The following is a 57,671-nucleotide window of genomic DNA, read 5'->3' on the forward strand; positions in this document are numbered from 1 at the left end:
ATTGCAGGATATTTTCTGCGGTATTACCAATGACGAACCCAGATATGCCGGTACGAGCAAGCGTGCCCATAACAAGCACATCAATTTCTAGCTCATCAACACAATCAGGAATCTGGTCATCCGGTTTGCCGTGAAGAAGGTGAAGCACCATTTCACCAGAAATACCAGACTCATCAATAAGGCTTTGCAACGCTTGCTTATGCTTCACTTTGGCGTGGGAAACTTCATTCTCCAGTTCTGTCTCATCGACTTGTATCCAAGCATTGTCGTCTAAATAGTTCTCCAAGTAGTATTCCCAGCAAGAAATAATATGAAGCCGACTGTCACACGTGTCAGCGATCGAACGGGACAGCGCTAATAATCGTATTGACATGGCGTGTTGCTCGTCACTCGTCCTCATTGGATCAATCGCCACAGCAATACGTCGTTTGTTTCTCGGCTTATTGATTGGTCGATGTAACCAAACCGCACACGGACATTTTCGCAGTAGCGTCATATCAAGTGCTTTAAAACCTTCTGACCCTTCATCAATAGGTTCAGCCTCTTTGATGATCAAATCATGCTCATGAGCAATGGCTTCTTGAATAATACAAACAGCGGGTTGCACGCTGCTTTTAACAGAAAGAGGAAACGGCACTTGCTCTTTAGAGGCACCATATTCGATGCGCAAGGCTTCTACCCTTGCCAGTAAAGAGTCATACAGAGACTGTTCATACCTTTGCTGATATTGAACCAAGTGGCTCGGAAAGTCAGGACAAGCAATAAGACCAGACACTTGAACGTGATCATTGGATGCGATTCTAATGGCTTGCCCTAGCGCGTCACTATGCCCAGGAAGTCCTTGGGTCGCAAAAAGAATGTTCTCAAACCTTTTCATATACGCCTCCTTGGTTGATTAAATCTTAACCAATGGGTGCTTTTTTTCTAGTTAACGATTGTAACGACGAGTAAATATAAACATCCATTCCATCGTTGAGCCTAGTACAGGCTTGTTTTCCATGTGTTACGTTTTTTAGAAGAAAGAACATACTTGGATGTCTTAACCAGAAAAGCGCGGCTCAATACCTTTATGAACACAATGATCACTATACAATCATTCCTATGCCAAGTAACATGTGTCGCAGTAACTCTTTCGGTAAATTTATTACGACCGCCGAATGCCTTCTTACGTTCGCTCTCTTTTTAGGAAAGAATGGTAAAGAGGCTTGGGGAAAGAAAATAAATTTATTAAAAACAATCAGATAGAAAATCAAGATGTTTCAAGATAACCCGCTATTAGCCCAACTTAAGCAGCAAATCCAAGAAAACCTTCCTAAAAAAGAAGGGTCAATCAAAGCAACAGATAAAGGCTTTGGTTTCCTTGAAGTGGACAGCAAAACCAGTTTCTTCATTCCACCTGCGTACATGAAAAAGTGCATTCATGGCGATAAAGTAGTCGCCATTATTCGTACAGAGAATGAACGTGAAGTTGCAGAGCCACAAGAGCTGCTAGAACAGTCACTTACTCGCTTTATTGGCCGTGTAAAAATGTTCAAAGGTAAGCTGAATGTTGTTCCTGACCACCCTCAACTGAAAAAGTTGTCGCTAAAAGCAAAACTAAAGAAAGGCCAAAAGCCAGATAACTTCAATGAAGGTGATTGGGTTGTCGGCCATCTTATTCGCCACCCTCTTAAAGGTGACAACTCTTTCTTCGTAGAAATCTCTGAAAAAATCACGGATGCTGACGATAAGATCGCACCATGGTGGGTAACCTTGGCACAAAACGATCTTCCAAACTCTGAGCCTGCTGGTATTGAGAACTGGGAGTTAAAAGACGACGCGGAATTAGACCGCGTTGATTTAACTCACGTTCCATTCGTAACTATCGATGGCGAGTCCACCAAAGATATGGACGATGCGCTGCATGCGAAGAAAACAGAATCTGGCGATTTTGAACTGACCATCGCGATTGCCGATCCTACCGCATACATTACGCCAGAAGATGAAATGGACAAAGTCGCTCGTGAGCGTGGCTACACGATCTACTTGCCAGGGCGCAACATCCCAATGCTGCCTCGTGATCTTGCTGATGACCTATGTTCTCTTATTGAAGGTGAAACTCGCCCTGCCCTTTGCTGTACCGTAAGCGTAAGTAAAGATGGTGTGATTGGTGATAACATCAACTTCTTTGCTGCGAACATTAAGTCTCACGCTCGTCTTGCTTATGACCACGTATCAGACTGGATCGAAAATGGCAGCTCTGATAAATGGCAGCCATCGGAAGATATCGCAACTATCGTACGTGACCTGTACGACTTCTCCGTTGCTCGTGCCGACTGGCGTGAAAAAAATGCGGTTGTATTCCCGGATCGTCCGGACTACCGTTTCGAACTGAGCGAAGACAATGACGTTATTGCCATTCATGCAGACATGCGTCGCAGTGCAAACCGTCTTGTAGAAGAGTCGATGATCACAGCGAATATCTGTGCTGGCCGCACGCTTCGCGATAAGTTTGAAACTGGCGTGTTCAACACTCACTCTGGTCTCAAAGCAGAGAAGATTGAAGAAGTTGTGCAATTAGTTGACCCAGAAGGTACACATGGCTTCACAGCGGACACTATCGCGACACTGGAAGGCTTTGCAGCATTACGTCGTTGGTTGTCTACTCAGGAAACTTCATACTTGGATAACCGCATCCGCAAGTTCCAGGCGTACAGTGAAGTCGGCAATCAGCCACTTCCTCACTACGCGATGGGCCTAGATATTTACGCGACTTGGACATCTCCAATTCGTAAATACGGCGATATGATCAACCACCGTATGCTAAAAGCGGTGATTCTTGACAAAGAACCTGTTCAAAAGCCTGATGATCAAGTCGGAGAAGAACTGGCATTACACCGTAAGCACCACAAAATTGCGGAGCGTAATGTGTCTGACTGGCTTTACGCTCGTACTCTTGCTGAGGAGCCAAGCAAAGAAACTCGCTACATCGGTGAAATTTTCGATATCAATCGTGCTGGTGCGCGTGTTCGCCTGCTTGAAAACGGCGCCGCAGCGTTTATTCCTGGCTCACTCATTGTTGACAATAAAGAACGCATTGAGTGCAACGGTGACAACGGTACTATCTCCATCGATAAAGAAGTGGTGTACAAGCTGGGCGATACGCTAGAAGTTGTCTTGGCAGATGTGAACCAGGAAAACCGCAGTTTAGTTGCTAAACCGACGCAAGTGTTCGCTGAACCGCCAAAAGCACAGACGGAACAAACGGTTGAATAACACTGAATAAACCGAAACGAAAAAGGCGCTATCAAAGCGCCTTTTTTAATGTTCAGCGGAAAAAATATTTAAAACACTACTCCCAGAAACACGCCTGAGGGTCGCTTTCTAGTTCACCCAGTAACACTTCAAGGGACTGGCTGTATGGCAGAGTTTCATAAGGTACCCATTTCAAGTCACCGGTTTGGTAACTCGGCACATAAAAACGCCAAAGTTGCGTTTGCACATCAAACAAAATCTTTGCTACTGGAGACGTATATTCACTGTGCTGTGAATCTAGCAGGAAATGTGCGCGATGAAGCTCCACACCATTTTCTACAGGTTCATACAAACACTTGCCCTGCTCTACGGGTAAATTCGCATTGCGGGCAGAACAGAGTGAATGAACTAACTTGTATAAACGGCTGGTTGCCATTTGAGACACTGACATGAAAGATCTCCTGATAGGTAGTTCTTAGTATACACCTTACCCCAACGAAAAGAGGCACTCTAGCCCTTTTGTTTCTTCACGCGCGAGTGAGTAACATCTGATGTTCGCAAAAATAAAGCGCATTGAAAAGAAGGCATTTCCCTACTTCTGGACCGGTAAATTCACAAAAGTGTAACCTCAACGAAATATCATGTGCGCTGCTTGATACCATTTTTTGGAGTTTAATATGTTACGTTTTACTGTGGCGACTCTGCTAGCCATGGCCATCGCTCTTCCTTCCGCTATGGCGAAAGAGGTGAATATCTCTGGCTCGACTTCCGTTGCTCGCGTTATGGATGTTCTTGCCGAGAAATATAATAAAACGCACCCTGATGACTACATCGCTGTCCAAGGCATTGGCTCGAGTGCGGGCATCACCATGGTGAACAAAGGTGTGGTTAAAATTGGGATGAGCTCCCGATACCTGACAGAAAGCGAAAAAGGAGAAGACCTAAACGTTATTCCAATCGCTTATGATGGTTTGGCAATCGTGGTAAACCGTGCAAACTCTATAGCAAACCTGTCTCAACAGCAGGTATTTGATATTTACAAAGGCAAAATTAAAAACTGGAAAGAAGTCGGTGGTGACGATCAACCAATCGCAGTTGTGACTCGTGAAGCATCTTCAGGCTCACGTTACAGTTTCGAAAGCCTAATGGGTCTTACCAAAATCGTAAACGACCGTTTAGTGTCTGATATCAGCCCTAATAATCTGGTAGTAAACAGCAACAGCATGGTGAAAACGATCGTAAACCATAACACGCGTGCAATTGGGTTTATTTCGGTAGGCTCGGTCGACCGCTCAGTGAAAGCCATCCAGTTTGAAGGTATTGAGCCAACCTCTGAAAACATCGCGAACCACAAATACACGTTGGCGCGACCTTTCTTAGTTCTATACAAAGTCGACGCACTGGACCAAGCCGGTAAAGACTTCGTGGCATTTTTGAAATCAGAAGAAGGCCAACAAGCCGTGGCTGAATACGGCTACACGCCTGTGAAAAAGTTTGATCAATAGATAATCAATAAATAAAAAGAGAGCATTAATATGCTCTCTTTTTTTTGTTCTTTCTGTTGTTTAGAAATGCAGTTGAATAACAGAAACGACAACCGCTCCCGGACGACGGATACCTTCAATTTCCACTTTGATTTCACGCTCAATCTCAAGGCCTTTCTTAATTGGCGTTACTTTGGTCAGTGTACTTACAGCACGAACGTTGTTGCCCGCTTTTACTGGATAAGGGAAACGAACCTGGTTCAGACCAAGATTGACAACTAACTTCGCCGTCGGGAACAATGGCTTGTCTGGATCAACCGAGTCTGTCAGCTTTGGTAGCAACGCCAAAGTCAGGAACCCATGGGCAATAGTCGTCTTAAACGGTGACTCTGCAGATGCACGCTCAGGATCAGTATGAATCCACTGCATATCTTCAGTGACTGCACCGAACTGATTAATGCGCTCTTGAGACACATGTACCCAATCACCAACGTGAATGACTTCACCGACTTTCTCACTGAGCTCTTGGTATAACTTTTGAGCTTCCGGTGCCATGACGATTGGTTCAGGTTGAGGCGCAACTTCTTCGTTAATCGCCGGCTGCTGGTGATCGCGCACTTTCGAGAATAAGAAACTGTGCTGGGCTCTATCCAAAAAGTCACTCCAATAATCGCGTAGCGTTGGAGACATCCAATTCATAAACTCGGATTGATGTGCAGAAATCGCATCAACTTTGTCTTTAAATAGATTTGTGACCTTCATAAACACCCTTAGAAATTTAAGCTCAACTGGCTATACCAGTTAATTTTGAATTAGTTCACAAACTGATGCAAACACTTTCGGGCGAACACATGTATACTCAAAGGTGATTATTTCTTTATTTTCATAAAGATAGCAATAAAACACCATTTTATTGAAAAGTAGTGAGATAAAGTAAAAACTCTATAAAATGCCCTATTTTAATAGATATTTCTTTATCAGGACCTATCACAGCATAGACCTATGATTACAAAACAACCAAACAGTTCTTTTTCGTTAGTTCAAGGCTTTACAAGCCTCAGCACTGTCACTATTATACGACCCACAACGGAGAGATGGCTGAGTGGTTGAAAGCACCGGTCTTGAAAACCGGCATACGTTAATAGCGTATCTAGGGTTCAAATCCCTATCTCTCCGCCACTATTCATAGAAAAAAGCCGCTGATTTATCAGCGGCTTTTTTCATTTCTGACCCACGTAGTTTTTCTTGCTCATGTCTTCCTACAGCAATGAAGTGAAGTAAGACAGAACCGATCTAGACGTATAACTCTCAATCTTTGCTCCCAGATTAGAAGAGGTATATTGAAACACCTCCACCGTTTGCTATGTATATTTTCCAAAAGCAGCTTCCTGCCTGTACTTTTAGCAACCATTCAAAATTTGACAATTAAATGAATACGTTAATACTGTTGATATCTGATTAACCAACGAAAGGATTTAATTGTGAAGGGAAAAATTAGTATTTTTTTGAGTAATAACCTAAGCGTTGTTGGATTTACATCTGGAGTTTTATTCTACCTGATGATCAGATAGGAGCGCGGAATGGGACACATCATAATTGGAGCAGTAATCTTCTCACTATATCTTATAGGGAACATGGTGGCTGGTTACTACTTAGGGAAGCGTAAGTTATCTCGTGCAAAGCTTGCAGCATTATTCTCATTGATCTTCGCATTTTTCCCTCCTGTTAACTTTGTCTTTTTTGCCGCACTAGTGTTTAAGAAAGATATCAATTTTGCCTTAACTAATAACGCTTAGGTTCGCTATTGGTATCAATCTAAATGAAAAAAAGACACAAACGAGTCAACTCAGATCTCGCTGACTCGAATTGGACTAGAAAATTTTATTACCTTAAAACTTCGGATTAATAACCTGCCACCAGAAGGACACTAAATCGCACATTATTCAGAGCCTTTATTTTTGGATTCCGTTTTTTCCATGGTTTCTAAAACTTGCGTGTTTTCATCCTCTACCCATTGCATAAATACTTGATATCCTGCTGCTAAAAATGCCGCACCAACGAACATACCCAGTATTCCGCCAGACATAACCCCGCCAACAGCACCGATGAGTATTATTGGCATTGGTACATCTAACCCTCTTCCAAGAATGATCGGTTTTAAGAAATTATCTATCAGGCTCGAAGCAATCAGTAATATCGTGAAAATAACATTGTGTGCCGTTCCACTATCCCCTGACCACAATACCGCAACAGCGACCAGAGCTATAACGGTCACAGGAAGCTGAACGATAGCAAGAATTAAAGCTATTAAGGTAAACAGAGCAGCCGCTGGAACACCTGCTAACGCAACAACAGCGCCAAATACCATCGCTGTTAAAAATGCAATGCCTATAATACCAATAGCGACCTGCCTGAGCGTTGCGGTTGTTAACTTATGAAGCTTGGGGCCTTTGACTGGATCAGTAAAACTAATGAAAATCTTACTTATTGATGCCGATGCGGGTTCAGCCCAAGCTAACATTATCCCAGCAATGATCACCGCACCTATCAATACAAATACGTTCTTAGCTGCCCCTGCAGCACTATCAAAGACCCAACCAAAGATGCTTTTTACTTGAGGCTGATGTTTCTCTACAAAGTCTGGGAGGTTGACTGCGGCTTCATCCCAGGCTTCATATACTTTTTCCCCGACCAAAGGCCACTCTTTCACGCTGTCAGTTGGCGTCGGCACAACTAGTGTGCCATTTCGATAAGAATCGACTGTCTCCAACGTTTTAGACGCAAATGAGTTACCAACCATAGCGGTCGGAGTTCCAAGGACTAGCACTCCAATTACAGCGACTAAAGTCGCCGCTCGACTGGACCTTAAGCCCAACTTATGCTCAATACCCAACTTAATCGGGTAAAGTGCAATCGCCAATACCAGAGCCCAAAGCAAAATAGGTAAAAATGGTAAAAACGCCCACCAGCAAACTATGACAATAAGCGTAATAGCTGAGAATCGTATCAATGAAGTACTGAATGCCTTCACTAGTACCTTTTCTAGGTTCTCATTTGAATTGTTCACATTGTAGCCCCTTATATTTAAAACTTTTATTCCAACCACTAATTAAACGGTTTGCGTTCTTACTGCCCCCGATAGCTCAGAAGAAGTCAGATAACCCAGAGCTGAGCGGGAGTGATTTTCTACGGCTCCGTTTTATAACCATTAAGCCCAATTCACAGTACAAGCGACAAACTCGCTTATGGTTAACATCAACCCGTTCTCGCCTCAGAAGGCGGTGGATATGACGAGAACCGACGTCGCTCCAATGCTGGCTCTTAATACGAGTCTGGAGCGTAATATCCTAGTGGTTAGCCTGACGTTGATATCTCATTGACGCTCGTTGCATCCGATATCCTGTATTTGCCGCCTAGCTCTCGGGAGGGAATCCCCGCTTGCGCTTCCTTTAAAATGGTAATAATTTTTTGTTCATTGAATTGCTTTTTCATGTTCATCATCTCCTTGGTTGGATGAACATTACTAAGTGTAGACTGGACTAGATTAAGGGGAGAAGGTGGGTTAACTTTTAGTTGTAGTAATTTATTTGAGTACATACTTATTTTTATAGTAAATAAGTCTGTATCAAAACCTAGTTAGATATTAATCGATTTGTTTGTCAAGCTCGTGCGAATTTCCGTCTTCGTCTAGTGTAAGCTTTCCATTTTTATCAACCAGTGAAAGTTTATTCTCCGTAACGAGGAATAGATACTCACCTATTTGAATAATATTACCTTGTTTATTCCAGTGAATTTCACCCTCTTCCATCGCTGTAGCGCTCATTTTATCAATGTAACTGCGAGACATTAAGTATTGGCCATCTTGCTTTGTTTCCAGAAATAAATTAGTAACAGCACAGTCATCACATGGAACGCTACCTTTATAGATGCCAGGCTTTGTTGCGTAATTCGATGGAACTAAATCAAGAAACTACGATCTGAGCGGCTACGCCCATCAATCGTCGTAGCCTCATGCCTAAACCTCGTTACAAAACAACTAACTGGAAGCAGTACAATAAATCCTTAATCAACCGTGGTTCTCTGACCTTTTGGATTGATGAGGAAGCGATAGCTGAGTGGAAGCAAAACAAACAAGGCAAGCGTGGTAGACCTCGCCGATTCAGCGACTTAGCCATTACTACCGCACTGATGGTGAAACGCGTTTTCTCTATGCCCTTGAGAGCGCTGCAAGGTTTTCTAGACTCCGTATTTAAGCTGGCTAACATCCCGCTTGTTTGCCCGCACTACACCTGTATAAGCCGCCGAGCTAAGGAAGTTGAAGTTTCATTTAAAACCAAAACCAGAGGAGCAATACAACATCTGGCCATTGATGCCACTGGCCTCAAGGTTTATGGCGAAGGTGAATGGAAGGTCAAGAAGCATGGAACTGATGGGAAGCGAAGAGTCTGGCGTAAGCTGCATATCGCGGTAGATACAAGCACCCACGAAATAGTCGCAGCAGAGCTGAGCTTATCTAACGTCACTGATGCCGAAGTGCTCCCCAACTTACTCAAGCAAACACGTCGTAAAATCATTGAGATATCAGGCGATGGCGCTTATGACACAAGGAATTGCCATGATGCCATACGGATCAAGCGAGCTGTTCCGCTCATCCCGCCAAGAGAAGGAGCAGCCTTCTGGGAACAAGGGCATCCTCGTAACTTAGCGGTAGGTTGCCAGAAGCTCTACGGCTCCAACAAGAAGTGGAAAAAGCGGTATGGCTATCATAAGCGCTCTCTGTCAGAGACCGCAATGTACCGAGTAAAACAGTTGCTAGGTGGGAAATTAAGTCTAAGAAATTACAACGCTCAGGTTGGCGAGACTTACGCCATGATCAAAGCACTGAACAAACTTACAGGGCTTGGTATGCCTGAAACTCAGTATATTGTATAAAAGTCGCTCAACTTTAGGAGGTTTGGTTTCTCGTCTGAATTACGCAACAAAGCCCAGCTAAGGATAAAACAGCTATTGAAATATGTTTTAACATTATTATTTCCTACAAATTAAAAGCAATATTTATATATAAACGAGATGATAATGAACACAGGCATTCACTAAATATATAAAACGACTGACGTAGATATATACACAAAGATAGCCAAATATTTTACTATTAAAGCAATCATTTTATCACCCTAAAGAAATACAACAAAACAACTTACGTGACTGGCTTAAAACGTACCAATTATATACTTACAAAACAGACAAGTACAAAAATAGCAGTTAGAAGAATATATATTCTCTCCTACTCACTAAACTCGCTAATAATTGTATGACTCAACGTGTTCATGTATCGCGTTCATTATTGACGCTTTAATTTCTTTTAGATATTTAGCGTGCGGGCACCACATTGACAGAGGCAGTTTCATGCCTTCCAGCATCAAGTCGAGAGTGACAGGTTCAATACCTTCAACTTTGAACTGCGGCTTTGTTAGAGCTTTAGGTAACCATGCCCATCCTAGCCCTTCCTTGACCATCTGTGTCACAACCGAGAGTTGATCCACTTGCTCATTATTAGCTGAAAATACGAATTTCTCTTTCAATCCCTCATCTACGAGAGACTTTAATATGAATTGACGCTCCGTAACCAACGCATCCACGACAGATGTTTTATTCATCTTTGCCAGTCTGCCACCCGTTTGTACATAAGGAACAAATTCAACATGACCTAAAAAGACCGCGTCCATACTGTGAATCGCACTGCTTTCGTGTACGTTAACCAGCCCAAAATGAATCGAGCCCTCTACAATGCCCTGCTTAATTTCCGAACGATCTCGCACCAGTAATTCCACGCTCATTGTCGGAAAATCTTGAGCCAGTTGTTTTCGGATCATGTATAAAGCTTCAGGAGGCATAAAACTAGAATAGGCGATAACAACACGCTCCAAACCACCGTATGACAAGCTTAACGCGATATTTTCAAATACTCGTGCCTGTTCAACCGTCTTCTTAGCATAATGATAAAGCAAATGACCATCTTCAGTAGGTTCAACCGAACGTCCAAGACGTTCAAACAGCGTTATGGCTAATTGATCTTCAAGGTTAGCGATAACTTGGCTCATTGTAGTGCGGTGTTTACCTAGTTTGACAGCTGCTTTGCTAAATGACAGCTCTTCGTACACAGTGACAAAGGCCAACAGTTGCTCATGGTTAAAAGTCATATCATTTCCCAGTCAGTGTCATACATACTAAAAGATAACACTAATTGACGTTACTTTTGCATTAATTTCAGGAGGATGCATTATTCCTTCTAAGGCACCGACTCCCTCTTCTCATTATTCGCTATAACACCGCTAGCTTTGTAATTTCTAAGTCGTAGGTTGGCTCAATAAACTCCCACTGTCCCGCTATAGTTTCCATCTCCAAGCTGCCAATTTCACCAGTTAATTCAAGAACACCGTAGATGGCGTTGTTGGTGTGACGAAATGCAGCGACTGGAGACATACGTTTGACAAGACAAGCAGCAAAAACTGCCGTGATTAGCTCCCCGATGCCCTTCATGTCACCTTCAAAGTCCATCATCGGTCTTTGACACAGATAAATGGCTTTTGGCGTCGCCAGCATCATGTTGATAACAGGATTACTCGAAAGCTGTAGATTTCTCACAAGGATGATCTTAGGGCCAATTGAGAGCGCCTTTTTACAGGCCTCAACAGCATCCTCGACACTGTGGATCGATACTTCAGTAAATTTCTCCAATGCAAATTGGTCCGGAACAAGTACATCTGCCATTGGCATCAGTTCACCCATCAATTTATCTTGAACAGACTTGTCGACCGTGCCACTCATTGCAGGATTGTTTAGGCCAGGATCGCAAACATAAAGTGCCTGTCGATTCTTATTCTTCACTCGAATAACCGCTTCAGAAATTGAATCGCAATCCACTGAGCGAGCTTGATGCCCCGATATCACTGCACTACATTCTGATAATTGCCCGATGCTGTCCAACCCATCAATCAATGCTCGAATATTATCGGTGGGTGAAGTACTACCCAAGTTCACTTGTCCACTGCGAGTATTGTCAGAATACTGAACAGTATGGATTGGCCACATATCTATACCCATTCGCTGAACAGGAAATACCGCAGAACTGTTGCCTGAATGCCCATACACAACATGAGCTTGAATGGAGATAATACCTTTCATAAATAAACCTGAATTATTAATTAATAGCCGCTACCAGATTAATTCTTACAATTTCACATGCACTAAAACTGATTAATTAGCTTCGTATACTTGAACTTGCGAAGCGTTAATAACGTAACCCGCCTCAACCGGCTGATTGCCATCAATCAACTCAACTCAACTCAACTCAACTCAGTATTATAGAAAAGAGCTCCCTCGACCAATCGCTTATGTAGGACTCCATCCTACATAAGTCGATTCGGTACTCAAAAACTTTAACTCGTCGAATTTTATGTTAATTAGCTCGTTGCAATAGAAGTTAGTTAGTAGCACTCCCTCTCTCGCTCAAACTTACTCCTGATACCGACCCAATTATGAACGGCAACATCCATCACAGTGGATGAATACACGTCAATTAAGTTTCTCTGTTGGTTCTGGGTCTTTTGGGCTGTGATTTATTAGCCTCAATATCAACGCACCTATGAAAATAGCGATACTTATCGATACTAAACGCTTGAACCCTGAAGAAAGTGAATCCACGCCTTCATGATTAATAATTTGATAAGTGATAACCACAAAGTTGGTGAACAATAATTGATAAATCGTAGAATGACTTTGACGACGAATTGCGTAACAAGCTAATTGGATACCCAAAAACAACGTGAAGCCCAGCACAACCCAATAAGGTGCTCCAAAACCATATAACAGCATGATAGGTAAGGTAAATAAAATGCCTGCTGCTGTGGTTACTAACCTTTGAGCGCTAAAATCCCTTTGATGAAAGGACATGGGAAGTTTAATCATGCTGCTAACGGTAATCGCAATAAGCATTGTCTGAGAGCTTCCAATACCTATCAAAATCGCCAAAGCGATACTCATCGCAGTAGCCTTAAACATCGCAATCCCTAAATGCGCTTCACTCCCTTTAATGCCTTCATCGGGCAAGATATCTTCCTGCTCACCAGGAAATAAGAAGTGAGATAACCAGAAGACAACTATCGCGATCAAAAACGCTTTAAAGATAACTAACGGTACTCCGCTAATTGCAAAGTCCATCTGTTTACTTACTACCGTTGCAATAATCAAGACAATCAAAGTTAATGTTGAAATGATGTCTTGTGGATTCTTATGACTACGGTAGTAACTCCAACAAAATAAAGACCAGCAGAACAAAGCATAACCAGTTGGGGTATCGGACAAAATTCGCGCAAAGAAAACCACAACAAAGCTAACAAATAAAATAACAACAACAACCTGTAGAATCATTTTAATTGGTGGCTTTGCAGGTAACGTGGTCAACAGTATGACCACGAACATAGGGGCTAAAATAGGTAAAGGCTGACCAATGTACTTTAAATAGAAAAGTAGCAAAATTGGCGCAAATACTATTTTTATTACTGGGTTAACGCTGCTACGAAACATAAGTCCATACACTAACAATTCTCATCCATAGTCCCGCTAACCACTCCCCTAACGAACTTTGTTCGGTGTAAAACGCTACCGTTGCTTGAGAGCCATAACGAATGTTGGCGGCACACCCTTAAACACAATATTCACTGGGTATCGCTGAGCATTTAGAGAGGTCGTGTCAGCACGAATGAACCCAGTGTTTGCATCTATATTATTGCTGTCTCCTGTACCCCATCCAACGTTATACACTTCGCCCTCTAATACCCTGCCCGGCAGTGAATCCAATACAACTTTGACAGTTTGCCCAACTTTTATGTATTCCAAAGAGTTTTCGCGAACTAAAGCTGAAATCCAAATCTCTCTGGGATCAATAAACGTCAGCATCGGCGTGCCGACAGAAGCTGGCTGGCCTAGAGTAAGTTGAAGGTTGGTCACAATACCGTCAGAGGGTGCGACAACAGACGTTTTTTGTAGATTCAACTGTGCTTTTTCAAGCCTGGCCATTGCCGCCAATATTTGAGGGTTGTTGTTACCCTCGGGGCCAAGATTTTGTTTAGCCTGAACAAGAGACGCTTCAGCGGCTTCCAATGAAGCTTGCGCTCGTGATTTCGCTTCAATGGCGTTGTCTCGCTCGGACTTACTAAGAACGCCACGTGATGCCAATTCAGAAATACGTGCAGCTTGCTCTCTGGCATTATTTCTAGCCGCAAGCGCATCGACGACCTTCGCCTGTGCGACCTCGACGGCAGCAGTACTCGCCCCTATACTTTGCCCGGCGATCGCCAAATTAGCCTGAGCTTCACGCACTGCGAGTTCATAGTTTCTCGCGTCAATCTTAAATAGCACATCACCAGCTCGCACTACTTGATTGTTCTTAATATTAACGTCAACAATGTTTCCTGCTACTTCCGGAGCGATACGCACTAAATACGAATGTACTCTCGCAATGCTGGTAATTGGCGTAACTCGATCAGACCAAAGGCTATACAGCCAGATAAACAACACCAATGTAATAATGTATATGCTTAGTTTTCTTGACGATTTTTCTGTGTTTGACATTTTCTACTTCTTTTTATTTTGGTAGGTTCCGTAAACTGAAGAGTGGATCATAATAAGCGTTATACAAAGTCTTCAATTAACAAATACACTAGAGTTAAACAAGTTAACTAAGCTGTTTTTAATAAGATAGAACAATATACCACCGCGTTTTTTTCATACTCCCCCCTCGAAGATTTGACGCACTAAACCGAATTTGAAAACTCTATTTTGTCTTACCACCAACATTTCTAGTTTATCAGAAACTTAACCGTATTAGCTCGACATGCATTTATTAAACATCTATTTGGAATGAAATACTTAGAACTTAGTAGGCAGAATCCTCCAAAAGAGCTGACTGTGATAAATTCGAACGCTAAACCACCCTCTTACTGAATATAATTCGTCACTCGTGTAAGAAAGGTGAATGAAAATTCATTATTTTTCCTTTATATGCAGATCAAGTTGAGGGTAAGAGATTTCCACCTCATTCTCTTTGAATAACTGATTAATTTTCTTGTTAACCAGGTGAAGCGTTGGCAAGCGGTCATCAATTGAATTGATATAAAGTCTAAGCTCAAACTCCAAGCTGCTATCGCCGAACTTCAGAAAATAAACTTGTGGTGCGGGAACGCTCAACACAAGCGGAGTATCAGCCACGGCTCGATATAATAAGTCTTCAACAAGGTCTATATCTGAGCCATAGGCAACACCAACAGGGATCACGACCCTAGTAACAGAATCCGTTAAGGACCAGTTGATAAGCTTGTCTGTGATAAATACTTTGTTGGGGACGACAATCTCTTTATTGTCCCAATCAATAATGGTTGTTGAACGCGTTTGAATCTTGCTTACCGTTCCAGAGAGCTCGTTAATCGTCACTGTATCGCCAATCCTTATTGGCCTCTCAAACAGCAAAATCAAGCCAGAGATGAAATTGGCAAAAATTTCCTGTAATCCGAAACCCAACCCAACACCAATTGCCGCGATCAGCCATTGCAGGCGCTCCCACTCGACTCCGATTGTCGTAAAGGCAATAGTTATGCCGAGCATCAGGATCACATAGCGGAGTAATGTAGTGATCGTGTAGCCAGTTCCCGGTGCCAGACTCATCCTGCGTAAAACCAACAACTCTAAAAGACCCGGGATGTTACGGATACTCACAAAAGCTACAACTAAAGTCAGTAACGCATAGACTAAGGACTTCATTGTGATATCTATCGCTTCAGCATCGGCCCCCGAAGATTGAGTCACCTGCCATAAAACAACGTTGTCCATCCAGTTGGTTAACTCCAGCTGACTGGACCATACCGTCGAAAGAACAGTCACGAGCAAGACCAGACTCAGCCCTTTCAACAACGCCATTGACTGCTCGCTGATGGATGCCTTATCCAAACCCTGGTCTTCAGCATCAAAAGCCATGGCATCTTCAGGTAACCCCTCGCTTTCCCGGGCAATTTTTTCCTCTCGCTTGGCAAGAAAGCGCTGATAACTTAATTGTCGTTGCTCTAGAATCAACCAACGCTCACCCAGCTGATAAACCAATAATACCCCGGTTAACGCAAATATATTGAGCTGCTGAAGAACAAGTATCTTCCACGACCCAATATACAAACCCAGTATGGCCATAACAATAACCACAAAAAATGAACCAAGTATCGAATAATAAACAACAAAGAGCCCCATTCCAGATTGGAAAAAAGCAGGCAGGTGAGCATTAACATCGCCTAAATTTAACGCGCTCTTGTAAAGCACAAAAAGCAGAATGACCACCAGCAGATAGAGTATGCGTAGAATTTCGGCATCATTTTGTTGAGCGATCAAACGGAAAAAATGGAAGAAAACCAGAATGACTAGTAAGGGAAACATTATCACTCGTATTCGATGATGAATCGTATGGCACACCTCCGTTGACCACCGAAAATGCAACTCAAGCACCCCTTTCTTTCTGCTCAAGTGATAGAGAAAACCAACACTCCATAAGAGAATAAAGCTGGCAACCATGACCTCATCGAACAGAATTGACGGATGGCGTGCCCATATGAAATCTATAAACCACACACAGGTAAAGAAAAATATCGGTAGAATTGACGACGCAACAAATGTTATCAACAACACAATGATGCTGTTTGAAAAGCTGTCTTTTAACGGATTTCCAAATACCTTTTCTTGCCGCTGAGAAACAAGATCAAGTTTTAACCTCGACCACCAATTTAAAAACAGCAATAGCAATGAGAGTCCAACAAAATAGACTAATGAAAGACGCGCCTTAGACCAGTCGATACTCTGAACACTTGAACTGATCACTTCTCTTACGCCAAAAAGTTTCCGGCTATCGAGCTTAAAAACGTTTTCCCAAATCGGTGAGTTACTGTATGTCCAAACTTGGCGTTCTTTAAAGAAAGCTCTGGCGTCTTCGAGGACTAGAGAATAGTCACTAGACACTGCTATTAACGTGTCTATCGCCGTTGAAAGCGTTTTATATAATGCAATCAATTCCTGGAGCTTGTCCGACTCCAAAACCCGTTCCGCTTTGCTTATCTCATATAGTCGAATATTAACCTGTGCCCGATAATCCTGAAGACTTTCAAGGTCGACGTTTTGGGGCAACTCTTGCAGCATTTTCCTGGTGTAAGCTCCGAATTCCGTTGTTTTATTAAGCCAATCCAGATTACTTTTTATCACCTCCAACTCTTCTGTAAGCTCGGCGTACTCCAGACTTACTCTTTCCAAATCTGTCGACATTTTGGCGATTTCGAGCTTAACCTTATCAAGCTCGATTTCGAGCTTATGAGTATCGGTGAAGTTCTCTTGGTCATACTCGATTTCTCTCTCTATAAAGTTTTCCCTGTTGAAAACTTTAGAGTAGGCGGTTTGCTCCTCATAGGTAAGAACGTAGATGGAAATCGACATGACAACCATGATCGTAAATGCAACGACATACGAAAAAATTTCCTTTTTTCTAATCACAGCCACCCCTTACCAATACGGAGAATCAGGGAACACATTTGTCACAAATGATTATAGACTTACCACGGTTAACCCTGGCTAATCTCCGCTGACAAAACTTCGAGAATCTGCGTGAGCGCAACGCCCAAACCTCTCGCGTATGCTTCAGGCGTTCTCTCTGACAAATCCACTTGTCTCAAAATCTTTTTATCAAAGATGATCGTTGGTCGAACACTCGAACTGTCTACCAATATGAACTGAATTTCCATTACGGCTGTTGGTGTTTGGTCCTTTCTGAAATCACCGTACAATTGCGTCACGATGGTCTTTAAAACCAACGGAGTAGAAACCCCAGAACTGTATGGAACGGCATGTTCAACTAGACCAGAACGAGTAAGTGTGGTTGGTAAGTGACTTTCGATCAAAGTGCTCGGCTCGGATATATAGCGATTGTAATAATCCGTCTCGAAACTCACGTCTGATAACCTGAAAACCATCTGAGTATTATTAAAAGGGCTGTCTACGCGAACGCTATCAATGAGTAAAAACTCAAACTTTGGGGAAAAGGTTTTGTCAGACTCATCAAGCATGATGGTGTAGTGCTTTGGGCTTTCCAACGGCTCACTGATACTGCAACCGGCTAATGCAATAGAACACAAAATCAAAGGGAGTAATTTATTAATATTCATAACTGACCACACTTGTTTGATTATGTATGTTTAAATTATCAATCCAGCTTCAACTTCTCGGGCTCAGCACTAAATATGATGCTAGATGGCTGACTCTTCAAAGTCTCCGAAAAGTCCTTTAGATTTTCCACCGTGACCCTGAGGTCTTTTATTACATAATTAATATCTGACTGATTGTCGGCCATAATGACGTCTAGCCTGACAGCAGCTCGGTCTAAATCATTGATTAATTGATTCAGCTCTCCCCCATTATTGAGGGTCGTATTTAGCTTTTTACTGATCTGCGCAACGGATGAAATGATCGCTTTAATTTCAGCGTCCGAAACCACGCCATCAACACTTTTCACCATTTGGTTCGTGTTCTTCAATAGCTCTATCAACTGCACATTTAGACTTTCTACATCTATCTGCCCAATGCTGCCGTCGAGAGTCTCAATTAGCATATTGATATTGCTTACCAGTGTATTGATATCTGCCTCGTCCAAACGGTCAATGAGGTTCTGTATGCCAGAAACAATTTTACCTGTAGAGCTCTTTGTCGATGGTACATAGGGGTATTCTGGAGTCCAATCAAAGCTCAAGCCTTTCTCTGTTGATATAAAGTCAAACGATAGGAACTGTTGGCCAGTGATACCAGCTAACTGAGTTGTCGCTCTCAGCCCACGATCGATGGCCACTTGAACACTCATGTCCCACTCAGCAACTGTCTTTTTAGCGCCAGTAATTTCACTACGAACCACAACATATGACCTTCTGTTTTCTCTTGGTACATCCGATTCATAGATAGCATCGGAGAGTTCAATCGATACCACCTCGCCTGCCGTTATCCCTCTGAACCTCACGGGCGCGCCTACATCAAGTCCTGAAACTGACTCATCAAAGTAAGTCTCGACTATCATCTTGGGCTCAAATAAGCCCCTTCCTTCCAAAATGAACAGGACAACAAATAGCGAGATTAACGCCGAAACCACAAACAGCCCTAATTTATAACTGCCTTTTGAATCATCCATTACTTAGCTCACTCTCTTGTTTTAGTGCATCTGGCTGCCGATTGAAAAACTGGCGAACTCGCGTGTCATTGCTGTTATCTCGTAAATCTTTAGGGCTCCCCTCAGCGATAATGCTTCTCGATATAGGGTCGAGCATGATTGCCCTATCGGCGATAGAAAAAATACTTTGCAGCTCATGCGTCACGATGATGAATGTGTATCCCAAACTCTCTCTCAAATTTAAAATGGTTTGATCTAAGTTCGCCGCAGTGATTGGGTCTAAGCCTGCCGACGGTTCATCCAAAATCAAAATATTCGCCCCAATCGCCATGGCCCTGGCAATACCGGCTCGCTTGAGCATCCCTCCAGAGAGCTGACTTGGCATGAGTTCCGCTGAATGCCCCATCTCTAATAACTCTAATAATGTCCGCGCAATTTTATTTTTCTCTGGCAGACCGAGATCGGTAAATTCATCTAAAGGGAAACGCACATTTTCTAATATGTTTAATGACCCAAACAACGCGCCGCTCTGATACATAACACCAAGCTCGCGCTGAATGGATGACTTCTCCGACTGTCCCGCATGTACGATACTCTTGCCATTAATGGATATGTCGCCAGACATTGGCTCGTACAAACCAATAATGTGTTTCATGAGGCTGGATTTTCCGCAGCCCGAACCACCTAAGATAACGAGAACCTCACCACGCCTTACATTAAAGCTGGCGTCTTCTAGCAAGATTTTATCGCCGTACCCCATTTTTAAGCCAGTGACCACGACTGCATCATCTTTATCTGGATCATTGAATGCCGAATTCATTGGACACCCTCAGGTTAGTAATACGGTAAAGAAGCCATCAATCACGACTATCCATATGATGCTGCTCACCACTGCACTTGTTGCCGCCAAGCCGACCGAAGTCGAACCTTGGCCAGTGGCTAACCCCCGCTCACAACCGATGACTGCAATAATGAACCCAAAAGTGGTCGCCTTTACCAAGCCAAATATCAAGTCCCAAGCAGAAAGTGCATTTAAAAGTTGGTTGTAATATTGGACGAAACTTATATCGAACTTCAGTAAGACAAGGGCACCACCGAAAACACCGACAATGTCGGCAAGTATGGTCAATAGAGGGAGCACGATAACGGAGGCATAGATGCGAGGTATGACGAGAAACTCCACAGGACTTATCCCAAAGGTGCGCAGCGCGTTTATCTCTTCATTGACTTTCTGTGTCCCAATCTCCACGGCGAATGCCGCACCAGTACGACCTGCGAAAACGATCGCCGTCATCAATGGGCCTAACTCTCTGAACATGGATATCCCAATCCCATCCGCTACGAACAGAACAGCACCAAATTGTTGAGCAACTAAGCCGATTTCAAAGGCGATGATGACTCCCATTAGAAAGCCAATTAACAGAATGATAGGGACCGCATCCGCCCCTGCCCTTGTCGATATATTCGAAACGGTCGCCCAGTTGACGTTTTTCCTCCCACGGATTCCTATCTTAAAAACCAGTACGCACTCTTTGATAAACTTAACGACAGAACCGACATAAACGAGCATTTCCATCGTTGCTTGCCCGACACGCTCAAAAAAAACACTTTGTCTTCTAACGGTGGTAGGCGAACTCCTTGTGGGTACAGGAGGTACAAGCTCTGCCAAACTAGGTTTAAGGCCAATTATGGAAATTTCAGCGCCAGGAGCACGAAATCGGGTCTGTAAATCCGATAAGAATGCGACACCAGAGATGTCAATAAAGGTGAGATTGCTCGCGTCTACCACGATGGGAGAATTTGGGTGTGATTCGAGAAGCTTGTTCGCTTTATCCCAAAGCTCTCCAACAACAGCAGAAGTAATGCTATCAGCCAACTCAATTTCTAAATTGCTTTCATTCATAGACTTCCACTCACCAATAAACACACACCCACATTGCGAAAAATCACTCAATACAGAGTAAAAACTGCGGATACTTACCTCGATTAAGCTTAGCCAACGTTTCAAGGTTTCAGTTGTCGTGATGAGTCTAATTGATTAATTAATCATGTTAATTCCGGAGAATATGATCTTTGTCATGAGTTCACCTCGCCATTCAAAACGCACTAATGGCCAAAGAAATGCACCAAAAGTTCCTCTTCAACATCAAGGCATCGACCTCTGAATGAAAAACGAGTGATGGTTGCACGCCCCAAACATGATGGATGTCATCCTACATAAGCGATTATTTGAAGTAGATCACTTCCTTTATATTTGTCCCATCAAATAACTCTGAGGCACAACTCATGAACCCAATGCCGCATGAACTCGTGTGGGGCGAGATTTACTTCCCTCCATTGTTGCTGGTGATCGGATTGGCTTACGTTCTGACCACACTAGTTACATCCTTCGCTGTTCGTTTGGGCCTACACAAACATGTGGCGTTCCCAGCGATAGCGGAGCTGAGTCTAATTGTTATTTTCACTGGCGTTATCGGCCAATTTATTACGATATTCTGAGGTAAGTTCACCGTGATTAAACGTTATCTAATTAGTCTGTTATTGCTTTGTGGGGCAGGAGCTGTGGCCTATTCCTACTACGAAACATACGCGAATAATCCGTGGACAAGAGACGGTCAAGTCAGTGCTTATGTCATCTCGGTAACACCGCGCGTCACAGGACAGGTAACAAACGTATACGTAGCTGATAACTCAAAAGTAAAAAAAGGCGATTTGCTGTTTGAGATTGACCCAAGCATCTACCAAGCGACATACAACAAAGCGTTGGCAAGTAAGAAGCAAGCCTCTGCACTCCTGGCTAAAGCGAAAAATGAAGAACTACGCGCCATTAATCTCGCAAAGCGTAGTCCTGGTGCCGTACCGGCCTTAACGCTAAGCAATTTAGCAAACGCCGTCGAAACCTCAGCAGCGAACGTAGAACTGGCCAAAGCAACGATCGAGGAAGCACAACTTAACCTCGATTACACCAAAATTTACGCGCCAACTGACGGATTCATTACCAACTTAAATGTTCAGGCAGGTTCACAAGTGGTGGCCAACTCTCCAGTCGTTGCTCTTATTGATGAGAACAGCTTTTGGATTGAAGGCTACTTTAAAGAAACTGACTTAGCGGGTATTAATCCAGACGACCGAGCCTACGTGACGTTACTGATGCGCGATGATGTGCTGTTAGAAGGCAAGATTAAAAGTATTGGTTTCGGCATCGCTAAAAAAGATGGTACTACGGGCAACGATCTCCTGCCTAATGTAAACCCTAACTTTCAGTGGATACGCCTGGCTCAACGAATTCCGGTCAAGGTAACACTGGACGAGATCCCTGAGGGTCTACAGCTACGTGTCGGCATGACAGCATCCATCAAAATCATGAAACACTAATAGGTAAATACCATGCTCAATGCCTCTACCAAAGAAGCCATTAAAGTCGCGCTATCTATCGTGATTGCGCTCAGTCTTGCGCTATGGTTCCAGTGGGAAAAACCGTACTGGGCTGCAATTGCAGTTGTGGTTATGGCATTGAACGAGAGCTATGCCCATTCCATTCATAAAGGACACAACCGTGTGTGGGGAACGCTAGTCGGTATCGCTTATGCGCTGTTCTTAATTGGTACGTTTCCCCAGGATCCTTTCTTGTTCCTGAGTTTTCTAACCATGTTTCTTGGGTTATGTATTTTTATGTCAAGCGACGAGAAATATGGATACATATTTTCGATGGCTTTTACAGTATGCTCCATCGTCGCTTGCATGGGTCAATTTGATGATCAAACTATATTTCACTTCGCAATATTACGTCTTCAAGAAACGGTACTAGGTGTAATAACGTTTTCTGTTGTTTATAGAATTGTTTGGCCTATTAATACCGAACAAAATTTTATCCAGAAGTTTGAAAATAGCCGCACTCTGTTACTTGAAGCATTAAAAAATAAGCACGACTTTAACATTGAAGCGCTTGAAGCTAATGCGGGAAATATTAATAAGCTATATCAGCTACTAAACTTGCCGTTAAAGGACAGCTATCAACTAAGGCAGCACAGACGAGTTTGGCTTGATCGAGTCAATGAAATGACTCATATCCAAGAAAGACTGCTGAGTCGAGTGAATAACTCGAATGAAAACAGCGCTGAATGGAAAGTGTTGGCAGAAAAATTAGAAAACTTTTATGTAGATAAGCCTCAAACGTCTCTTATCGGCTATAGAAACAGCAATAAAACTGAAAGTGCCAAAATATCAATTCATCAGAAGAAACGGACACTTACCCAACATTTCAAAGACGATAGACGTAAAGTTTTTCATGGTGTGTCGATGTTCGTAACATCATTACTCGTTTGGATTTATCTCCCGGTACCTGGTGGTTCAATTTTCCCAATGATTGCAGCTGCTTTTTCTTGCATCTTGCCGACAATGCCGCCGAGTGTACTCAAAGATGCCTTCTTCGGCGTAATAGGTACTGGAACGGTAATTTTACTGGAGTATGTGTTTTTGATGCCCCTAATGACCGAACTATGGCAGTTAGCACTATTCTACTTCATTAACACAATAGTGATTTGGGAGGTTTTTTCAGCACCAAAAATGATGATTCATCGAATACTAGGAATCAATCTATTGGTCGTACTTACCTCTGGCGCTTTAAACCTGACTCCAACATATAAAATTGAAACGCCAATTCTTATGCTGACGAATATTTTAATTCTTCTTCTGATTGGGAAGTTATTTTCAGATCTATTTTGCAAACCTCAAAATTTAAAATAACAGACCATTAAACATAATAAATTTACTAATTTCCTCAAGGAAGAGGTATTTGACTAACTTGAGGAGATGCTATTGTGAAAATAAACTTCGTACTGGCTTTTTTGACAGTTCTATTTACCCCATTGGGCTTTGCTCAAGAATCATTTTTCCCTATTTGGGGTGATGAAGCTGAAAAGAGAGGCTATTCACTACCTAAGCCTTACGGCCTTTCTCTTTCCTATATGGATATGAGCAACCCTATTACAGTCAACAGCATTGATTTGACAGGACACCCTGTACTTGACGCGCTTGATATTGATGCCAACCACGCCGATTTTACGGGCTCAAATATTACTCTGAGGGGAGATGTCTGGATTTTTCCGTTTATGAATATCTACGGCATTATTGGTTATACCCAAGGTACCAGTACGGCAAAAATTAACTCACTCGGCTGTGATGCTTCCTCTGTGAACGGTATCGGAAACAAAGCTCTGTGCTCGTTGCTGGATGCTGCTGGCGACGAGTTACCGGACAATGCCGTATTTGAGCTGGATATGGACGGCGGAACCTATGGCGCAGGTACCACGTTGGCGGGAGGCATAGGAAATTGGTTTGCTTTACTCGATATGAACTACACCTACACCAGCATCGCCGCTATTGATGGCAATATTAAAACCTTCGTTGCCGCACCTCGTGTCGGGTATCGCTGGCAATATGATGGCGGACGCGAACTGCGTGTATTTGCTGGTGCCATGTATCAACATGTTCAACAAGAACTATCTGGTGATCTAAAGAGCTTAAATCTACCGCGAGAAATCCATGAACTCGTCGATCACTTGAGTCCAGATGCCGGCTTCAATGTCAGTCAAACTGCTGACGAGAACTGGAACGGTGTAGTTGGATTCCAATATGCCTTTAACAAAGACTGGGAGATCTTGATGGAAGCCGGATTTGGCGAACGTGAGACTCTGTTCTTTTCTCTAGGGCGTCGATTCTAGGTATTGAAAGTCATGAAAAAAACACTCCCTCTTGTTTGTCTGTTTATGTCTGGGGTACCCCTCGCCGAGCAGACAGAGCAAAAACCAGAACAGCTTGAACAGACCATGTATCAGCAATATCAAGCGTGGCTTGAGGATCTATTGTTGGAGCTGGGCGCAGATGGTCAGTTCGATCCTAAAAAAGGCGTCGACTGGAGTGTCATGCCCGGGCCCTTTTATACTCCGGAGAAAAAATTTGGTATTGGCGTGTCGGCAGTTGGTCTCTATAAGCCAGATATCAACGATATGGACTCACAGCCAAGCTCGATTACCATTAACGGTTTTGGGTCAATCAACGGCGCTTATGGGATATCGATCAATAATGCCAACTACCTAAAAAACGACCAATACCGTTTATTTGTTGACGCTGAATTAACGGATTCTCCCGATGTATTTCATGGCTTTGGGGTTGACGCAGGAATGCACAATGAACGGGTCGATTATAACCGACGCAGTTATTCCGCCTCCATCACTGGTATGACGCGTATATTACCTAACACCTACTTAGGCATGGGTCTCTCGTTTTCCCATAATGAAGCGTCCAACGCCAAACAAGAAAACACAAACACACCTTGGATTGGTGATGATTTTGCGGAACTTCCTGAAACGCAGCGTAACATTGGCGGCTTGCTCAGTGTGACTTATGACTCGCGGGATTTTGCCCTTAATGCATCAAAAGGAAGGCTGATTGAGCTTGAATATCAGAACTTCAGTACTGAATTAGGCTCAGACAATGATTTTGAACGTGTAAGGTTCAATTACAGTGACTACCACGCTCTATCGTTAATTCCTGGGGTTCTGGCCTGGCAGGTGCGTGCCGAATCTAATTTCGGTGACGTGAGCTGGGATCAAATGGCTATGCTCGGAGGCGCTGAGGCGCTGCGTGGCTACGAACAAGGTCAATATCGCGACAGAAACATGCTGATTTCCCAAGTGGAGTACCGGCAGCCACTATCTGGTCGCCATGGCATGGTGTACTGGTTAGGAGCCAGCACATTGGCTGAGGAATTTGATCAACTGGGTCAAGACAAGTGGCTTTACTCTGTCGGCGTTGGCTACCGATTTGAAATCAAGCAGCGAGTTAACCTGCGTTTAGATATGGGCTTTGGTAACGATCAAAGCGGTTTTTACTTTGCAATTAATGAAGCGTTTTAACTGAAATGAACCGTTTACTTTTTAAACCCTTTTGTACGATCGCCCTATGTACCCTCCTGGCTGGATGCTCATCGACTGATTGGGAAACCCATGCTGTGCCAACTTCGAATCAGGCTGCAGATATGCTAGCAGGCAATTTGACGACCAGTCAGAATTGGTATTTGGATGAGTCTCGCTTCCCTCAATTGACAGTACCGCAGAACGTTCGCCCGTGTTGTGCATTTGGGGATATGCAGAAAGTTAAATTCGGGCCAGTCCCAGTGCCTTTTTTCCGACTGAACAACATTGTCGAACTTGAGGAGATAGGTCCGCACAAGTTTGCCAGCGGGATATATCACTACACGCCTTCATCCTCATCGGCATTGGGCCATGGCGGCAGCGAAAATAACGGTATCTTATACACGCAGAAAGGCGGCTTTATCGACCTCGCCCATGTACGCGATACCGCCGATGACACCATGGGATTATTTTTTGAGATACTCGCCAACTTAGGCCAAGCCCATGGCATTGATTTACCAGCCGAATTAGGACCAAGATATATCGAGATGACCCCGTTCGACGCGTCTTTACTAACCGAGGAGCAAAGATGGTCTGTTGCTGCTCACCTTGCAGCGCGTTTAGCCTACTTCAAGGCTGAATCCCACGAGATTGCCCAGTGGCACGGCTACGCTAGTTTTTCTGGATGGCCAGAGACGATTTCAGCCTACTCGCTTGAAGATCTCTACTCCAATATGTTGGGCGCGAAAATCGTACTTAGCCTCATTCAACAGCATAAGGTGTTGACCGAAAGAGACTATAACCAAAACGTCAGCTTGCTTCTCAATGCAAGCCTGCGAGAACTTGGTATCGTCGATAAGTCGAAAGCAAAATTGGTCTTAGCCACCGTCGACGGAAAATGGTGGAACTCACAAGAGTCGATCCCAAACAAGTACATGGTTCTGCAGCGTCATTACGACCTTGGCGACCAACAAACGCCTCATCTGCTGACACCAGAGTTATTAGGCGAACAGAATCCAAGTTTGCTAGATCTTGCGCAATCTTCCGCCACAGTCCTGACCTTACCAGCATCTTCTGAGTCAATAGAGCTCGATAGCATTGCTAGGTTAGTGCTTGAGATAGCACCGAGCTACGCTGACACCTTTAACCATATCCCAAAGCATATCTGGTCAGAGCGTATTGATCATACTCAGTTTCCAGTTATTGCGCAGTATGCAGAACGACAGGATAGCCAGGATTTAAAACGATTAGGTATTGCTGATGAGTAGCGCCCATTCTTTCAAAAAATTGATTCGGTTATTAATCGTCCCTCGCCTGTTTACGGGTTTATACGGCTGCGCTAGCGGTAATCAGTATAAACTGCACTGGACCACTTTATCTCTTGTACACCGTTGCTTTCCTTCAAGTTGTATGTCGGATAGTTAGCAGTGACACCAAACTCAAATCAAAATTCATGTAATCTTTTTGGGGCGTTGGATAAACAAATTGATATTCTTGAGATAACCTCTGTGGACTGCCCCAGTATGTCAAATCACGGCTCGGTGCTACTGCGGATCAGTTAAGTGTAACATTGATAAGCAATGTGCATATTTAAACGGTTTGGGGCTCAAACGTGCTAACCACGGTCGTGCTAGCACGCCTATGGACAATTTCGAAATATAGACGCTATGGGAACGGCGAGGTTACTGGCCAACAATACAGTTACGACCTTGGTTTTTCGCCATATACAGAGCTGAATCAGCTCTGGTGAAAGCACTTTGTAATGTGTCTTGAGAAGTTAAGTTACAGTAACCAATGCTCACTGTAATGGGAATGCTCATAGCCGATAAACGGCTCTGTGATTCAACTGATGAATGGATTGTATGCAACGTCGCCAGAGCTTGTTTGGAATCATTATCCGCAATAAAAATCACAAACTCCTCGCCTCCGTAGCGGCTAACCAAATCGCCCTTTTTAAGACTACCAGACAGAATTTTAGAGACATAAACGAGCGCGTTATCACCAACGTCGTGACCAAAGCGATCATTTACTTTTTTGAAATGGTCAATGTCTAAAATTGCAAGCGTTCCCTGAATAGGCAAATCACCTTGAAACAAATGGGCAATACGCTCATTAATGTAACGGCGGTTGAACAATCCTGTCAGCTCATCCCGAATGGATCTTTCGTAGTGCCAGTCAATCTGATTAAAAAGAAATAACGACAATAATCCGCCTAACAAGAAGAAGCAAACTATGTTTTGAGTCACCACGACTGCAACACGGTAATACTCTACTTGACCTGTTACAGCCAATGCAAAAGTAGGAAAACCAGCAGCAACAAGGCAAACCAATGCAGCTAAAGCGAGCATACGCTCGCCCTTACCATTTGAAGTTCTATGTTTGTGACAAAGTAAAAAAGTGGAAGCATACACCAGAGCAAAATTGACGAACGCAATCTGAACACGCAATTCAAGTGTATTTGGTACGAAGTGATAAATAAGAGTTTGTATCGCTGTATATGAGCAGACATGAACAATTGCTAGCTTCCATAACCACGGCTTAATATCGCGTTGATACCAACTTATAGAGCCAAATAGCAACAAATACGCAACTGTCATATACATAAAATTGTTTAATAAAACAGAATAAATAAGCGGAAGCCAGGAGCGAATAGCCATTGCAGCAAATGCAAAACCAAACAGTAAGAAAAAGTAAAAGAAATAAAGTGCTGATCGTCGTTGATAGTGAGTCAAGCCAGAGCGAATCTGAGATAAAAATATGCAGCCAACAGCACTACAAACAATATTGTTTATTACGCTGGCAAAATCGATGAGGCTTGAGCTTGAATTAATCACTACTTTTTTGCTTAGGCTAAGTGGGTCAAATAAACCGCTGATAATGTAAAGGTGACACAAAACACTCAAACATGTTAACCAATCACTCGATAAGAATCCATTAAAGTTAGATGAGATAAATCGGGTCGAGATGAAAGAATGAGAATGCCTAGAGTATAACACCTAATCTAAGCTAGGAGATGTCGAATTTACCGATAGCACCATACTACACAGTAATTAGTCATTGGCTATGTTAGATATTGCGCATTGACTTTCCACTGGTGTCGATCTTTTACGACGCCCTATACTTTATTGGCTCAGTAAGATGAGTTCAGCTTTACCCCAACGACGTAGCAGAAGTCCCTATCAAATACCCACCAACCATCATTAATACTCCAAATACCAATTTCCTCAACTGGTCGTTAGACAATGGGGGCGGATATCGCCTGGCTACCAAAGTTACTAGTGCGACTAACGGAACTGCAATGACGGACAACCAAATAATACTTGCACCTAAACTACCATCAAAATACACATAAGCGGTGCGCGAAGCAGAAGTGCAGGCAAAGACCATCAATAGCGTGCTACGTACTAATTCAATGGAAAATGGCTGTCTGTAGAGATGATAAACAATGGGTGGTCCTGCCATGCCAAACAGCCCACCAGTGAGGCCGGAGCCGAATCCTGAAAATAAAAAGGACGTCGAAGCGGAGCGCATTACTAACGTCTTCGGTTTAAACATGAAATTGAGCCCTGCGGCTAAAATCATGATGCCTAGTAGACCACGTAATATATTGGTCGCTGAGTCACTGAGTTGATCGAGCAAAAATACCCCAGCAATCACGCCAGGTACTATACCCGCCACTAAAGCCAGCATGATTTTAAGTTCCCCAGACAAGGGCTTACCTACCAATGCCACTAAGCAATTAAACAAAGTGACGATACTCACCACTGCGGCGATAACGGGCAGTGCAACCAGATTAAGACTCACAGTTAAACCGATCACAATGATACCGAGACCAAATCCAGTCACGGTCTGAAAGTAAGTGCCAATCATGATGGCGGCAAGAATGGCGAGTAACGTCGGTAATTCCATTTCTTTCCCTAATTGGTTATGTCTTCTTTTATTGAGGCGGATGAAACTTGGTCTATTTTCTTATCTTGTTGAGCCTGAACCGCTGTAACCGCAATCACATTAAAAATGTCCTCAGCGCAGCATCCCCGAGATAGATCATTCGCTGGCTGGTTTAACCCTTGTAACAAAGGGCCTATTGCCACCGCACCGCCTAACCTTTCTGCCAGCTTGTAGCCTATATTTCCCGCTTCTAAATTAGGGAATACCAGAACGTTAGACTGGCCTTTCACTTGCGAATCCGGCAGTTTTTTAGCAGCAATCTCAGTTACGATAGCGGCATCCAACTGAACGTCTTGGTCCACGGCGATATCAGGACAACGCTGTTTCACTAGCTGAGCTGCGTTACGAACTTTGTCGACAGATTCATGCTTCGCGCTGCCATTGGTAGAGAAAGACAACATGGCCACTTTAGGTTCTTCCATTAATAGCGATTTAGCACTGGTTGATGCGGCAATAGCAATGGAAGCAAGCTGCGTTTCATTGGGATCAATCACCAGTCCGCAGTCACTGAAAATCAAACCACCCTTGAGGTTGTGAAAAGGTTCACACAACATCATCAAAAAGAAGCTCGACACCAACTCACAGCCAGGTGCAGGGCCGATAATTTGTAAAGCCGTACGAACCACATCGGAGGTAGTATAAACAGCACCGTTCACCGTTCCGTCAGCAAACCCTTCTTTCACCATTAAATTGGCAAATATGAGAGGATCTTGAACCTGTTCGAGGGCGTCGTTATAGGACATGCCTTTCGCATTACGCAAAAGGTATAGACGGTCAGCTAACGCTTCTTTAAGAGGCGAACCCTGAGGCGAAACAATTTGAATGCCCGCAAGACTCACACTATGCCGCTCCGCAGCCTCTGCAATCACTTGTTGATCTCCAACCAAAGTGATGTATGCCAATTGCTTATCCTCGGCCATCCGCGCTGCGGCAAGCACTCGAGGGTCTTCAGCTTCGCTCAACACCACTCGCTTACGATCTAACTGAGCTTTGTTGATAATCCTTTCCATCGCCTTCATACTATAAATTCCATTTAATGATACATTATGTTCCATATTTTAATTAAATGTTAATCGCACTAATAAAAAAGATCAAATTTTATTCAGAAAATGGATATATACTAAATTGAAATGTACAATCTTAGACTTCGACGTATCGCAAGGATAAATGACTCTATGCCTACAGAAACACCGCAAGTTCAAGGAGATACTCCTACGCTCAGACTTTTTGCACTATTAGAGGTGATAGCGCAAAAAGACGAGTTCATATCTCTACAAGGATTAGTAGAAGAAACCGGACTACCAAAACCAACCCTGCATCGTATGTTGCAGCAGTTAGAAGCCGCAGGCATCATTCAAAAAGACGGAGATGAAAAGCACTATAGCTCGGGTATTCGTTTGAGAAAGCTAGCCGAGAACTTGTTGCTTAATAGCACCATGCATAGCGCAAGACGCACAATTCTCGAGAACCTCAGAGAAGAGGTGGGTGAAAGTTGTAATTTAACAGCGCTGTCCAGCGGCGAGATCATCTACCTCGATCGTGCAGAAACAGAAGCCCCCCTTCGCTTCCATTTGCATCCAGGGTCACGAGTACCTGTTCACTGCTCTGCAACGGGCAAACTGTTTTTAGCGCATATGTCTAAGTCACAACGTAGGCGGCTTATTGAGAATGTTCCTCTCACTCAATATACCGTAAACACGATTACTGATTACTCCGAGTTGGAAAAAAACATCGAGGAAGCAAAAATCCAAGGTTTTGCCATTGATGATGAAGAGTTTCTGCCCGGTCTAGTCTGTATTGCCGTGCTTGTGCCTTCTCCGACAGGACAATCTAATCTTGGTTTAGCCATACAGGCCCCTGTTATTCGTGTTAAACCAGATGAAGCCATTAAGTTCTTGCCTACTCTGCAAAAAGCAGCAAAAGCACTAGCAAAAATAGAAGCCGATAACTGGGGCGAACATTAGTCCCCAAAATACTCAATGGATACGTTAGCCACTTAGCCTGGCAAAACAACCATCCCTGTGGCGCCAGTTGCTTGCCTTATTGCCAAACATAAATCCTAACCCCAGTGAGATCCAATCTACTGGGGTTTGTCTCTTTCGGTCGACATGACACAGATCGGCCACTTAAAAACGCAACCGAGAGCACGAATCGGCTGAGAACACACTTCGAGTGGCTATGGTTCTCCCATACTTGTTCCACTATTGTGTTTTATATGAATGTAAAAGAAGAAATGGAATAGAAGGGATCGCTACCAATCAAATTAAAGATTGATAGCGATAACGAATGGAAAGCTGAGCTAGGATAGGTTTGATTTAACGTAGTAGCCAACAGCGACAAGTTTATTATCGAGCACTCGGTAATAAGTGTGCTTGGTTTCCACTTTGTTCGATTGAGGGTTTAGCCACTGATAGGTGTACACGCCTCGACCGTTTTTCTTAGCTAACGTCAGTAATTCGGTAAGAATAGGCTTATTATCCGGGCTTAAAATCTCATCATGTGAGCGTCCCACCAACTCCGGAGATGCGCCATGAGCAAGAAACTTTCCCGAACTCATGTCCATCACAAACACGTATAAATCGCCCTCAACAAAGCTTCCTTCAGGGTCGTTAAACTCATCAATACTTTTCTGCTCAGATTCCACCATGGCTTTCATCGCTCTAGCGAGTAACCGCTTCGCCTCGGATGTACTAGCGCGCTCTGGGTAGTAGCCGACGGCCACAATCACTTCGCCAACACGCTCAAAGAATGTGGTTTTAGGCTCCCCCATACGGTCAGTGGGGTTGGTCCAATTGTATTTCACTTCCCCGTAACCTTGATGTAGCGCCTTGGTGATCATTTCCCGAAAAAACGGCTTGCCGTAAACGTCTTGCGTATCAAGCACACTATCGCCAACCAACACCATAGACGAGCCACCGCTCGCTAGGAATTCACCGTCAATACCTAAGGCAAAGACATACAGTTCCCCATCTATGTATTCAGGGTCACTCATGAAATCTTTTACGCTCTCCTCTCCTACTGTTTGAACATGTATAACTGCCTTGGCCAAGAGGGTTTTCGCACGCTTTTCCGCTTCACTTGCTACGTGAGGCTCCGTGATATCGAGTACATTCACGGCAGCGCTATCTTCCGCACGCAAAGCGACACTACCCAACACAATGGACAACGCACAACCTATAACAATCAGTTTCAATATGTTCATGGTTATCTCTCCTAATAGCCAACTAATGACGGTAGCCAAAGCGTGATTTGTGGGAAGAAGGCGATAACAAACACGCCCAGTACCGACGCAAGAACAAATGGGTGAATCTTAGCGGTAATCTGTTCAACTGTGGCTCCACCAATACCCGAGGCGACAAAGATATTTTCGCCAAGAGGCGGAGTTGCAAACCCTATCGATAACGTACAAACCACGACAATACCAACATGGGTTGGGTCAGCGCCTAACATGTACATGATGGGCAACAAGACTGGCACAATGATCATAATCGCCGCTAACGTTTCCATAAACATGCCGATAAACAACAGTAATATGATGGTTAGTGCCCATACGAGATACATATTGTCTGTAAAGCCAAGTAGTGACTCTGCTACTACTACTGGAATTTTCTGTTCAATCAGTAAGCGACCAAACACGGTTGCCGCAAATAAGATCAATAGAACTCGCCCAGTGATCCATGTCGTTGTCGACAACGATTTAAGAATGTTCTTAAACGAGAGTTCACGGTGTATAAACAAGCCAACAAACAGCGAGTAGAAAATAGCCACCACTGCCGATTCTGTTGGGGTAAACATACCGCTATATATGCCGCCAAGGATCAAGAACGGCGCCAAAACAGACCAAAGCCCGCGGCGTAAAGATTGCCTGATTTCTCCAAATGACCAGTTTTCTGTCAGACCTTGATAGCCTTGCTTTTTCGCAATCATATAGTTGGTAATTACCAAGGTTGATGCCATGATCAGCCCTGGAATCACGCCCGCAACAAACAGCTTTGGAATCGATAGTGATGCAAACTGACCATGTTGAGCAATGGCCTCTGGCGGTGCCATTAAGCCCATGGCAGAGATACCGAAGATAACCAGCGGAATCGACGGCGGGATAATAATCCCAAGTCCACCTGATGCAGCGGTTACTGCGGAAGCATAGCTTTTTTCGTAATCGCGCTTAACCATTGCGGGTACCATTAACATACCCACCGCCGCTGTGGTTGCTGGGCCAGAGCCAGAAATCGCTCCGAAGAACAGACACGCCATAACCGTTGCAGCCCCTAGGCCACCAGTCACTGGTCCTGCCAGGCTTTCAGCAATATCCACTAAACGTTTGGAAATGCCAGCGGCTTCCATCAATGCGCCAGCCAATACGAAGGATGGCAGAGCCATCAAAGGGAAGTTACCCACTGAAGTAAAAGCTATTTGCACTAGTGCAATGGGGTTTTTATCCAATATCAAGTAGGCAGCCATGGATGCGCCTGCGAGCGATACAGTAATTGGTGCGCCTAGAATTAACAGTGTTAAAAAACCACCAAATAGAATTAGAGTTAAATAGGATTCCATAATTACATCTCTCTGTTACGACTCTGGCAGTGACTTTTGAGCGGTCATTTTGCGAAGTTCTTTTACTTCTGGGTCTTCATTCTTGGCACCTTTACACAAGCGCTCATAGTTGTTCCAAATGATCCGAACCATCATCAGAGAAAATGCGATCGGTAAAATCATGTAGAAGTACTTCATCGGGATACCGGTCGTCTGCGATTTCCAGAAAAGATTCATTTTATTGAATACAAAGTCGTAGCAGAGGTACACAAAATAACCGTTAAACAGCAGCCATAGTAAATCCGCTATGGTTTCACTGATGGTCTGTACGATGGGAGGAAAGAACTTAAAGTGGAAACTTACTCGGTTGTGGGCTGACATTTTCGCGGCAACCACCGCACCTAAATAAGCAAACCAGACAAACATATAGGTGGCAACTTCATCACCCCAAGGAATGGAATAGTCAAACAGCTGACGAGATAAAATTTGCGTAAAAAGTAGTAAGACAAAGCTCGCTAGTAATAAACAACAGGTGTACTCCTCGATGTTGTTTAGGTGCTTTCTAATTATTTTAGCGACTGACATATAACCTCCAATGTTGATTTTTACATGACAACCAGTCGCTCAATGTGTTTGAGCAGATAAACGAGTAAAGCCATGCAAAAACCCTATCCAACGGGCTGCCGTCAGATAGGGTGTAACTAATCGTTATTGTCTACCCAGTAGCTCAAGAACGTTATCTAGCTTCTCTTTACCCCCAATGCTTGAGTAGAATTTTGGCCATACTGAAGTGGTAACTTTCTCTATCCACTCTTTTTCACCGTTCGCAGGGTCGGTGAATACCATGCCTTTACCTTCGAGATCTTTACGGATCTTGATTTCCGTTTCTTCTAAGTAAGCAAAGCTGTGATCTGTTGCCTCTTGACCGGCCTCAAGAATGGTCTTTTGCATCTCTGGAGATTGTTGCTGGAACACTGACTCACTGATGATGAGCGGCTCAAGCGAAAAGATGTAGCGGATGTTAGTAACGTATTTTTGTACCTCATTAAACTTCATCGCATACACTGTAATGTATGGGTTATCTTGACCGTCAACCACTCCTTGTTGCAGGCCCGTAAAGGTTTCAGACCAAGCCATTGGTGTTGGGTTTACGCCCCAAGCTTGGTAAGAAGCAATCATGATTTCGTTACGAGGAACACGAATCACCAGCCCTTTTAGATCTTCTGGCGAGGCAACTGGCTTCTTCGAGTTGGTCAATACTCGAAAACCTGAATACGCCCAACCTACGATTCGAACACCAGCATCACGAATGGTGTTTTCTACCAATTCCTGACCTACCTTTCCTTGTGTCAAAAGCACGGCTTCTTCAGGGCTTTGAATCACATAGGGCATCGTTAATAAGCCAACCGTTGGTGAAAATGGAGTCACGTTGTTAATTGCTAAAACGGAAAAATCTAACAGACCAATAGCCGCATCATTAACGGTGTCTTGTTCATTACCCAATTGTCCATTTGGGAATAGGTCAATTTTTACTTTGCCTTCTGTCTTTTTCTCCATCAACTCGGAAAAAGTCTTGGCTAATTCCCATTGCGTTCCACCAGCAGCATCGCCGATAGCCATTTTGAAGTTTGCTGCCGAAGCCGTGTACGAAAACACTGCTGTCGCTGCAATTGTCACTCCAGCAATGATTTTGTTTTTAATAAGTTTCATAGTCTTAACCTTTCATAACGTACAGACATCCACTCTGTACTTTGCTTACAAGGTGACCTGGTACAACTTTCCTGGTCGTCGTCATTTCCCTATTTTGGAGATAGGCTTTGAGTGTTACAGCACTTCATCCTTTAGTGAGTACCACTGGTAAAGGAATCGCTGTCCTACTCGTCGAAATGGTGCAAACATCTCCGATTCCACCACTTCCCTCACGTTTGGAAACGGAAGTTTTGATTCGAATATTGGTAAGTCGAGCTTGTGTCCCTCTCCTGCAATCCACTGAGCCAGACGTTTACCGGCTTGCGCTGAATACATCACACCATTACCGCCATAACCCAAGGCGTAGAAGATGGATTGCGATGGATTCGGTTGATAGATTCTTGGCATCATGTCGTGGCTTACGTCCACCCACCCCCACCATGAGTAATCAATTTGGATTTGGTCTAATGCTGGGAATTTTCGCGTAAGGTCTGAACGTAACATGTCCTCGTATTTCTTCTCTGGCGCATTCTTACCGGTAATCGCACTACGAGTTCCAATCTGAACTCGATTGTCTGGAAGTAAACGATAGTAATGACGAAGTACGCGAGTATCCGTAATCACCTGATTGGTTTTGAAGTTACACGCGGCAATTTCGTCTTGCGTTAAAGGACGCGTTACCATTGAGTTTGATAAGACTGGGAGCAAACGGTTTTTTAACTCCGAGTGCAAACCTTGACTGGTATAACCGCCAGTACAAACCCCCACCGAGCGAGCCTTTACCACACCACCAGGTGTTTTGAGGTAGTGTACGCCACCGCGAGTTTCCCACCCCATAACAGGGCTAGCTGGATGGACCTTAACGCCCAACGCGCGCGCTTTTCTCAAGTAGCCAAAAGCCAACTTACCTGCATGAATACCAATACCTTCTGGTTCGTGCATCGCACCTGCTGCTTCTTGGTCGCCGACATAGTCTCGTTTTACCGTGTCAGCATCTAAAATTTGCGCATCGTAGTTGAAGGTTTCGCGAAGCAATTTCGCTTCTTTCTCTAATCCCGGCATCATCTTTGGACGATGGGCCACATATAGGTGACCACCGGGTTGTGGGTCACAGTCGATATCCTTGATCAGTTCCTTGAATGTGTTCATGCCATCCACACACTCGCGGTGCATTTTCAAAGCCGTTTCAAGGCCCCAACGTTCAATCCACTGAGAACGCTTTAGTCGTCCTGAAGCACATTGAGCCTGACCGCCATTACGGGTGCTACACCCCCAACTCAAGCGATTCGCCTCGATAACTGTTGCTTTAATCCCATACATTTCCGCAAGGTGAATCGCAGTACTTAAGCCTGTAAACCCTGATCCAATAATCGCAACATCGACATCCATATCCGATGTGATTGGACCATCGTCTTCCGGTGGAGCACCCGCTGTATCTACCCAGTAAGTTGGGGCGTATTCTTTACCATGACCCGGCGTTTTATCCTTTAGCGGATCATATTTAGGATCGTATTTATCTTTCGCTTGGGTGCTTTTCGCATTAGTTTCTACAGCATCGACTGCTGGTTCTTCCATTACTAAACTCATAATTCGACTCTCCTAGTCATAACCCCTGAACGAATAGTGGTTGCCATGTTTACTTATTTGGAGTGATAACTGGTCGAGCTTTTCTAAAGGCATTCTTAACACTGATTTTTCCATCACGCAGAGTAAAAACATCCACCATACGAGCTTCGATCACCGTACCGTCAGGGTTGGTAGCAGAGAAGGTTGATTCCGTTACTGCACGATCGCCACAAACAAAGTGCACAGGGTCGCTCCAAGCCGCATCTGGGAAATTCTGCCAAACCAGTTCGAAGCTATTGCGAACGGCTTCGTACCCTTCAATGGTGTTTCCAAGCAAACCATCTCCTGCGACGGTCTGAAACACACAATCATCAGTCATATATGACATTAATGCGTCAATGTCGTGGTTATTCCAGGCATCGCTAAAGGACTGTAAAAATGTCGTGTCGACTTCGTTTTCCTGTAATAATGTTGCTGTGTTTGTTTGCATATTCATCTTCCAAAGTCCTTTTATTTTTTTCGTTATTGGGTTAATACAGAGCAGTTCTACACTGCCGTTTTATTAGAGCATTTAAACTATAATTACGGATAATTAACAAGTTTATAACACTCCTCCACTCTAACTTTCAGTTGTGGTATGTACAAACTCTAAGCTCACAGATTTAATTTTTTTATAATTTAATTTTTGACCTAGTAAGTTTTAAAATCGTTTTTCATCGACTGATTATTCAAACGCTTGTTTATTTTTTACGTTAATTTGTTGTTAGTCGAAGTCAAAGTCTTGATTATACTTACGCCCATATTGTTCTAGTTTCCTATCATGGAAATTGACTTCAAAGTCGTCTTTAATTTCTCCACTTTGACTATCTAGTTCATTTTCCGAACTAGATTCAAAATCTATACTCGTCATTTTTTCTTCAACATTCGATGTTGTCTTATTTAATTCACTCATAGATATCAGCTCCTTTAATAAGTTATTTTTCACTGAGGGTAAAACATTAATAGATATTAGATCTTTCACATACTCTTGCTCATCATGAAGAGAATGTATACAGCTATTTCTTTCGTTTATAAATGGATGAATTGAATACCATTTATCCTTTTGTTGCTCCTGAAAATCGCAGTCGGAAGCTTTAAATACCTTAGTACTTTCAATATGATGGGGCGAACTTATAAAACTAGCCTTATGACGCCCCCGAACCTTTATGATATTGATGCAATCCTTGGTCGAACTGTTACAGACAGACCATATTGCGTTAAAAAGACTCTCAGTCCACTCTAGTAGTCGTGTAGGAAACCCTTGTTGTTCGGACAAACACATTAATAGCCATTCATTAACAGCACGGGAACCCAGCATCGGTACTCCGTAAACTTTCATTGTGGAAAGAAGTTCTTGTTCTACCCTTCTAAGGTTATTGCTATTTACTTTGCCTAAACTTGGAATTAGTGCACCGACTTTATATTCTTCCGCTCGATATATTAATGTGTTATTGCTTTTGGGCTCAGAAAATACATTTACTATTTCATATAATGCTTCGAGCGTACTGATATAATATTTACCGTTCATAATGAATACTCTTACCATCGAAAAACAAAGTAATAATTAAACTATTCTCTGAATATAAATAACCGTCAACATATATACTGCGATAAACATTGCATTCAATAAAAGCAATATAATTGGTTTCCACCCTAGGGAGAAAAGCTTCTCAAATGATGTTTTTACGCCTAGAGCGGCAATAGAAATAACTAAACACCACTTAGATATCTCTGACATTCCTTCTGACACTGTAGGAGGTACTAGGTTAAAGCTATTGATTACAATCAGTGCAATAAACATCATCAGGAAGAACGGTATTATTGGGGCGTTAATATGCGATTCTTGACCATCATTCTTTCTCTGCGCACGAAATGACAATGCAATTAACAGTATCACTGGCATCAGCATCGCGACTCGAAACATTTTCGCTAATGTTGAAGCATCCCCGATCTCGGTAGACAACATAAAGCCCGCACCGACCACCTGAGCCACATCATGAATGGAGCCACCCAAAAACATACCCGCTTCACTCGGTGATAACTGTAGTGAAGTAACGACAAATGGATAAAGAACCATGGCTATCGTTGAAAATGCAGCAACACCAATCGCTGTCATTAATGTGTATTGCTCGTTCTCTTTGCTCTGTGGAATCGTAGATGAAATCGCCATCGCCGCGGAGATGCCGCAAATCCCTGTTGCGCCGCCTGCCAGTAACCCAAATGTACCAGACACCTTAAGTAGCTTTGCGAACAAAAGGCTGAACATAATCGTCAGCACTACAGCACCAGCTAGGATACCCACGCCATGAAGACCTATGGTACTGACATCACTAAAGGCAATGCGCACACCTAACAAGGCAACACCAATTCGAACCAACTTCTTAGCCGCAAACTCAATACCGGCACCACATTTTTCATGGTCAGAGAGAAAATGCAGAGAAATACCCAGTAATAGTGCATAAAGAAACTTAGGACCGCCGTAGTGATCAGAGACAAACGTTGCCGCTGCGGCTATTACAATACTGAGTAATAATCCCGGTGCGATGCCCGTCGCTTCTCCATATAGCGTTCTGGGCATTTTCATGGTTTTAGAAATCATCGCTTCCACCTTTCCGTGTATTCAAAATGCCCGGCCATATAATGGCCGGACATACTCCCCGAGACCTATACGTAGTCTTTGTATTTATCTAGGAAGCGAACAGGTTTCGACAGTGCGTCGCGACGGAACGGGTCGCCCAGTTCCTGTGTACACATGATTTCGATGACTGTTGTTTTGCCCTCGTTCATCTGCATGTCGATGGCTTTTTGAAGTGTTGGACCTACATCTTCCAGCTTATCAACCGTGATACCTTCAGCACCCATTGCTCTCGCGATTTCAGCGAAGCTTTGGTTGTCTAGCTCACCGGCCACGAAGCGACGGTTGTAGAAGTCCACTTGGTTTTTCTTCTCAGCGCCCCATTGACGGTTGTGGAATACCACCGCAGTCACAGGAATGTTGTGACGAACACATGTCATCGTTTCCATTAGACTCATGCCCCACGCACCGTCACCTGCATAAGAAATAGCAGGACGATGTGGCGCCGCAACTTTTGCACCAATGATGGTTGGGAAGGCATAACCACAGTTACCAAAACTCATCGCGGCAAAGAAGCTGCGTGGTTTTTCGAAACGTAGATAGCTATTAGCGACAGAGTTAATGTTGCCGATGTCAGTAGACACCATTACATCTTCCGGCATAGCTTTTTCGAGCTCACGAAGCACTTGGCGTGGGTGCAGATATTCACCACCAGAGAACGGCGTTTCTTGTGCGTTTTCTTCGATCATATCCAAACTGAATGGGTCACGTTCGTGTGTCCATTCATCCAACTCTTTTTCCCACAGTGCCTTTTCCGTTGCGACTGTGTCTTGGCGAGACGCTTTGTTTTCATCACAAAGTAGTTCACGACCTTCTAGTCGTTCTTTTAGTGCAACTGCAGCAGCCTTAGCATCACCACAAATGCCTACAGAAATTTTCTTAACCAGACCAAGCATCTTATTGTCGGCATCAATTTGGATGATTTTCGCGTTCTTTGGCCAGTAGTCCATACCGTGTTGAGGTAAAGTACCAAATGGACCAAGACGTGTACCCAATGCAATAACCACATCCGCTTGGGCAATCAACTTCATCGCTGCTTTAGAGCCCTGATAGCCAAGTGGACCACACCACAATGGGTGGCTTGCCGGGAATGAATCATTGTGCAGATAGCTATTCACTACTGGTGCACCCAGTCTTTCTGCTAATGCCGCACATTCTTCAACAGCATCGGCCATGACCACCCCACCACCAGAAATGATGACTGGGAATTTCGCTTCGGCAATCAGATCCGCAGCTTCATTGAGTGATTTTTCGCCACCTGGACCTCTGTCTAGTCGAGCTGGTTTTGGAATTTCCGTTTTGATTTCACCGTAGAAATAGTCACGTGGAATATTCAACTGAGTCGGTCCCATTTCACTCATAGCGCGGTCAAAACAGCGGCCGGTGTATTCCGCCATACGCTCTGGGTGTGTCACGTGACCTTGGTATTTAGTGAACTCTTGGAACATAGGAAGTTGGTTACATTCTTGGAAACCACCCAATCCCATTGTTTTTGTACCTGTTTCTGGCGTGACAATAACCACTGGGCTGTGTGCCCAATAAGCAGCTGCAATCGCAGTAACACAGTTACTGATACCAGGACCATTTTGACCGATAACCACACCGTGACGACCTGATACACGTGAGTATCCATCCGCCATGTGCGCAGCCCCCTGCTCGTGCACCACTGGAATTAATCGAATGCCAGCAGGAGCAAATATATCCATTGCATCCATAAATGCTGATCCCATGATGCCGAACATGTCTGTCACATCATTGGCGACCATAGTTTCAACAAACGCTTCTGATGGTGTCATCGTTGTATTGCCGGAAACAACCGTGCGTTTTTCTTGCTCGCTCATCCTTCCCTTCTCCTTGAGTTGAACTAAAATTTCATTTTTCGGAATGAATTGTCTCTTTTTTGCATTCACATTCACCTTAGTAGGAGAATTTTTGCGCGTCAACGATTTATCTTTAATTGGAATGATTTATTCCAATTAACAAAACTAGATCACATTGTTAACAATATTTTGTACAAATAGTGTCGTTAACTTAGATTTAGCTGTTCATAATCGACGAACATCACCAACAGTTGCAGGTAGTTCGCAAGATATATAGAGGGAATGAGCAATGAAAGAAACGGAATTGATACCGACGAGACAAGTAAGCGTCAGAGAATGTTTTGGTATAGACAGTGATTTAACAGTATCGGCATTTGAGCACGGTGGCGAGTATGTTCCGCAAATCGATCCAAATTACTGTTTTGACCCTGAAGTGACGCTAGCCATCCTAGCGGGCTTCTCATCAAATCGTCGCACTCTCATTCAAGGCACACACGGAACCGGTAAGTCTTCTCACATAGAACAAGTGGCAGCTCGACTGAACTGGCCCTGCCTGAGAATAAACCTTGATGGACATTTGAGCAGACTCGATTTCATCGGGAAAGACAGCATCGTTATAAAAGACGGCATGCAAATCACCGAGTTTAAAGAAGGCATCCTTCCACAAAGTATCCAACAACCTATCGCACTGGTATTGGATGAATACGATGCAGGGCGACCAGATGTGATGTTCGTTATTCAGCAATTGCTTGAGCAAGATGGTAAATACACCTCATTGGAGCAAAACCGCGTCATTACCCCGCACCCATATTTTCGATTGTTCGCCACATGTAACACGCTCGGTCTCGGCAATTTTTCTGGTCTGTATTCAGGTACACAAGTGCTCAATCACAGTCAGCTGGATAGATGGAATATCATCGCTACTCTGAACTACCTTGACCCTAAACACGAAGCCAATATCGTGTTATCCAAGAATCCGGAACTCAATAATGAACAAGGTTTGCAGCTAGTTGAGCAAATGATCGCAACAGCCGGAATGACTAGAAACGGTTTTATGGCGGGCGATTTATCTACAGTAATGTCTCCCAGAACGGTGCTGACATGGGCCGAGAACATTCGTATCTTTAACGACGTCGCAACCGCGTTCAGGCTGTCATTTCTAAATAGATGTGAAGAAGAAGAAAAACAGCTTGTTTGCGAATACTACTTCCGCTGCTTTGGTGAAACTTTGATTGCCAATCCATCAGTTAGCTCTGGTATGGAGCAACTTAGCCATGGCTAATGTATCGTCTCAACAGAAAAAGATCCTCGATCTTAGTGTCTCCGTTGCCAGAGCGATCAGTGGAAATCTCACACTTAATTATAGGGGTGAGCGTTTATATAGAGGCGATCAGCCTTACTACTTTCTCTCAGCCCACACCAATGACCTCACTTTTGTTTCTCGCCATGAGTTAACTAAGAGTAAAATGGCTATGCAAGGTAAGATCGATTCTTCAGCGTTGCGCCTTTTGGTGTCAGACGCAGAGCTTCATTACTCGCAACGCCCCAATGGCGAAGTTGAACGTCTATTGTTTGATTTTTGCGAGCAAGTCCGAATCGAGTCCCAAGTCCCGCATTACTTAGCAGGTATTCAAGTTAGCACTCGATTCAACTTTTGTTATTGGAGTGAACAGTATCATCAGAATGGCTTTACTGAGTCTCGTCTTGGTATGCTTCTTTTTACGCTTATGCAGATCATACATTCGCGTTTAACAGGGATACCTGTTTCGGAACCTATCGCCGAGGCTATCGAATCCACTCGAGCTGGAATCGTACCGATCATAGGCACTTGTCTGGTACAACTAAAAAGACATCGATTAGATCAGCGTTTGTTCGCCACTTATGCCAACCAACTTGCGACTCTCGTCAGTGAACTTATCGATCAAGAACAAGAAGAATCAAACAATCAAACCATTCCTGCCGTTGAAGAAGACATTAAAATCCTTGCCCAACTGGCGCTAATTGTAGACGGGGACATCGAAGACCAAGAATACGACGCGGATATCACTGGTAGCAGTAAAGCTTTCCAACTCGCTGGGTCTAAATATCAAGTTTTTAGTCGAGAGTTTGACCGAGAGGTGGGTGCTGAAACTGTGGTTAGACAAGCGTTACTGCTTGAGCTACGACAAAAGCTTACTGACGACATGATGGCAAGACAGGTTAACACTCGTCGATTAGCAGCAATACTGTCTAGTATTGTCCAAACCCCGCAGCGAAACAAACGCCAAGATCATCTGGAAGAAGGAGTCGTTAATGCGAACACCATAACCAAACTGGTTACTTCTCCGCTTGAACGCACCATATTCTCACAACCAGAACTCGGTGCATCCCATCAATGCGCCATTACATTTTTGATGGACTGCTCTGGCTCCATGCAAAAGCACAGTCATAAAATGAGCTTGTTGATGGACACACTGCTTAAATCCGTAGGTCTAACCGAAGTTCCTTTTGAAATCCTTGGCTTCACAACCGGAAATTGGAACGGCGGGAAAGTTTATCGACAATGGCTACAACAAGGACAACCAAAACACCCTGGTCGCTTAAACGAACTTCGACATATTATATTCAAAGACTTCGATACTCATTGGCGACGAGCTCGACTCGGCATCGCCAGCTTACGAAAAGCCGACATATTCAAAGAAGGAATTGACGGAGAAGCCGTACAGTTTGCCGCTCAACGTCTAACTGCACAAGGTGCGCAGCGAAAGATACTTATCGTATTCTCCGATGGTTGTCCCATGGACACTGCCACTAGCACAGCCAACGACCAATTTTATCTCGATAATCATTTAAAGCAGGTCATCGAGCGCGAAGCAAACCGCAATAAAATAGAAATCTACGGTGTCGGTATGGGCGTCGACCTAAGTCCCTACTATCGAAACAACATTATTTTGGATGTAAAGGAAAGCTGTCTGTTTAGTTTGTGTCGAGAGGTGTTTGGGGTACTAAGGAAGTAGAGCTGGTACCGTTCAACCCTGTTTAAGCCAATTGAACTGCTCGGTCTAGTCGGCACTTCAGCAAAAAGGCCGCTAAGAATTTAACGGCCTTTTTCGTTTCTGCAATTTTAATTGGCAGCGACTGAAAGGTGCAATTTAGACACGAACTTATCGTGGTTTTGTATCACGGACTCTAAATCCGCATAACATCCATCTGCGATAGAAAACTTACGTTGTTCATAATTTGGCGAAACTAAGTAAGTCGTCATGTTCGCTCTTTTGGCCGCCGCCAGGCCTGTAAAGCTATCTTCAATAACTAAACATTCTGCGACACCGATTTGGAGTTTACGGGCAGCGGTTAAATAAACATCTGGATGGGGTTTACCATATTCTTCATCTTCAGCGCTGCAGACAACACTGAACTTGTCCCACAACTGAAGGCGATTGAAGACTGCGTTAATGACTACATGGTTAGAAGATGTTGCCAATGCGATCTTTAACCCTTGGTTGGCAAAATAGTCTAATGCCTCGTAAACGCCGGCCATCGCCTCACCAGAAGTAGAAATACGATGACACAACTTCGAAAGAATCATTGCTTCCAGCTCTTTCGTTGGCACGGTCAATGAGTATGCCTCACACCAAATTTGCGCTATTTCATCAACACGCTTCCCCATTGTCATCTTTTCGCAGTCGTCACGTGTAATACACACACCAAAACTGTCGAGTGATTCCATCTGCGCCTCTTGCCACAGAGGCTCAGAATCAATGAGTACACCATCCATATCAAAAATAACCGCTTTTATATTCATGCTTACCTCAAAATTAGAAAATGTATGACAACCAAAACCGTTGCCATACCCTAAGTCTTTTAAACGACAGACACTTTATCTGACTCAACAAATGTCGTTTCAAACCCTGGTTGTTCAACATTAATCAAGTAGGTAAAGAAAAACGCCAGCACGTACAACGTAGTGTAGGCAATGACCACACCGATTGTGCTGAAGTATGGTAGTAATACCACCGCAATGGCTGGCGCAAGGAAGTTAGACAATCCGGCAGATAAGTTATAAACCGAAATCGCCGCGCCTTTGTGATTTGGTTCCAGTGCAGGAAACACTGCCGCCATTGGTACAAAGGCTGCTACAAAGATCCCCAGAGAAATGGCCGGGATCAACGCCATGTAAAAGTTGTTACCGAAATGCTGAGGAATGTAATAGAACCCAAGGCTAGAGAGCGCCATTCCCACACAACCGAACCAACGTACTACTTTCATCCAGCCCAGTTTTTCGCCCAAGATTCCCCAGAAGACGTTAGAAAAGATGGTGGTAAAGAAGAACACTGCCCAAACCTGAAGCCACTCAGACGTAGTAAAGCCAAGATCATCGACAAACATCATCGGCATGATGACTGCAAAACCGAAAAGCGACAGCGTGTTGATAATGCGTACAAAGCTAGAAAAAAGTATGTTTTTGTTGGTGTAAAGAAGCGTTACTGCTCGGCTTAATTCGGTCAGTTTCTGCTTGTTAGTCAGGTTATGCATGTGCGTCGGCGTTTTAACATTACGCAGAGCGACCATGGCGATTAGACCACCCGCGGCACAAAATGCCAGCGATAACCACAAGGTACCAAACTCGCCAATCCAAGGAATAGTAAAGCTAGGAATGTAGCTACCCGCAACACCAATACCGATGGAATATACCGTCCAGAACCAACCAAGAGCCGAACTTACGCCATCACTGCGAACGTTGTGTACAATCACCACGATAAATGAGTAGAGGAACAGTGGATAAGCCAAGCCACGAATGCCGTAAAACAGTAAAATGAGTCCGTAGTTTGACTGGCTCAACCCAAGGGTTAAGAACAGTACATGGAATACACACCAGAGTAGAAAACCAATTTTCATCGTTTTCTGTGGAGTAATGATTTCCGCTACCACACCGGATACCCAAGCGGCCAACGCCGCAGCCAGACCATAAAGTGTAAATGCAAAAGATGACTGAGCCGGACTAAAGCCAAGCTCGGTAATGTAGTGCGACAGAAACGCCAGTTCAAAGCCATCACCAGTCATAAAGATTGCGATAGCGACGTATCCCCATATCAGATTGAGCGGCAATCCAAGCCACTGTTTGCTTACGTTTTCCATATATTCCTCGTTTCGTAGGGTAAAGGAATCCCACGCCCCCTCCTTTTTCTTTTATGGGGGGCGTAGTCCATTTTTAGTTGTGATGTTCTTTCTAAGGTGACTCTTAACGGCCAGTGTTACGACCGAAGGGCCAAGTCGTTTTGGTAAAGAGAGCGAAAACGTGAATAACGCTCAGACAGGCCTGATTCACGCTCGACATTCGGCTGATAAACGCGGTGAATTTCCGGCTTCTTACATACTTCATCCACCGATTTTCCTGACGCCAGGCAAGCAAGTCGAGCCGCCCCTAACGCCCCACCCGTTTCACCACCTTTGTGAGTCATCGTTGGCAAGTGAAGAATGTCGGCGAGTAACTGCGCCCAGAACGAGCTACGTGCACCGCCACCCACCAATGAACACTGTTCGATGTGCGTACCGCTTTCTTGCAACACACGCAGACCATCAGCAATACCAAAGCTCACCCCTTCGATCACCGCATAACCAAGTAACGCACGATTGGTGGAATGGGTCATACTGTGGAACATACCCGTCGCTTCCGGATCGTTATGTGGCGTACGCTCACCAGACAGATACGGTAAGAAAATTGGCGCTTTTGCTTTCTCTTCTTCACTAAGCTGCTCAATTTCAGCCAACAACTCAACTTCCGTTGTGCCTACTATTCGACAGAACCATTGAAGGCAGCTGGCAGCACTTAGCATGACACTCATCTGATGCCATCGTTGTGGCAAAACATGACAGAAGGCGTGTACGGCAGACTCAGGTGCGGGGCGATATTTCTCGTTGACCACAAACAGTACGCCAGAAGTGCCAAGGGAAATAAACGCATCACCCGGACTGACCGCACCAACACCGATTGCGCTTACGGCATTATCACCACCGCCACCAGCGACGATGACAGATGGACTTAGTCCCCATTTGTGGGCCATTTCAGCGGATAAAGAAGCCGATACTTCACAGCCCTCGACCAGTTCAGGCATTTGTTCCCGCGTTAGCTGGCATTTGTCGAGCAGAGAATCTGACCAGTCACGCTTAGCGACATCCAACCATAACGTGCCTGCAGAATCCGACATGTCGGAAACTTTTTTGCCCGTCATTTTGAAGCGAAGATAATCTTTCGGCAGCAGCACTGTGCTAATGCGGGAAAAGTTTTCAGGTTCATGCTTGCGAACCCAAATTAACTTGGGAGACGTAAATCCTGGCATCGCAAGGTTACCAGCAATTTCATGCAGATCCGGAGCAGCCGCTTCAAGTTCGGTGCACTCTTCGTGACAACGTGTGTCGTTCCACAAAATAGCTGGACGAATCACATCATTGGCCTCATCCAGAAGCACTGCACCATGCATCTGTCCAGACAAACCAATGGCTTTAATTGCTCCCCAGTGCTCAGTGCATTTCTCACGCAGAGCCCCGATCAAATAGTTCGTTGCTTCCCACCACTCTTGCGGTGCCTGTTCCGACCAATGAAGATACGGGCGTTGAATCGTCAGTGGCGCGCTGTGTGAAGCGACCGTTTCACCGTGTTCATCAATCACTAACGCTTTCACTTCTGAGGTGCCGAGATCTATACCTAGATACATGCCCATTCCTTATTGAATCATTGAGTAAGCTGCTGCAATTTTTTCTCGCAGCAATGTTTCAAAATCCGCGCGACCGGCCAGTTCACCAAACAAAGCGACATCCTGCGCGTAAGCGGCGATTGGGTCTTCAGAATCAAACATGCTGTGCACGGCATTTTCATCAAGAATCCCATCCTGATACTCATAAGGCAGTAAACCTTTGTGCCACTGGTGCATAAAGACAAAGAACAGCGCAGGCAGCATCGCAGTCGCATCTGGTGTAACACCTCGCTGATAGCATTCAATCATCGTCGGCGTAATCATGGCCGGGATTTTAGAAAACCCATCCGCAGCAACACGCTGGTTGGTGTCTTTAATATATGGGTTGGTAAAGCGCTCTAACACCACCTCAAGATAGATCGGCAGATCGATACCATTGTCACCAAGGCAAGGAATCACATCCTGACTGACGTAATCGTGCGCAATCTTGTAGATATAATCCGTCAAAGTACTTTCGTGAATAAATGACTGACCAACCAATGTTCCGGCCCAAGCGATACAGCTGTGTGAAGCATTCAAGATTCGGATTTTCGCCTCTTCGTAAGGAATAACCGACTCCACCATTTCCACGCCTACATTTTCCAGTGCAGGTCGAACGTCTTTGAAACTATCTTCAATTACCCACTGAATGAAAGTTTCACCCATCACTGGCGCGTTATCTTCAATACCTGTTTGTGCTTTAATCCGATATGGCAGGTCTTCAGCGGGACGAGGTGTAATACGATCCACCATGGTGTTCGGACTTGTCGTATTTTCCTTCACCCATTGCAACACGTCAGCCTTACCAGTCAGAGTCAGGAACTCCATTAGACCATCTCGGAATCGCTCACCATTGTGTCGCACGTTGTCACAGTTCAGCAGTGTCACTGGTCCAGCACTATCCGCCATACGGCGCTCAAGGATTTTCGTCACCGTGCCGTAAATTGTTTGGTGGCCACCGCTCAGATCAGCTTTTAGGACTGCGTTATCAACATCCAGTGAGTGATCGGTTTTTAAGTAGTACCCGCCTTCTGTGACCGTAAAGGCGATCACTTTTGTCTGCGCTTTTGCACCTTCTTCAATCAGCGGCGCCAAATCTTCCTGCCACGGGAGCAACGTCTGAATAGATTTGATCACCTCATATTCACGCTCCCCTGCTGGACTGACCGTCTCTAACACATACTCACCATTCTGCGCACGGAGAGTTTCAACGGTTGATTCTGCATCATTGCGAATGTTACCTGCCGCGATATGCCAGCTTTGGTCACCCGTTTCTAGCAATTTGTGCAGATACCAGGCTTGGTGCGCACGGTGAAATGAACCCAGACCGATGTGAAGCCACGTATATTGGTTTTTCATTATATTTCCTCGTTTTTGTTTGATGGCCTAACTCTAATCGATCAAATTACCAAATAAAGAGCCATAGATCACAAATGAATTATTGACCATCAAAAGATTTTTTGTTCATTTTTGAGTAATTGATTGCTATTGCACTCACGAGGAGTTAGAGAGAAGATAGGTGTTCTAGATACGATGACGAACTAAATATTGTCATCAAGAGAAACACAATAAGCTGAATAATAAGGATAAAACGTGGCTAGAGACGATAGTTTTAAAACCGATCAGATGGTTCGCGCAGCCTGGATGTACTACATCTCTGGTCGAAACCAGCGCGATATAGCATCTGAACTTGGCTTATCACGTCCAGTTGTCCAGCGCCTGATAGCAGCAGCGAAAGAAGAAGGGATTGTCTCTGTCGGACTTCACCATCCGATCTCCACTTGTTTGGACTACGCAGAACTGCTTAAAGAGAAGTATCAATTGGTAGAGTGTAATATCGTGCCAACCATCAGCGATGATGAGACGCTTGATAACGTATCTTTTGGCTGCTTCCAGCTCATGTCGAAATACATGAAAGACCAGCAGAATCAGATCATTGGTATTGGCTCTGGTCTGACACTTAAAAAAGCCATTAACCGAATTGATTTTGAAGCACCAAACAGTAAATGTGTCGCATTAATAAGTGCTATGGGCATAGATGGCCAGTGTAATTACTATGATGATGTACCACTGATTCTGGCGCGAAAAATTCAGGCAAATTACTTCCAATTGCCCGCCCCACGTTACGCGACCTCTACCGACGAATTCAAAACTTGGGCAAGTATGCGTGTATTCAAAGAGGTATCCAGCGTTGCCGACAGTGCGAATGTGATTTTCCTCGGTATCGGTTCATTGAGTAAAGCCAGCCCAATCATCAAAGACGGTTTCATCTCTGCAGATAAGGCAGATGAGCTCAATCAGCAAGGAGCGGTAGGCGAAATACTTGGTCGTTTTATCAATGCTGAGGGTGAGGTGATCGACTGCACCATCAACACTTTCATCACCAGTTACGATATACGTAACAATGACTGCCCTAGAATTGGTGCAGCTTGTGGGGAAGATAAACGCCAGGCTATTCTCGCCGCACTGAGAGGACACTGGGTGAACGGTTTAGTTACTGACGAAGTAACAGCGAGATGGTTATTAACGCAATAAGCGAATTTTCAGTTTAAACCGTAGATCTCTTCAACTGTCGACCGCGACCAGTTAAACCAGACTTTCAATTGTCCGCATAACGCTATCCATTCGCGAATCAATTGAAAGTCTGCATCAAGACAACAACGTTTTCTCATTAGAAACACGAGAAGTGAATGTGTTTAATTAATACGGTAGAAACGTTCAGCCAAATTAGTGTGTTAGCCTTTCTATCAACGCTTGTTGATATTCAGGTAATTTCGAACGAGAGACGGATTGAAATGCTAATGGCGTTAGATAAGTCATACCCGCATGTAGCGCACTCGCTTTCATTGGTAAGAACACATCTTCTAGTTTAACGCCTATTCTGCCCGACTCGCCGTAGGTACTAGCACCACCAGCCGCAGTCGTCACCAACAGCATTTCTTTTCCCTGCCATAATCCAGGTCCTACACTCCCCCAAACATCATTCATGTAAGCTTTCATCATCGGAGTAATATTGAACCAATGGGTTGGAAACATAAATACAATGCGATCGTGTTCTCTCGTTAGCTCGCGCTCCTTTTGTGCATCGATGGCGCGAGTATCAAAACCATAAATAGTCTCTAGGTTTCGGACTGTGACTCCTTCAACACTTTCAGCAGCTTGCTGCATCCCCTTGGTCATCACTGACCTTTCTGGATAGGGATGTGAGACAATAACCAGCGTTTTTATATCCGTTTTATGAACCTGCTCTGCAGCGGACACAACATTGATGCATGTAAGCCACAGAACTTGCAAGGCGAGAAAAATCCAGCCCGCTTAATGACGCTATCCCATTTCATTTGCGCTGTTCCTAAAATTCTATCTTTCCACAGTTGTTGTAAAAAAATTAAGCCCAGCGAGCTGAGCTTAATTTTATTGATGCCAAGATTTTATTGACCAGCAGCGTATTGCTCGTCAGTCACTTTCTCTTTCCAGATAACATTTTTGCCATCTTTCGATGCTGTAACAACAAGGTGTGTCATTGGTGCATCTGGGGTCGCGCCGTGCCAGTGATCAATACCCGGTGGGCACCAAACGCTCTCGTTTTCGCTAAAGCGAATCACTTTACCATCTCGGGTACCAGTAAGTGCCACACCAGAAGTGACAATCATATGCTGGCCTGCAGGATGCATATGCCACGCGGTACGAGCGCCTTTTTCGAATGTCACATAAGCAGCGCTGTAATTCGCGACGTCATTTTCAGGGAATAGCATGTCCACTTTTACATTTCCTGTGAACAAATTTTCCGGCCCGTTAAAGGATTTAAGATCTTGTGCGCGATACGCTTGCTGGCTGCCTGCCGCATCGTCAGCAGCATTGGCAGTTGAAACCATTGCCGTCGATGAAACCATCCCTGCCAGTAACGTTAATATGAGTTTATTTTTCATAATCGAATTCCCTGTTATTTATTTAGGACCGAGTCCAGAACTTGTTGTGCGTTGTTAGCCACGTCTTCACCAACTTGCTTTTCAATGATGGTGATGAATTCTTTTAGCTCATCAACGGTTACATCGTTATTCATACTAATGTTGTAATGAGCTGCCAATTGGCTGTTTACACCCGGTATATTGGATAGGGTCGCAATCGTAGCGACTTCACGTTGCTTCCAAGTCAGCACATCACGAGCAAAAATGTCACCAAACAAATGAGATTTCAGGTATTCATCAATTTGAGGAGAGAAATCAAATAACGGCCCTTTTACTTCAACGCCGATGAGTTTAGTTTGGTTTTCTGCACCAAATTCAAGGCTGGTTTTATCTGTCGGTAGTGGCGATGACTCTGGACCAGCGACGTCTTCGATTCCATTACTCTTTCTTTCTTCAAGAACCTGCATAAATGCAGCCAATGCATTCAGGCTACGAGGGAAACCAGCATATGCGTATAGCTGACCCAGCACCTCCTTGGTTTCATTAATGGTTAAACCTGCGTCCAAGCCTTCGTTCAAGCTTACTTTTAGCTTCTCGATTTCACCACTGGCGGCAAACGCTGCGATCGGAATAATCGCCTTCTCTTTAGTATCAAAACCTTCTGCCGCCGTTGCGGTATTCATAGTCAATACCGCTAGCAAACTCGCCACCAAAATGGACCATTTACTGAAATATCTGCCTATATGAAACATTTGTGTCTCCCTATTCCCTTTGCATTTATGAGTACTTCAATTGCACTCTCTAAATATAAAGTTATCGCAAAATCTGCATACTACTTTGCCTAGAAGAGTTTAATTATTGCCTAATCTTCTATTAGGCCAAATCCGCTAGAATTGAGATATAAATAAAAACATCATGTTACAATTGGAAACAACAATAACACGAAGATTGACTTGACTATTAAAATATAAAAACCACTCAATAAACAATTAATCGTTATTTATACTAGCTAGTCATTTAAATGTAGAAGTAAAAATCGTCTATTTAATTAAATAGTAATAATCAGGCGTAATTTCATTTTTATCTCGGCCCGCTTATTAACGTAGAAATGCCTGTTAATCTTTTTGATTAACAGGCCTTTATTTACAAAATCCAATGTATTATTCAATAACCTCTATAGTGACTTTCATTGAGCCACCAGAAGTAAAGCGCGATAAATCGCCGTCAACTTTACCGAGGTTAATCAATCCAGATGCATAACCAAAGTTTTTATAAAACACGACTAAGTTACCCCAAGGCGCGTAGTAAGAAATGTCTCCCGCTTTAGAACTCACGCCAGCTGGCGCCCCTTCTTTAGTTAACTTCGATGGTAGGTAGGCTATTTTTTCAGTACTGGCGTAATCTTCCAACTCTAAAGTTAATGGTAGTTGGGCGATAAAATCTTGTGTGCTCAGACTATCATTTAACGTCGCAGTGACGGTGCGATCATCAAATACAAAACGAATCTTCATTGTACTCTCCCCGGTAATAACTCCGCTCTCGGTCACGTTGCCGGAAGCGAAACAAATTTGGCTAATAAGTAATGCGGGCAACACTGTAATCGTGGATAAAATGGTTTTGTGCCACTTCTTTAACAACATAGTCGTGATTCCCTTTTAGTTAAGTGACAGTATTAGAGGTTACCTAATACGCGTGCCATTCTCTGCAGCCCGTCGAGTAGCTGCGCTCTCGGGCAAGCCATATTGAGACGAATGTAACCCTCGCCTTGGGTGCCGTAAACCGCGCCCTGATTGAGCATAAGAGCGCCTTCAGTTATCAGTTTTTCGCCGATTTCTGCGGAAGGCAAATCTAGCTGACGACAATCAATCCATGCCAAATACGTGGCTTCTTGCTGGATGACACTCAAACGTGGTAAGTGCTGGTTAGCAAATTCAACGACAACCAAATAGTTCTGATGAAGATACTCTCTCAAAGCATCTAGCCAAGCTTCACTTTCGTTGTATGCCGCCATTAATGCTGATACGCCAAAAGGATTCACATCACAAACTTCATGAATATTTAATGCGCGATCGATTTTGTCACGTAGCTGTTTATCAGCAGTGATGATATTGGCGATTTGTAGCCCTGCGATATTGAACGACTTACTCGGAGAATTTGTCGTCACTGTGTTAGCAAGAAACTCATCCCCCAAGGCAGAAAAAGGCTGATGTTGAACTCCCGGAAACGTAAGATCACAATGGATTTCGTCGCTAATCACTTTGACACCATGTCTAAAGCAGATCTCACCCAATCTGGTCAACTCTTCTTGTGTCCACGCACGGCCAACCGGATTGTGGGGATTGCATAGAATCAGAACCTTCACATCAGATCGAGAAGCTTTTCGTTCAAGATCGTCAAAATCCATCTCGTAATAACCATCACGATTCACCAGCGGATTTTCAACAAGGTGGCAGTCCATATTGCGAATCGAACTGAAAAAACAGTTATACGCGGGAGTTTGAACAATAACGCCATCACCCGGATTGGTCAGTGCTTTCAGGATAGCTGATAACGCAGGAACTACGCCTGACGTGTACTGAATCCACTCACGTTGGATGTGAAAGTTGTGTCTTTTACCGAACCAGTTAATAACCGCGGCGTAATAAGCGTCAGGGACTTTGGTGTAACCAAAAACGCCATGCTCAACACGTTGTTTCAATGCACTTACAATAGGTTCGGCAGTGCGGAAATCCATATCCGCGACCCACATCGGAAGAATAGAGCTGTTCCCCATGCTATCCCACTTAACACTGCCTGTTCCTTGTCGTTCAACAATTTGATCAAAGTTGAAAGATGGCATTATGTTCTCACCTCAAATTCCGTTTCAATTGTGCATCCTCCTGGGTTCTTGCATTTCTTATCAAAGATAATTTCTCCGATTGAGCGTGCTTTAATAGAGCCAGATAAAGGATTCTTGATACTGATGATGTCGGAAACAATTTCAGCGTTCAATGTCGCGTATTCAAAACACAGATCTGTCTCTTCCATAACGCAATTTTCCATGATTAGATCTTGCGCGTAACACAACGGCTGCTCACCGCGAATGGTGCAATTAACCAAGCGTAAATTTTTTGAGTGCCAACCTAAATATTCACCATCTAAGACGCTGTCGTATACCGTGACATTTTCTGTGCCCCAAAATGCGTCTTTAGAGTCCAAATACGCGTTGCGAATAGTCACATTTTTAGCGTCTTGGAACGAGTAGTTTCCTTGTAGCTTGAAGCCATCAATTTCTACATTTTCACAGTTCATAAAAACATAGTCGGCGCCGCGCATTTCAACATTGTTTAAATTGACGTTATCACACATCCACAAGGTTTCTCCCGCATTCGGGAATCTCGTATTTTCGATAGTAAGATTCGAGACACGGCGAAACATTTTAGGCGCTTCGATCACGCAGTTATTCATCGTCAGGTTCTCTGAGTACCAGATAGCAGCTCGCGCGTATATCGTAAACAGGCTCTGCTCAATCAAGATGTCATTGCTATGCCAGAAGGGATATTTACCCATAAACTCACAGTGTTTAACCATGATATTTTGCGAATGTTTTAACGCTGACTCGCCCGGGTAAAATCGCACTTTATGCAGATATTTGTTTTCTTCAGCGTATAATGGTCTCTCACCTTCAAAGAAGGTGTCGCATAATTTTTCTTGCTGACAGAGTTGGTCTTGGATTGTTTTCGATAGTGTCATGGTACACCTGAACTTAGAAATTAAGGAATTAACGTTGGCAAACATTGCCAGTACTTACTTATAAATGAACAGTAAATAGCTTGGAAACCAAGCGGGCACATTAATAAAACTCGTCAAATTATTTAATGTAGAGCGAAAGGAAATAAATATATACTCCCAGCCACTCTAATAACTGAATAAAAAGGTAATGAATACAAAAAGGCAGTGGATCAGTACACCTTACGCGAAACTTTAAAAAGTGATGACTACGTCACTGACAATCTTTCCTAAGATAATCTCCCATCAATTTGTAAAATGGGAGTGTTTCAATGCTGGATTATAATATTTGCTACCAAATATAAACGTCGCAAATATTACTCATTTCCTTTAGCCTAAAATATTATCCAGAACTTGATCGGCATTTAATGCAACATCCTCACCACAGTGCTGTTTTAGTTCGCCAATAAACGTTTTCAACAAGGCTGGCGTGATACCATTATTTAAACTGATACCAAAATGTGCCTGAAGCTGGCCATTAACACCCTGCATATTTGCCAAGGCTGCTATCGTCGCAAGCTCTCGTTCTTTCCATGTCAGTACATCACGCTGGAAAATGTCACCAAACAGATGTGCTTTTAGGTACTGGTCAATTTCGGGGGCAAAATCAAACAAAGGGCCAGAGACAACTTGCCCAACTAACTGGGTTTGGTTTTTAGTACCAAAACTTAAACTGCTTTCGTCTGTTGGTAGAGGGCTTGAAGGCTCGCCTTCTGTATCAAAGATTCCTTGCTGCTTACGCTCTTCTATAACAGACATAAATGTCCCAAGCGCGTTGAGGCTTCTGGGAAAACCAGTGTATGCGTACATCTGTACCAGTATTTCTTTGGTTTCGCTGATGGTGAGGCCAGCATTCAACCCTTCGACCAAACTCATCTTCAGCTTTTCAAGCTCACCACTTGCAGTGAATGCTGCTATTGGAATGATGGCTTGTTCTTTACCAGAAAAGTGTTCTTGCATGGTTCCTCCGAAGTTTGAATCAAAAGGCGAATCAATGTCCTGATACCCTTTGGATAACAAGACAGCAGCCTGTGTTTACGGTAACAACATGTCTAAATCTACGCCTAAATTTAAAAACCCGTTAGCCTAATGATTGCCAATACTTGCCTAATTATCCAAACACCAATATTAACAAGAGAACTAGAGAGGAGGTTTAGCCAATACTTAACCCTAAGAAAATAAACTGT

At 43.8% G+C, this 57,671-nt stretch carries 52 protein-coding genes, 1 tRNA gene and 1 pseudogene; 15 read left to right on the forward strand and 39 right to left on the reverse strand.

Annotated elements, in window-relative coordinates:
• Positions 1–877: universal stress protein (locus L9Q40_RS04955; RefSeq protein ID WP_498792403.1), on the reverse strand; the 877-nt coding region annotated here is incomplete at its 3' end.
• Between the two features lie 377 nt (positions 878–1,254).
• On the opposite strand from L9Q40_RS04955, the gene rnb reads away from it, so the two are divergent.
• On the forward strand, positions 1,255–3,255 hold the full coding sequence (rnb, locus tag L9Q40_RS04960; protein WP_498792405.1) for an exoribonuclease II: 2,001 nt from the start codon (positions 1,255–1,257) through the stop codon (positions 3,253–3,255).
• 76 nt (positions 3,256–3,331) lie between these two features.
• Here the strand turns inward: rnb and L9Q40_RS04965 are convergent, their stop codons facing one another.
• A complete protein-coding gene (locus L9Q40_RS04965; RefSeq protein ID WP_014234498.1) occupies positions 3,332–3,685 on the reverse strand; it encodes a DUF3024 domain-containing protein in 354 nt (117 codons plus the stop codon).
• 226 nt (positions 3,686–3,911) lie between these two features.
• Here L9Q40_RS04965 and L9Q40_RS04970 point away from each other — a divergent pair, with 226 nt between their 5' ends.
• Positions 3,912–4,739, forward strand: coding sequence for a phosphate ABC transporter substrate-binding protein (locus L9Q40_RS04970; protein ID WP_014234499.1), 828 nt, complete (start codon positions 3,912–3,914; stop codon positions 4,737–4,739).
• A gap of 60 nt (positions 4,740–4,799) precedes the next feature.
• Here the strand turns inward: L9Q40_RS04970 and L9Q40_RS04975 are convergent, their stop codons facing one another.
• The gene (locus L9Q40_RS04975; protein WP_014234500.1) at positions 4,800–5,480 is read right to left on the reverse strand and encodes a MaoC family dehydratase; all 681 of its coding nucleotides are present in this window, start codon (positions 5,478–5,480) and stop codon (positions 4,800–4,802) included.
• Positions 5,481–5,806: 326 nt separating this feature from the next.
• On the opposite strand from L9Q40_RS04975, the gene L9Q40_RS04980 reads away from it, so the two are divergent.
• A tRNA-Ser gene (locus L9Q40_RS04980) sits at positions 5,807–5,897 on the forward strand.
• 401 nt (positions 5,898–6,298) lie between these two features.
• On the forward strand, positions 6,299–6,514 hold the full coding sequence (locus L9Q40_RS04985; RefSeq protein ID WP_498792408.1) for a hypothetical protein: 216 nt from the start codon (positions 6,299–6,301) through the stop codon (positions 6,512–6,514).
• A gap of 143 nt (positions 6,515–6,657) precedes the next feature.
• On the opposite strand, the gene L9Q40_RS04990 is transcribed toward L9Q40_RS04985, so the two are convergent.
• The 4 genes from L9Q40_RS04990 to L9Q40_RS05005 form a co-directional block, all read right to left on the reverse strand.
• Positions 6,658–7,785 carry an AI-2E family transporter gene (locus tag L9Q40_RS04990; RefSeq protein WP_020335171.1) on the reverse strand — a complete coding sequence of 376 codons (1,128 nt, stop codon included), beginning with the start codon at positions 7,783–7,785 and terminating at the stop codon, positions 6,658–6,660.
• 76 nt (positions 7,786–7,861) lie between these two features.
• Positions 7,862–8,062: an IS3 family transposase gene (locus tag L9Q40_RS04995; protein ID WP_080654302.1), complete on the reverse strand. Its 201-nt coding sequence runs from the start codon at positions 8,060–8,062 to the stop codon at positions 7,862–7,864.
• Between the two features lie 10 nt (positions 8,063–8,072).
• A complete protein-coding gene (locus tag L9Q40_RS05000; RefSeq protein ID WP_329355179.1) occupies positions 8,073–8,210 on the reverse strand; it encodes a hypothetical protein in 138 nt (45 codons plus the stop codon).
• A 151-nt stretch (positions 8,211–8,361) separates the two neighbouring features.
• On the reverse strand, positions 8,362–8,646 hold the full coding sequence (locus tag L9Q40_RS05005; protein WP_498792553.1) for a copper resistance protein NlpE N-terminal domain-containing protein: 285 nt from the start codon (positions 8,644–8,646) through the stop codon (positions 8,362–8,364).
• 83 nt (positions 8,647–8,729) lie between these two features.
• On the opposite strand from L9Q40_RS05005, the gene L9Q40_RS05010 reads away from it, so the two are divergent.
• Positions 8,730–9,650 (forward strand): IS5-like element ISVa2 family transposase, encoded by a 921-nt coding sequence (locus L9Q40_RS05010; protein WP_010446562.1) that lies wholly within the window; start codon positions 8,730–8,732, stop codon positions 9,648–9,650.
• 368 nt (positions 9,651–10,018) lie between these two features.
• Here the strand turns inward: L9Q40_RS05010 and L9Q40_RS05015 are convergent, their stop codons facing one another.
• The 9 genes and pseudogenes from L9Q40_RS05015 to L9Q40_RS05055 all read right to left on the reverse strand — a co-directional run bounded on the left by L9Q40_RS05015 (position 10,019) and on the right by L9Q40_RS05055 (position 20,962).
• Positions 10,019–10,918 (reverse strand): LysR family transcriptional regulator, encoded by a 900-nt coding sequence (locus L9Q40_RS05015; protein WP_014234505.1) that lies wholly within the window; start codon positions 10,916–10,918, stop codon positions 10,019–10,021.
• Positions 10,919–11,039: 121 nt separating this feature from the next.
• Complete coding sequence (gene pdxY, locus L9Q40_RS05020) at positions 11,040–11,903, reverse strand: pyridoxal kinase (protein WP_498792411.1); 864 nt, start codon at positions 11,901–11,903, stop codon at positions 11,040–11,042.
• A gap of 390 nt (positions 11,904–12,293) precedes the next feature.
• Complete coding sequence (locus L9Q40_RS05025) at positions 12,294–13,304, reverse strand: DUF2955 domain-containing protein (protein ID WP_239949405.1); 1,011 nt, start codon at positions 13,302–13,304, stop codon at positions 12,294–12,296.
• Positions 13,294–14,351: pseudogene (locus L9Q40_RS05030) on the reverse strand (HlyD family secretion protein). The gene L9Q40_RS05025 and the pseudogene L9Q40_RS05030 overlap by 11 nt, the downstream one beginning before the upstream one ends.
• Positions 14,352–14,765: 414 nt before the next feature.
• The gene (locus tag L9Q40_RS05035) at positions 14,766–17,297 is read right to left on the reverse strand and encodes a mechanosensitive ion channel domain-containing protein (protein ID WP_498792413.1); all 2,532 of its coding nucleotides are present in this window, start codon (positions 17,295–17,297) and stop codon (positions 14,766–14,768) included.
• 68 nt (positions 17,298–17,365) lie between these two features.
• The gene (locus tag L9Q40_RS05040; protein ID WP_498792415.1) at positions 17,366–17,965 is read right to left on the reverse strand and encodes an ABC-type transport auxiliary lipoprotein family protein; all 600 of its coding nucleotides are present in this window, start codon (positions 17,963–17,965) and stop codon (positions 17,366–17,368) included.
• A 38-nt stretch (positions 17,966–18,003) separates the two neighbouring features.
• Positions 18,004–18,975, reverse strand: a complete 972-nt coding sequence (locus L9Q40_RS05045) for an MlaD family protein (protein ID WP_498792417.1) — start codon at positions 18,973–18,975, stop codon at positions 18,004–18,006.
• Entirely contained in the window at positions 18,968–19,774 is an 807-nt protein-coding gene (locus L9Q40_RS05050) for an ABC transporter ATP-binding protein (protein ID WP_498792419.1), read from the reverse strand. The genes L9Q40_RS05045 and L9Q40_RS05050 overlap by 8 nt, the downstream gene beginning before the upstream one ends.
• Before the next feature lie 9 nt (positions 19,775–19,783).
• The gene (locus L9Q40_RS05055) at positions 19,784–20,962 is read right to left on the reverse strand and encodes an ABC transporter permease (RefSeq protein ID WP_498792421.1); all 1,179 of its coding nucleotides are present in this window, start codon (positions 20,960–20,962) and stop codon (positions 19,784–19,786) included.
• Positions 20,963–21,240: 278 nt separating this feature from the next.
• Here L9Q40_RS05055 and L9Q40_RS05060 point away from each other — a divergent pair, with 278 nt between their 5' ends.
• The 6 genes from L9Q40_RS05060 to L9Q40_RS05085 all read left to right on the forward strand — a co-directional run bounded on the left by L9Q40_RS05060 (position 21,241) and on the right by L9Q40_RS05085 (position 27,136).
• Positions 21,241–21,453 (forward strand): DUF1656 domain-containing protein, encoded by a 213-nt coding sequence (locus tag L9Q40_RS05060; RefSeq protein ID WP_014234514.1) that lies wholly within the window; start codon positions 21,241–21,243, stop codon positions 21,451–21,453.
• A 12-nt stretch (positions 21,454–21,465) separates the two neighbouring features.
• Positions 21,466–22,329 (forward strand): HlyD family secretion protein, encoded by an 864-nt coding sequence (locus L9Q40_RS05065; protein WP_014234515.1) that lies wholly within the window; start codon positions 21,466–21,468, stop codon positions 22,327–22,329.
• A 12-nt stretch (positions 22,330–22,341) separates the two neighbouring features.
• On the forward strand, positions 22,342–23,700 hold the full coding sequence (locus L9Q40_RS05070) for an FUSC family protein (protein WP_498792424.1): 1,359 nt from the start codon (positions 22,342–22,344) through the stop codon (positions 23,698–23,700).
• 74 nt (positions 23,701–23,774) lie between these two features.
• On the forward strand, positions 23,775–24,677 hold the full coding sequence (locus tag L9Q40_RS05075) for a hypothetical protein (RefSeq protein WP_498792426.1): 903 nt from the start codon (positions 23,775–23,777) through the stop codon (positions 24,675–24,677).
• Positions 24,678–24,689: 12 nt separating this feature from the next.
• Entirely contained in the window at positions 24,690–25,871 is a 1,182-nt protein-coding gene (locus L9Q40_RS05080; RefSeq protein ID WP_498792428.1) for a BamA/TamA family outer membrane protein, read from the forward strand.
• A 95-nt stretch (positions 25,872–25,966) separates the two neighbouring features.
• Complete coding sequence (locus L9Q40_RS05085; protein WP_498792430.1) at positions 25,967–27,136, forward strand: DUF4056 domain-containing protein; 1,170 nt, start codon at positions 25,967–25,969, stop codon at positions 27,134–27,136.
• A gap of 414 nt (positions 27,137–27,550) precedes the next feature.
• Here L9Q40_RS05085 and L9Q40_RS05090 read toward each other — a convergent pair whose 3' ends face one another.
• The 3 genes from L9Q40_RS05090 to pta form a co-directional block, all read right to left on the reverse strand.
• Positions 27,551–28,702: a GGDEF domain-containing protein gene (locus L9Q40_RS05090; protein ID WP_498792432.1), complete on the reverse strand. Its 1,152-nt coding sequence runs from the start codon at positions 28,700–28,702 to the stop codon at positions 27,551–27,553.
• 316 nt (positions 28,703–29,018) lie between these two features.
• Positions 29,019–29,777 carry a TSUP family transporter gene (locus L9Q40_RS05095; protein ID WP_020335187.1) on the reverse strand — a complete coding sequence of 253 codons (759 nt, stop codon included), beginning with the start codon at positions 29,775–29,777 and terminating at the stop codon, positions 29,019–29,021.
• Between the two features lie 8 nt (positions 29,778–29,785).
• On the reverse strand, positions 29,786–30,835 hold the full coding sequence (gene pta, locus L9Q40_RS05100) for a phosphate acetyltransferase (RefSeq protein WP_498792434.1): 1,050 nt from the start codon (positions 30,833–30,835) through the stop codon (positions 29,786–29,788).
• A gap of 156 nt (positions 30,836–30,991) precedes the next feature.
• Between pta and L9Q40_RS05105 the strand changes: the two genes are divergently transcribed.
• Positions 30,992–31,780 (forward strand): IclR family transcriptional regulator, encoded by a 789-nt coding sequence (locus tag L9Q40_RS05105; RefSeq protein ID WP_020335189.1) that lies wholly within the window; start codon positions 30,992–30,994, stop codon positions 31,778–31,780.
• 335 nt (positions 31,781–32,115) lie between these two features.
• Here L9Q40_RS05105 and L9Q40_RS05110 read toward each other — a convergent pair whose 3' ends face one another.
• The 9 genes from L9Q40_RS05110 to xsc all read right to left on the reverse strand — a co-directional run bounded on the left by L9Q40_RS05110 (position 32,116) and on the right by xsc (position 42,119).
• The gene (locus L9Q40_RS05110) at positions 32,116–33,018 is read right to left on the reverse strand and encodes a cache domain-containing protein (RefSeq protein ID WP_065298400.1); all 903 of its coding nucleotides are present in this window, start codon (positions 33,016–33,018) and stop codon (positions 32,116–32,118) included.
• A gap of 11 nt (positions 33,019–33,029) precedes the next feature.
• Positions 33,030–34,370, reverse strand: a complete 1,341-nt coding sequence (locus L9Q40_RS05115) for a TRAP transporter large permease (RefSeq protein ID WP_020335191.1) — start codon at positions 34,368–34,370, stop codon at positions 33,030–33,032.
• A 15-nt stretch (positions 34,371–34,385) separates the two neighbouring features.
• A complete protein-coding gene (locus tag L9Q40_RS05120; RefSeq protein ID WP_020335192.1) occupies positions 34,386–34,934 on the reverse strand; it encodes a TRAP transporter small permease in 549 nt (182 codons plus the stop codon).
• Between the two features lie 123 nt (positions 34,935–35,057).
• The gene (locus L9Q40_RS05125; protein WP_498792437.1) at positions 35,058–36,059 is read right to left on the reverse strand and encodes a TRAP transporter substrate-binding protein; all 1,002 of its coding nucleotides are present in this window, start codon (positions 36,057–36,059) and stop codon (positions 35,058–35,060) included.
• 114 nt (positions 36,060–36,173) lie between these two features.
• Complete coding sequence (locus tag L9Q40_RS05130) at positions 36,174–37,625, reverse strand: NAD(P)/FAD-dependent oxidoreductase (RefSeq protein WP_498792438.1); 1,452 nt, start codon at positions 37,623–37,625, stop codon at positions 36,174–36,176.
• Between the two features lie 49 nt (positions 37,626–37,674).
• Complete coding sequence (locus L9Q40_RS05135) at positions 37,675–38,100, reverse strand: nuclear transport factor 2 family protein (protein WP_498792440.1); 426 nt, start codon at positions 38,098–38,100, stop codon at positions 37,675–37,677.
• A 267-nt stretch (positions 38,101–38,367) separates the two neighbouring features.
• Positions 38,368–39,171, reverse strand: coding sequence for an FRG domain-containing protein (locus tag L9Q40_RS05140; protein ID WP_498792442.1), 804 nt, complete (start codon positions 39,169–39,171; stop codon positions 38,368–38,370).
• A gap of 36 nt (positions 39,172–39,207) precedes the next feature.
• Positions 39,208–40,242, reverse strand: a complete 1,035-nt coding sequence (locus L9Q40_RS05145) for a YeiH family protein (protein ID WP_330469878.1) — start codon at positions 40,240–40,242, stop codon at positions 39,208–39,210.
• A 65-nt stretch (positions 40,243–40,307) separates the two neighbouring features.
• Positions 40,308–42,119: a sulfoacetaldehyde acetyltransferase gene (gene xsc / locus L9Q40_RS05150; protein ID WP_020335198.1), complete on the reverse strand. Its 1,812-nt coding sequence runs from the start codon at positions 42,117–42,119 to the stop codon at positions 40,308–40,310.
• 268 nt (positions 42,120–42,387) lie between these two features.
• Between xsc and L9Q40_RS05155 the strand changes: the two genes are divergently transcribed.
• Both L9Q40_RS05155 and L9Q40_RS05160 read left to right on the forward strand, forming a co-directional pair.
• Positions 42,388–43,380, forward strand: coding sequence for an AAA family ATPase (locus tag L9Q40_RS05155; RefSeq protein WP_065301295.1), 993 nt, complete (start codon positions 42,388–42,390; stop codon positions 43,378–43,380).
• A complete protein-coding gene (locus tag L9Q40_RS05160) occupies positions 43,373–45,094 on the forward strand; it encodes a cobaltochelatase CobT-related protein (RefSeq protein WP_498792445.1) in 1,722 nt (573 codons plus the stop codon). The genes L9Q40_RS05155 and L9Q40_RS05160 overlap by 8 nt, the downstream gene beginning before the upstream one ends.
• Positions 45,095–45,201: 107 nt before the next feature.
• Here the strand turns inward: L9Q40_RS05160 and hxpB are convergent, their stop codons facing one another.
• The 4 genes from hxpB to dalD form a co-directional block, all read right to left on the reverse strand.
• Entirely contained in the window at positions 45,202–45,882 is a 681-nt protein-coding gene (gene hxpB, locus L9Q40_RS05165) for a hexitol phosphatase HxpB (RefSeq protein ID WP_498792447.1), read from the reverse strand.
• 59 nt (positions 45,883–45,941) lie between these two features.
• Entirely contained in the window at positions 45,942–47,216 is a 1,275-nt protein-coding gene (locus L9Q40_RS05170) for an MFS transporter (protein WP_498792449.1), read from the reverse strand.
• Positions 47,217–47,332: 116 nt separating this feature from the next.
• A complete protein-coding gene (xylB, locus tag L9Q40_RS05175) occupies positions 47,333–48,793 on the reverse strand; it encodes a xylulokinase (RefSeq protein ID WP_498792450.1) in 1,461 nt (486 codons plus the stop codon).
• A 9-nt stretch (positions 48,794–48,802) separates the two neighbouring features.
• The gene (dalD, locus tag L9Q40_RS05180) at positions 48,803–50,170 is read right to left on the reverse strand and encodes a D-arabinitol 4-dehydrogenase (protein WP_498792452.1); all 1,368 of its coding nucleotides are present in this window, start codon (positions 50,168–50,170) and stop codon (positions 48,803–48,805) included.
• 234 nt (positions 50,171–50,404) lie between these two features.
• Between dalD and L9Q40_RS05185 the strand changes: the two genes are divergently transcribed.
• The gene (locus L9Q40_RS05185; protein ID WP_498792454.1) at positions 50,405–51,346 is read left to right on the forward strand and encodes a sugar-binding transcriptional regulator; all 942 of its coding nucleotides are present in this window, start codon (positions 50,405–50,407) and stop codon (positions 51,344–51,346) included.
• Between the two features lie 192 nt (positions 51,347–51,538).
• On the opposite strand, the gene L9Q40_RS05190 is transcribed toward L9Q40_RS05185, so the two are convergent.
• The 7 genes from L9Q40_RS05190 to L9Q40_RS05220 form a co-directional block, all read right to left on the reverse strand.
• Entirely contained in the window at positions 51,539–52,072 is a 534-nt protein-coding gene (locus L9Q40_RS05190; protein ID WP_498792456.1) for an NAD(P)H-dependent oxidoreductase, read from the reverse strand.
• A gap of 167 nt (positions 52,073–52,239) precedes the next feature.
• Positions 52,240–52,737: a (R)-mandelonitrile lyase gene (locus tag L9Q40_RS05195; RefSeq protein ID WP_065303789.1), complete on the reverse strand. Its 498-nt coding sequence runs from the start codon at positions 52,735–52,737 to the stop codon at positions 52,240–52,242.
• Positions 52,738–52,751: 14 nt separating this feature from the next.
• Positions 52,752–53,468, reverse strand: a complete 717-nt coding sequence (locus L9Q40_RS05200) for a carboxymuconolactone decarboxylase family protein (RefSeq protein ID WP_243978400.1) — start codon at positions 53,466–53,468, stop codon at positions 52,752–52,754.
• Between the two features lie 408 nt (positions 53,469–53,876).
• Positions 53,877–54,227, reverse strand: a complete 351-nt coding sequence (locus L9Q40_RS05205; RefSeq protein WP_243978403.1) for a cyclophilin-like fold protein — start codon at positions 54,225–54,227, stop codon at positions 53,877–53,879.
• 161 nt (positions 54,228–54,388) lie between these two features.
• A complete protein-coding gene (locus L9Q40_RS05210) occupies positions 54,389–55,555 on the reverse strand; it encodes a MalY/PatB family protein (protein WP_498792459.1) in 1,167 nt (388 codons plus the stop codon).
• Entirely contained in the window at positions 55,555–56,448 is an 894-nt protein-coding gene (locus tag L9Q40_RS05215) for a DUF3737 family protein (protein WP_498792461.1), read from the reverse strand. Before L9Q40_RS05215 ends, L9Q40_RS05210 begins: the two co-directional genes overlap by 1 nt.
• A 366-nt stretch (positions 56,449–56,814) precedes the next feature.
• On the reverse strand, positions 56,815–57,444 hold the full coding sequence (locus L9Q40_RS05220) for a carboxymuconolactone decarboxylase family protein (protein WP_065303793.1): 630 nt from the start codon (positions 57,442–57,444) through the stop codon (positions 56,815–56,817).
• Positions 57,445–57,671 lie beyond the last annotated feature (227 nt).

The sequence above is a fragment of the Allocatenococcus thiocycli genome, from assembly GCF_921292965.1.
GTDB lineage: Bacteria > Pseudomonadota > Gammaproteobacteria > Enterobacterales > Vibrionaceae > Vibrio > Vibrio natriegens.

Excerpts from the sequence above, each read along its gene's own strand:
- L9Q40_RS05130 (WP_498792438.1), bottom strand. The coding sequence starts at position 37,625 with ATGAGTTTAGTAATGGAAGAACCAGCAGTCGATGCTGTAGAAACTAAT.
- L9Q40_RS05050 (WP_498792419.1), bottom strand. The coding sequence starts at position 19,774 with ATGAATTCGGCATTCAATGATCCAGATAAAGATGATGCAGTCGTGGTC.
- L9Q40_RS05045 (WP_498792417.1), bottom strand. The coding sequence starts at position 18,975 with ATGGATGATTCAAAAGGCAGTTATAAATTAGGGCTGTTTGTGGTTTCG.
- L9Q40_RS05160 (WP_498792445.1), top strand. The coding sequence starts at position 43,373 with ATGGCTAATGTATCGTCTCAACAGAAAAAGATCCTCGATCTTAGTGTC.
- L9Q40_RS05040 (WP_498792415.1), bottom strand. The coding sequence starts at position 17,965 with ATGAATATTAATAAATTACTCCCTTTGATTTTGTGTTCTATTGCATTA.
- hxpB (WP_498792447.1), bottom strand. The coding sequence starts at position 45,882 with ATGAATATAAAAGCGGTTATTTTTGATATGGATGGTGTACTCATTGAT.
- L9Q40_RS05135 (WP_498792440.1), bottom strand. The coding sequence starts at position 38,100 with ATGAATATGCAAACAAACACAGCAACATTATTACAGGAAAACGAAGTC.
- L9Q40_RS05155 (WP_065301295.1), top strand. The coding sequence starts at position 42,388 with ATGAAAGAAACGGAATTGATACCGACGAGACAAGTAAGCGTCAGAGAA.
- L9Q40_RS05205 (WP_243978403.1), bottom strand. The coding sequence starts at position 54,227 with ATGAAGATTCGTTTTGTATTTGATGATCGCACCGTCACTGCGACGTTA.
- L9Q40_RS05060 (WP_014234514.1), top strand. The coding sequence starts at position 21,241 with ATGAACCCAATGCCGCATGAACTCGTGTGGGGCGAGATTTACTTCCCT.
- L9Q40_RS05110 (WP_065298400.1), bottom strand. The coding sequence starts at position 33,018 with ATGAACATATTGAAACTGATTGTTATAGGTTGTGCGTTGTCCATTGTG.
- L9Q40_RS05215 (WP_498792461.1), bottom strand. The coding sequence starts at position 56,448 with ATGACACTATCGAAAACAATCCAAGACCAACTCTGTCAGCAAGAAAAA.
- L9Q40_RS05200 (WP_243978400.1), bottom strand. The coding sequence starts at position 53,468 with ATGTTTCATATAGGCAGATATTTCAGTAAATGGTCCATTTTGGTGGCG.
- xsc (WP_020335198.1), bottom strand. The coding sequence starts at position 42,119 with ATGAGCGAGCAAGAAAAACGCACGGTTGTTTCCGGCAATACAACGATG.
- L9Q40_RS05145 (WP_330469878.1), bottom strand. The coding sequence starts at position 40,242 with ATGATTTCTAAAACCATGAAAATGCCCAGAACGCTATATGGAGAAGCG.
- L9Q40_RS05000 (WP_329355179.1), bottom strand. The coding sequence starts at position 8,210 with ATGAAAAAGCAATTCAATGAACAAAAAATTATTACCATTTTAAAGGAA.
- L9Q40_RS05170 (WP_498792449.1), bottom strand. The coding sequence starts at position 47,216 with ATGGAAAACGTAAGCAAACAGTGGCTTGGATTGCCGCTCAATCTGATA.
- L9Q40_RS05195 (WP_065303789.1), bottom strand. The coding sequence starts at position 52,737 with ATGAAAAATAAACTCATATTAACGTTACTGGCAGGGATGGTTTCATCG.
- xylB (WP_498792450.1), bottom strand. The coding sequence starts at position 48,793 with ATGTATCTAGGTATAGATCTCGGCACCTCAGAAGTGAAAGCGTTAGTG.
- L9Q40_RS05015 (WP_014234505.1), bottom strand. The coding sequence starts at position 10,918 with ATGACTTTTAACCATGAGCAACTGTTGGCCTTTGTCACTGTGTACGAA.
- L9Q40_RS05210 (WP_498792459.1), bottom strand. The coding sequence starts at position 55,555 with ATGCCATCTTTCAACTTTGATCAAATTGTTGAACGACAAGGAACAGGC.
- L9Q40_RS04975 (WP_014234500.1), bottom strand. The coding sequence starts at position 5,480 with ATGAAGGTCACAAATCTATTTAAAGACAAAGTTGATGCGATTTCTGCA.
- L9Q40_RS05105 (WP_020335189.1), top strand. The coding sequence starts at position 30,992 with ATGCCTACAGAAACACCGCAAGTTCAAGGAGATACTCCTACGCTCAGA.
- L9Q40_RS05125 (WP_498792437.1), bottom strand. The coding sequence starts at position 36,059 with ATGAAACTTATTAAAAACAAAATCATTGCTGGAGTGACAATTGCAGCG.
- L9Q40_RS05115 (WP_020335191.1), bottom strand. The coding sequence starts at position 34,370 with ATGGAATCCTATTTAACTCTAATTCTATTTGGTGGTTTTTTAACACTG.
- L9Q40_RS04970 (WP_014234499.1), top strand. The coding sequence starts at position 3,912 with ATGTTACGTTTTACTGTGGCGACTCTGCTAGCCATGGCCATCGCTCTT.
- pdxY (WP_498792411.1), bottom strand. The coding sequence starts at position 11,903 with ATGAAAGGTATTATCTCCATTCAAGCTCATGTTGTGTATGGGCATTCA.
- L9Q40_RS05140 (WP_498792442.1), bottom strand. The coding sequence starts at position 39,171 with ATGAACGGTAAATATTATATCAGTACGCTCGAAGCATTATATGAAATA.
- L9Q40_RS05120 (WP_020335192.1), bottom strand. The coding sequence starts at position 34,934 with ATGTCAGTCGCTAAAATAATTAGAAAGCACCTAAACAACATCGAGGAG.
- L9Q40_RS05080 (WP_498792428.1), top strand. The coding sequence starts at position 24,690 with ATGAAAAAAACACTCCCTCTTGTTTGTCTGTTTATGTCTGGGGTACCC.
- pta (WP_498792434.1), bottom strand. The coding sequence starts at position 30,835 with ATGAAGGCGATGGAAAGGATTATCAACAAAGCTCAGTTAGATCGTAAG.
- dalD (WP_498792452.1), bottom strand. The coding sequence starts at position 50,170 with ATGAAAAACCAATATACGTGGCTTCACATCGGTCTGGGTTCATTTCAC.
- L9Q40_RS05220 (WP_065303793.1), bottom strand. The coding sequence starts at position 57,444 with ATGCAAGAACACTTTTCTGGTAAAGAACAAGCCATCATTCCAATAGCA.
- L9Q40_RS05010 (WP_010446562.1), top strand. The coding sequence starts at position 8,730 with ATGCCTAAACCTCGTTACAAAACAACTAACTGGAAGCAGTACAATAAA.
- L9Q40_RS05070 (WP_498792424.1), top strand. The coding sequence starts at position 22,342 with ATGCTCAATGCCTCTACCAAAGAAGCCATTAAAGTCGCGCTATCTATC.
- rnb (WP_498792405.1), top strand. The coding sequence starts at position 1,255 with ATGTTTCAAGATAACCCGCTATTAGCCCAACTTAAGCAGCAAATCCAA.
- L9Q40_RS04985 (WP_498792408.1), top strand. The coding sequence starts at position 6,299 with ATGGGACACATCATAATTGGAGCAGTAATCTTCTCACTATATCTTATA.
- L9Q40_RS05025 (WP_239949405.1), bottom strand. The coding sequence starts at position 13,304 with ATGTTTCGTAGCAGCGTTAACCCAGTAATAAAAATAGTATTTGCGCCA.
- L9Q40_RS05095 (WP_020335187.1), bottom strand. The coding sequence starts at position 29,777 with ATGGAATTACCGACGTTACTCGCCATTCTTGCCGCCATCATGATTGGC.
- L9Q40_RS04965 (WP_014234498.1), bottom strand. The coding sequence starts at position 3,685 with ATGTCAGTGTCTCAAATGGCAACCAGCCGTTTATACAAGTTAGTTCAT.